The sequence below is a fragment of the Thermoanaerobacterales bacterium genome, from assembly GCA_030019475.1.
Lineage (GTDB): Bacteria > Bacillota > Desulfotomaculia > Desulfotomaculales > JASEER01 > JASEER01.
Genome location: JASEER010000001.1, coordinates 61,277 through 108,235, shown reverse-complemented (window position 1 = coordinate 108,235; position 46,959 = coordinate 61,277). Strand labels below are relative to the sequence as shown.

General features: G+C 63.1%; 44 protein-coding genes. 20 read left to right on the top strand and 24 right to left on the bottom strand.

The window, feature by feature from the left end; translation table 11 throughout:
* Positions 1–234: 234 nt before the first annotated feature.
* Positions 235–1,362: an HD-GYP domain-containing protein gene (locus tag QMC81_00545; protein ID MDI6905960.1), complete on the bottom strand. Its 1,128-nt coding sequence runs from the start codon at positions 1,360–1,362 to the stop codon at positions 235–237.
* A 238-nt stretch (positions 1,363–1,600) separates the two neighbouring features.
* Between QMC81_00545 and QMC81_00540 the strand changes: the two genes are divergently transcribed.
* The 4 genes from QMC81_00540 (at position 1,601) to QMC81_00525 (ending at position 5,091) form a co-directional block, all read left to right on the top strand.
* Entirely contained in the window at positions 1,601–2,587 is a 987-nt protein-coding gene (locus tag QMC81_00540) for a hydrogenase small subunit (GenBank protein ID MDI6905959.1), read from the top strand.
* A gap of 40 nt (positions 2,588–2,627) precedes the next feature.
* Complete coding sequence (locus tag QMC81_00535; protein MDI6905958.1) at positions 2,628–4,028, top strand: nickel-dependent hydrogenase large subunit; 1,401 nt, start codon at positions 2,628–2,630, stop codon at positions 4,026–4,028.
* A 154-nt stretch (positions 4,029–4,182) separates the two neighbouring features.
* Positions 4,183–4,812, top strand: a complete 630-nt coding sequence (locus QMC81_00530) for a cytochrome b/b6 domain-containing protein (protein ID MDI6905957.1) — start codon at positions 4,183–4,185, stop codon at positions 4,810–4,812.
* 6 nt (positions 4,813–4,818) lie between these two features.
* Positions 4,819–5,091: a DUF3243 domain-containing protein gene (locus tag QMC81_00525; protein ID MDI6905956.1), complete on the top strand. Its 273-nt coding sequence runs from the start codon at positions 4,819–4,821 to the stop codon at positions 5,089–5,091.
* A 61-nt stretch (positions 5,092–5,152) separates the two neighbouring features.
* On the opposite strand, the gene QMC81_00520 is transcribed toward QMC81_00525, so the two are convergent.
* The gene (locus tag QMC81_00520; GenBank protein MDI6905955.1) at positions 5,153–5,977 is read right to left on the bottom strand and encodes a TIGR02186 family protein; all 825 of its coding nucleotides are present in this window, start codon (positions 5,975–5,977) and stop codon (positions 5,153–5,155) included.
* Positions 5,977–6,903, bottom strand: a complete 927-nt coding sequence (locus QMC81_00515; protein MDI6905954.1) for a sulfite exporter TauE/SafE family protein — start codon at positions 6,901–6,903, stop codon at positions 5,977–5,979. Before QMC81_00515 ends, QMC81_00520 begins: the two co-directional genes overlap by 1 nt.
* A 413-nt stretch (positions 6,904–7,316) precedes the next feature.
* On the opposite strand from QMC81_00515, the gene QMC81_00510 reads away from it, so the two are divergent.
* The 9 genes from QMC81_00510 (at position 7,317) to QMC81_00470 (ending at position 17,651) form a co-directional block, all read left to right on the top strand.
* Positions 7,317–8,645, top strand: a complete 1,329-nt coding sequence (locus QMC81_00510; protein ID MDI6905953.1) for an acetyl-CoA hydrolase/transferase C-terminal domain-containing protein — start codon at positions 7,317–7,319, stop codon at positions 8,643–8,645.
* A 328-nt stretch (positions 8,646–8,973) separates the two neighbouring features.
* Entirely contained in the window at positions 8,974–10,440 is a 1,467-nt protein-coding gene (locus QMC81_00505) for a hypothetical protein (GenBank protein MDI6905952.1), read from the top strand.
* A gap of 123 nt (positions 10,441–10,563) precedes the next feature.
* Positions 10,564–10,722: a hypothetical protein gene (locus tag QMC81_00500; GenBank protein MDI6905951.1), complete on the top strand. Its 159-nt coding sequence runs from the start codon at positions 10,564–10,566 to the stop codon at positions 10,720–10,722.
* Positions 10,723–10,763: 41 nt separating this feature from the next.
* Complete coding sequence (locus QMC81_00495; GenBank protein MDI6905950.1) at positions 10,764–11,675, top strand: sulfite exporter TauE/SafE family protein; 912 nt, start codon at positions 10,764–10,766, stop codon at positions 11,673–11,675.
* Between the two features lie 424 nt (positions 11,676–12,099).
* The gene (locus QMC81_00490; GenBank protein ID MDI6905949.1) at positions 12,100–12,678 is read left to right on the top strand and encodes a hexapeptide transferase; all 579 of its coding nucleotides are present in this window, start codon (positions 12,100–12,102) and stop codon (positions 12,676–12,678) included.
* Entirely contained in the window at positions 12,668–13,234 is a 567-nt protein-coding gene (locus QMC81_00485) for a CBS domain-containing protein (protein MDI6905948.1), read from the top strand. Before QMC81_00490 ends, QMC81_00485 begins: the two co-directional genes overlap by 11 nt.
* An 80-nt stretch (positions 13,235–13,314) precedes the next feature.
* Complete coding sequence (locus tag QMC81_00480; GenBank protein ID MDI6905947.1) at positions 13,315–14,703, top strand: ArsB/NhaD family transporter; 1,389 nt, start codon at positions 13,315–13,317, stop codon at positions 14,701–14,703.
* Between the two features lie 73 nt (positions 14,704–14,776).
* On the top strand, positions 14,777–16,327 hold the full coding sequence (locus QMC81_00475; GenBank protein ID MDI6905946.1) for an ATP-binding protein: 1,551 nt from the start codon (positions 14,777–14,779) through the stop codon (positions 16,325–16,327).
* Positions 16,302–17,651, top strand: coding sequence for a sigma-54 dependent transcriptional regulator (locus QMC81_00470; GenBank protein ID MDI6905945.1), 1,350 nt, complete (start codon positions 16,302–16,304; stop codon positions 17,649–17,651). The genes QMC81_00475 and QMC81_00470 overlap by 26 nt, the downstream gene beginning before the upstream one ends.
* Here QMC81_00470 and QMC81_00465 read toward each other — a convergent pair.
* The 12 genes from QMC81_00465 to aprB form a co-directional block, all read right to left on the bottom strand.
* The gene (locus tag QMC81_00465) at positions 17,648–18,121 is read right to left on the bottom strand and encodes a hypothetical protein (protein MDI6905944.1); all 474 of its coding nucleotides are present in this window, start codon (positions 18,119–18,121) and stop codon (positions 17,648–17,650) included. The genes QMC81_00470 and QMC81_00465 overlap by 4 nt on opposite strands.
* A 16-nt stretch (positions 18,122–18,137) precedes the next feature.
* Positions 18,138–18,959, bottom strand: a complete 822-nt coding sequence (locus tag QMC81_00460; GenBank protein MDI6905943.1) for a TIGR02186 family protein — start codon at positions 18,957–18,959, stop codon at positions 18,138–18,140.
* On the bottom strand, positions 18,959–19,879 hold the full coding sequence (locus QMC81_00455; protein ID MDI6905942.1) for a sulfite exporter TauE/SafE family protein: 921 nt from the start codon (positions 19,877–19,879) through the stop codon (positions 18,959–18,961). The genes QMC81_00460 and QMC81_00455 overlap by 1 nt, the downstream gene beginning before the upstream one ends.
* A gap of 215 nt (positions 19,880–20,094) precedes the next feature.
* The gene (locus QMC81_00450) at positions 20,095–20,526 is read right to left on the bottom strand and encodes a universal stress protein (GenBank protein ID MDI6905941.1); all 432 of its coding nucleotides are present in this window, start codon (positions 20,524–20,526) and stop codon (positions 20,095–20,097) included.
* Between the two features lie 144 nt (positions 20,527–20,670).
* A complete protein-coding gene (locus QMC81_00445; protein ID MDI6905940.1) occupies positions 20,671–21,003 on the bottom strand; it encodes a 4Fe-4S dicluster domain-containing protein in 333 nt (110 codons plus the stop codon).
* A 47-nt stretch (positions 21,004–21,050) separates the two neighbouring features.
* On the bottom strand, positions 21,051–22,826 hold the full coding sequence (locus tag QMC81_00440; GenBank protein ID MDI6905939.1) for an FAD-binding protein: 1,776 nt from the start codon (positions 22,824–22,826) through the stop codon (positions 21,051–21,053).
* Positions 22,827–22,980: 154 nt separating this feature from the next.
* Positions 22,981–23,865, bottom strand: coding sequence for a CoB--CoM heterodisulfide reductase iron-sulfur subunit B family protein (locus QMC81_00435; protein MDI6905938.1), 885 nt, complete (start codon positions 23,863–23,865; stop codon positions 22,981–22,983).
* Positions 23,855–24,460 (bottom strand): 4Fe-4S dicluster domain-containing protein, encoded by a 606-nt coding sequence (locus tag QMC81_00430; GenBank protein ID MDI6905937.1) that lies wholly within the window; start codon positions 24,458–24,460, stop codon positions 23,855–23,857. The genes QMC81_00435 and QMC81_00430 overlap by 11 nt, the downstream gene beginning before the upstream one ends.
* A 120-nt stretch (positions 24,461–24,580) precedes the next feature.
* Positions 24,581–26,725: an FAD-dependent oxidoreductase gene (locus tag QMC81_00425; GenBank protein ID MDI6905936.1), complete on the bottom strand. Its 2,145-nt coding sequence runs from the start codon at positions 26,723–26,725 to the stop codon at positions 24,581–24,583.
* Positions 26,725–27,969: a CoB--CoM heterodisulfide reductase iron-sulfur subunit A family protein gene (locus QMC81_00420; protein ID MDI6905935.1), complete on the bottom strand. Its 1,245-nt coding sequence runs from the start codon at positions 27,967–27,969 to the stop codon at positions 26,725–26,727. The genes QMC81_00425 and QMC81_00420 overlap by 1 nt, the downstream gene beginning before the upstream one ends.
* A gap of 221 nt (positions 27,970–28,190) precedes the next feature.
* A complete protein-coding gene (gene aprA / locus QMC81_00415; protein MDI6905934.1) occupies positions 28,191–30,065 on the bottom strand; it encodes an adenylyl-sulfate reductase subunit alpha in 1,875 nt (624 codons plus the stop codon).
* 18 nt (positions 30,066–30,083) lie between these two features.
* A complete protein-coding gene (gene aprB, locus QMC81_00410) occupies positions 30,084–30,524 on the bottom strand; it encodes an adenylyl-sulfate reductase subunit beta (GenBank protein ID MDI6905933.1) in 441 nt (146 codons plus the stop codon).
* Positions 30,525–31,265: 741 nt separating this feature from the next.
* Between aprB and QMC81_00405 the strand changes: the two genes are divergently transcribed.
* Positions 31,266–31,610: a YlbF family regulator gene (locus QMC81_00405; protein ID MDI6905932.1), complete on the top strand. Its 345-nt coding sequence runs from the start codon at positions 31,266–31,268 to the stop codon at positions 31,608–31,610.
* A gap of 50 nt (positions 31,611–31,660) precedes the next feature.
* Here the strand turns inward: QMC81_00405 and lgt are convergent, their stop codons facing one another.
* The 6 genes from lgt to QMC81_00375 form a co-directional block, all read right to left on the bottom strand.
* Positions 31,661–32,425, bottom strand: coding sequence for a prolipoprotein diacylglyceryl transferase (gene lgt, locus QMC81_00400; protein MDI6905931.1), 765 nt, complete (start codon positions 32,423–32,425; stop codon positions 31,661–31,663).
* A 3-nt stretch (positions 32,426–32,428) separates the two neighbouring features.
* Positions 32,429–32,923 (bottom strand): MogA/MoaB family molybdenum cofactor biosynthesis protein, encoded by a 495-nt coding sequence (locus QMC81_00395; GenBank protein ID MDI6905930.1) that lies wholly within the window; start codon positions 32,921–32,923, stop codon positions 32,429–32,431.
* Positions 32,916–33,359, bottom strand: a complete 444-nt coding sequence (locus QMC81_00390) for an MOSC domain-containing protein (protein MDI6905929.1) — start codon at positions 33,357–33,359, stop codon at positions 32,916–32,918. Before QMC81_00390 ends, QMC81_00395 begins: the two co-directional genes overlap by 8 nt.
* On the bottom strand, positions 33,341–33,847 hold the full coding sequence (gene moaC / locus QMC81_00385) for a cyclic pyranopterin monophosphate synthase MoaC (GenBank protein MDI6905928.1): 507 nt from the start codon (positions 33,845–33,847) through the stop codon (positions 33,341–33,343). The genes QMC81_00390 and moaC overlap by 19 nt, the downstream gene beginning before the upstream one ends.
* A 102-nt stretch (positions 33,848–33,949) precedes the next feature.
* Positions 33,950–35,875 carry a molybdopterin biosynthesis protein gene (locus tag QMC81_00380; protein ID MDI6905927.1) on the bottom strand — a complete coding sequence of 642 codons (1,926 nt, stop codon included), beginning with the start codon at positions 35,873–35,875 and terminating at the stop codon, positions 33,950–33,952.
* A 182-nt stretch (positions 35,876–36,057) separates the two neighbouring features.
* A complete protein-coding gene (locus QMC81_00375) occupies positions 36,058–37,272 on the bottom strand; it encodes a molybdopterin molybdotransferase MoeA (protein ID MDI6905926.1) in 1,215 nt (404 codons plus the stop codon).
* Positions 37,273–37,520: 248 nt separating this feature from the next.
* Here QMC81_00375 and QMC81_00370 point away from each other — a divergent pair, with 248 nt between their 5' ends.
* The 3 genes from QMC81_00370 (at position 37,521) to QMC81_00360 (ending at position 40,682) form a co-directional block, all read left to right on the top strand.
* Positions 37,521–38,015: a Spy/CpxP family protein refolding chaperone gene (locus QMC81_00370; protein ID MDI6905925.1), complete on the top strand. Its 495-nt coding sequence runs from the start codon at positions 37,521–37,523 to the stop codon at positions 38,013–38,015.
* A gap of 166 nt (positions 38,016–38,181) precedes the next feature.
* Entirely contained in the window at positions 38,182–38,865 is a 684-nt protein-coding gene (locus QMC81_00365; GenBank protein MDI6905924.1) for a response regulator transcription factor, read from the top strand.
* Positions 38,862–40,682, top strand: a complete 1,821-nt coding sequence (locus QMC81_00360) for an ATP-binding protein (GenBank protein MDI6905923.1) — start codon at positions 38,862–38,864, stop codon at positions 40,680–40,682. The genes QMC81_00365 and QMC81_00360 overlap by 4 nt, the downstream gene beginning before the upstream one ends.
* Positions 40,683–40,744: 62 nt before the next feature.
* On the opposite strand, the gene QMC81_00355 is transcribed toward QMC81_00360, so the two are convergent.
* Both QMC81_00355 and QMC81_00350 read right to left on the bottom strand, forming a co-directional pair.
* Complete coding sequence (locus QMC81_00355) at positions 40,745–41,275, bottom strand: DUF5698 domain-containing protein (protein ID MDI6905922.1); 531 nt, start codon at positions 41,273–41,275, stop codon at positions 40,745–40,747.
* A 70-nt stretch (positions 41,276–41,345) separates the two neighbouring features.
* Positions 41,346–42,611 (bottom strand): M15 family metallopeptidase, encoded by a 1,266-nt coding sequence (locus QMC81_00350; protein ID MDI6905921.1) that lies wholly within the window; start codon positions 42,609–42,611, stop codon positions 41,346–41,348.
* A gap of 165 nt (positions 42,612–42,776) precedes the next feature.
* On the opposite strand from QMC81_00350, the gene QMC81_00345 reads away from it, so the two are divergent.
* The 3 genes from QMC81_00345 (at position 42,777) to QMC81_00335 (ending at position 46,125) form a co-directional block, all read left to right on the top strand.
* Positions 42,777–43,472, top strand: a complete 696-nt coding sequence (locus QMC81_00345; protein ID MDI6905920.1) for a hypothetical protein — start codon at positions 42,777–42,779, stop codon at positions 43,470–43,472.
* A gap of 733 nt (positions 43,473–44,205) precedes the next feature.
* Entirely contained in the window at positions 44,206–45,228 is a 1,023-nt protein-coding gene (locus tag QMC81_00340) for an alpha-hydroxy-acid oxidizing protein (protein MDI6905919.1), read from the top strand.
* Positions 45,229–45,381: 153 nt separating this feature from the next.
* Positions 45,382–46,125: a FadR/GntR family transcriptional regulator gene (locus QMC81_00335; GenBank protein ID MDI6905918.1), complete on the top strand. Its 744-nt coding sequence runs from the start codon at positions 45,382–45,384 to the stop codon at positions 46,123–46,125.
* Here QMC81_00335 and QMC81_00330 read toward each other — a convergent pair.
* A complete protein-coding gene (locus QMC81_00330) occupies positions 46,112–46,924 on the bottom strand; it encodes a GerMN domain-containing protein (protein MDI6905917.1) in 813 nt (270 codons plus the stop codon). The two genes, QMC81_00335 and QMC81_00330, sit on opposite strands and share 14 nt — an antisense overlap.
* Between the last annotated feature and the right edge of the window lie 35 nt (positions 46,925–46,959).

Here is a 46,959-nt window from a genome sequence, read left to right as displayed (position 1 = left end):
ATGGCCCCCCCGGCGAACATCACCCCGGCCACGAACGCCGCCAGAGCGATGAACAGTAACAACCTTCTCCCGCTCACCTTTACCACGCTCCTTTGTCTTGAAGGTTTTCTTAGAACGTCACTAATATACACCTAACGGCACATGATGGACAACATTCCCCATATAATATAAGCCCGCACCGGCCCCCCAGGTAACGGGCAAAAAGCAGATTCTTCACGGCCGGCGGGTCGCCCTTCAGGCTTGCCGCTGTTTGCTCTGCAGGTGCTGCAGTCCCTCTTCGTCCCGAACCCGGCTGACCGCGAGTGAAGGTTCATCCGTCAGGGAGACCTCCCAGGGTTCGGTTACCGGCTGTCCATCCCTCCCAAAAAGGATGCGCACGCGGGGACGGAGGGGTTGTCCGCGCGGGGTGTCCACGACCACTCCTGTCCAGCCCGTCGTCAGTTCGACCACGGTTCCCACCGGGTAGGCGGCCACATTCTGCAGGAAGGCCTGAACAACACGGAAATTAAAAAGGAAATCGCCCGAGCCGGCAATCATCTCATAAGCCTCGTACGGCGGGTAAGCCTTCCGGTAAACCCGGTCGGCGGTAATGGCGTCAAAGGCGTCGGCCACGCCGGTGATGCTGGCGAACTCGTGAATGCGCGGGCCCCTCAGGCCCTGGGGGTAGCCCTGACCCTGCCAGCGCTCGTGGTGCTGGTGGGCGACAGTGGCGGCCAGGGAACTGATTCCATCGCAGTTGCGTAAGATCTCGAATCCAAGTATGGTGTGTCTCTTAATGATCTCAAACTCCCCGGGGGTGAGGGGTTCGGGCTTATTGAGGATCTCCTGGGGCACCCGTGTCTTGCCGATATCATGCAGGAGCGCCCCCATCCCGAGCTGGAAGAGGCGGGCGCGGTCGTAACCAAGGGTCATGCCGGTGAGGAGGGACAGGACACACACGTTGACGCAGTGGCCGAAGGTATAGTCGTCCAGAGTGCGCATATCCACCAGGTTAACGACAAGCGACCGCCGGGAGAGAAGCTGGTCGATGATCTCATTGACGGTCTGTACCATCTCCTCCGCCCGGATCAGCACCCGGCTGACGACCGGCCGTTTTGCGCCCCCCTTGACGTCCTCCAGCAACCGCCGCACCCGGACGACTGCATCCCGGCGGGTTTCTTCGCTGATTACATCGAGGACCTCGACATCGGGAAGCAGCCCGTCGTCGATATAGAGCGCCGGTACGCCGAGCATTTGCAGGCGGGCGATAATTCCCTCGGTAAGAATTACCCCGGCGTTTAAGAGCAACTGGCCATCGCTGGAGTAGATAGCGTGAGCCACTCTCTGGCCGGGCACCAGGGCGCGGGTCGGTACTTTACGCAAAAAGGGACCCCCTCTACTCTGGATGAAACTACCTTCGTCACCCTATTGAAGATTTCCTCCCGCTTCCCTTAATTTTTGCATAAAGTTTACAAAAACGTGAAGTATCGACATCCCCGTAGAAGGTTACAATAGAGCGTAAAAAAACACAGCCAAGAGGTCTTGACATTGAACAAGGATGCGTAACCCTGTTAATCGCCGGGACGATAGCCGTGCCGGCATCACCGGTCCGGAGACAGACATGAACGCGGGCGGGGGCCGGCGCGAGGCCGATCGGGCGCAGCCCGGGGGTAACCCGCCGCGCTTGCCCGTGGTCTGGCTGGAGACCAACTCCTGTTGCGGCAACATCCTGTCGACATTGAACTCCCTTGATCCGACCTTCCGGGAGATCTTACAGGGCTTCCTCGACCTGCGCTACTGCCACACCCTGATGGCGGCCGAGGGGGAAATGGCGGACGCCGTCCTGCGGGAATGCCTGGGCGAGGGCGGTTATACCCTTGTCGTCGAGGGGACCGTCCCCACCGCCGCCGGCGGGTACTACGCCGTGGTGGGTCGAAAGAACGGGCGGCCTTGGACGGCCCTGGAAGCGGTGCAAGAGGTGTCAACACCGGCCAAACACGTGGTGGCCGTCGGCAGCTGTGCCGCTTTCGGCGGTCCCTTCGCCGCGGCCCCGAACCCTTCCGGCTCCAAGCCCCTTTCGGCGGTCGTGGCGCGCAAGGTGATCAACGTTCCGGGGTGCCCGGTTCACCCGGACTGGGTGCTCGGCACTCTGGCCGCGCTCGCCTGGTACGGGGAGCCCGAGCTGGACGCCCTCAACCGCCCCCGGATGTTTTACGAGGAAACGATCCATAACCATTGCACGCGGCGGTACTATTTCGAAAGCGGGATCTTTGCCAAGGAACCCGGAGAGCCATGGTGTATGTACAAGCTCGGCTGTAAGGGCTCGGTCACCTTCGCGGACTGCCCGCTCCGCCAGTGGAGCGGAGAACACCAGAGCTGGCCGGTGGGCGTGAACACGCCCTGCATCGGCTGCACCAGCCCCGAGTTCCCCGACGGTACCAGCCCCTTCTTTGAACACCTGCCTGATATCCGGCTACCCAACGTCAGGGTGGCAGCCAACCGGGTGGGGCTGGTCACCGGGGCGGCGGCGGCCCTGGGCATCGGGGTGCATTTTATAGCCAACGTGCTGACCGGACGCCTGAAGAGGGTCTGGGGAAAAAAGAAGTAGGCCAAACCGATTGGGGTAAGGCCCGGAAGGATTGCACCGGATGAAGATTGTGATTAGTCCGATGACCAGGTCCATCGGCCCGGGGCAACTGGAGGTTACGGTGGAAGGAGGGCAGGTGGTTGACGCCCGCTGCTGCGGCACGTTCTTCCGCGGCTTTGAGTTGATCATGCGGGGCCGCGACCCCCGGGACGCCCCCTACCTGACCCAGCGCATCTGCGGTATTTGTTGCGCCTCACACGCCGTGGCCGCGGCCGAGGCCCTTGACGACCTGGCCGGTATCCAGCCCACGCCCGACGGCCAGTTGGTCCGTAACCTGCTCCTGGGCGTGGTCACCCTGCAAAACCAGATCCGTCACTTCTACTTCCTCGGCCTGCCCGATTGGGTGCAGGGACCGGACATGCACCCCTTTAAACCTCAGTACACCAAGGATCTGCGGCTGCCCCGGGCCCTGAACAGCCGTTTGGTTGAGCACTACTTCGGCGCGGGGGACGTAACGCGGGTGATTAATGAAATGGAGGTGATCCTGGGGGGCAAGGTCCCCCACCAGCACGGCATCATCGGCGGCGGGGCCACCGTGATCCCCCGCCCGGACATCATCCTGGACCTGCGGTCCAAACTGCAACGGGTCAACCGCTTTATCAGCGAAAAGTACCTGCCCGACGCCCATGCCCTGGCCGAACACTACTCGGATTACTTTGAGATCGGCAGGCGCCCGGAGAACATGATGACTTACGGGATGTTCCCGCGCACTCCCGGCGCCCGGGACTATCGTTTTCCTGGAGCTGCGCTCATTGAAGGACGAATCGAAGAGGTCGATGTGCGCGAGATTTCGGAAAGCGTACGACACTCCTTTTTCAGTGACCAGCCGGAAAACGGTTGGAAAGCCCTTTCGGACACAAAACCGGACCCCGGCCGCAAAGGAGCTTACTCCTGGGTGAAAGCCCCGCGTTACCGCGGCCGGGCCGTGGAAACCGGGCCGCTGGTACGCCTCTGGGTCAGCGGCAGGTACCGCCGGGGGGTCTCCACTATGGACCGCATCCTGGCCCGGGCCATCGAGGCCGAAATCATCGGCGGGCTGATGCAGGAATGGCTTGAACAGCTGGAACCGGGCCAGCCGGTCTACCGAAGATATGAACTGCCGGAGGAAGGCGAGGGGTTGGGTATTTCCGGGGTGCCACGGGGAGGTCTTTTGCACCGGGTTCGGGTGCGCGGGGGACGGATCGATCGCTACCAGGTCATAACCCCCTCGGCCTGGCATTTCTCCCCGCGGGACGGTGAGGGCCGCCCCGGACCGATCGAGGAGGCCCTACTCGGTACCCCGGTGGCCAACCCGAAGCAGCCGGTGGAGATCGGTCGGGTGGTGCGCGCCTTCGACCCCTGCATGGCCTGCGCCACCCACCTCCTGACTCCGGGCGGCAACGTACAACGGTTCATTATCTGAGAAGCCTCATCACGCATCGGTCGTCGGTCGTCAGCCACTCACGGGATGGGGCCGTGGTTTTTCCGAAGCGCACGCCGTCGGCCGCACCCGCTTAAATTGGCGAGGATGACGGCGCCAGCCGGTGAATGAGACGTGGTTGGAGGAGGAGGACTGAATGGTAAAGGTGAAGATTTTGCGCCATCCGCTCCCGATCCGGGTCTTCCACTGGCTGCTCGTCCCCGCCCTGGCCACCGAGATCGTGACCGGCCTCTACCTTTCCAACCCTCTCCCTCACCGCTGGCCGGTGGAAATGCGGCGCGTAAGAAAGGCCCACCTGTCCGTGGGCTTCGCGCTGGGCGCCCTCTACCTCGGCTACCTCTATGCCCTCCGCAAATACCCGGACCTCGTCCCGACGGCCGCCGACCTGGCGCGGCTGCCCCGGTTCCTGCGATACGAGGCCTTCTTAACGCATAAGAAACCACAGTTCTTCAAATACAACCCGGGACAGAAACTCTTGTATACCCTCTGGCTGGTTCTCATTCCCCTTTTGGGCTCCATTGGGATCATCCTCCACTCCCCGCATTTTTTCACCCGCCCGGTATCCTTGGTTGGGGGCCTCAACCGCATCCGCCGCCTGCTCTACCTGGGCACCGTTGCGCTCACCGCCAGCATTGCCGTCCATATCTATTTCGCCCTGACGGACAGCGTGTGCAAACTCAGGTCAATCTTCACCGGCGTCTATGAGACTGCTTTAATTAATAGAGTCCGGGCCTGGTGGGGGACATTAACGGCGGGAGGAGGTTAAGGAGCCGTGGAACTTGAAACCACCTGGCACAAGTGGAAGCATTTCCTGGGCACGATGGCCAAAACCGCAGAAAGGATCGGCCTGAGCGACCGGACGGTCGAGGACGCGTCCTATCACCTGGGCGAGTTCATCGCCAGGCACTTCGACCCTGGGAACAGAGAGCAACGGCTGATCAAGGAACTGTGGGACGAAGGTAACAAGGAGGAGCGGCGGGTGCTGGCCTCTCTCATCACCCGTGTGGCCGAAAAGAGTATTCAAGACGATAACGACCGGCACTGAACAAGTAAGGGCCCATCTCCGCCGCCGGAGACGGGCCCATTTTGCAGACCGCAAGCTTTAATCAGTGATGGGCGCTTACGCCTTCGTCCTTAAAGATGACCTTCTGCAGCCACTTGAAGAACTGGGCGATAGTGATCCCGGCGGAGAGGGCGATCAGGACCGCCAGGATACCGTATGAGACCGCGTTATGCTGGGCCATGTTACCCAGTGTCCGCACCAGGCCGACGGGCTCGGCCTTGAGGGTGGTGTCCGCAGTGGCGATCACGGCGCCGTTCTGCACGGCGTAAACCTCGATCCGGGTCTCCCCGCGCGGGATATCAGGCGGGATGTCGATGGTTCCCGCAAAGGACTCTCCGTTAACCTTAATGGCACCTTCGTTGATCGTGTAGAGATTCTTCTCGGCCATCAGCCCGATCAGGCCGTCCAGGAAGACGTCGGCCTGCTCCCGGGGTACGGCGACCGTTTCCTCCTCGTGTTTCGTTGTAACCTGAGCGGCATCTTTCAGCGACATGAACTCCTTATCCAGGCCCAGTTCCGCCTGCACCCCCTCCGGCAGGTCCCCTACCGGGCCGGAAGTAAAGACCTTGTACATGCCCGGCATGCCGCTGACCGTAGCCTGCTCGACGGTCATCCAGAGCCCGCTGACCCGCCCTTTGCGGCTCAGAGCGGCCTTCTTCTCGGGCGCCACCACCTTCACGACCACTACACTGCCACCCGGGACGCTGCCCTTGACCTCCACTTCGCTGCCCGCGAAACCGGTACCGATCTCAATAACATCCGAACTCAGGCTGACCTCGGCTGCGGCCGCGAAGCACCAGCTTCCGGCCCCCAGAACAAGCAGCAGGGTCAGGACGATAGCCGTCAGTCCGCGCGCCGTCCTCTTCATTAGTGACCGCCACCCCCCGAAGCGAACTGGATTAGTGAGTCGGGAGTCGCCACCAGGTCAAAAACGATCTTCACCATCACCGAGAGCACGATGACGGCCAGGAGCACACGCAACTGCTCGCCCTTGAACCGGCGCGACAGGCGGGCGCCGACCTGCGCTCCGATCGTCGAACCGCAGAACAGCAGGATGGCCAGGACGATATCCACCGTGTGGTTCGTAACGGCTTGCTGAATTGTGATGTTGATCGTCGTAAAAACCATCTGGAAGAGGTCGGTGCCGATGGCCACGATGGTGGGCATGCCCAGGAGGTAGATCATGGCCGGCATCGTAATGAAGCCGCCGCCGACGCCGAGCAGGGCAGCCAGGGCCCCGACCAGGAACCCGAGGAGGATGGGGAAAAGGATAGAGATCCGTACACCGCTGGTCTTAAACTCCGTCTGGAAAGGCAGGGAGTCTACAAAGCGCTTGAAAGCGGAGGGCTTGGCGTCTTCCTTCTTGGCCGCAGCCTTGCCCCGCAGGGTCTGCAGGCCTTCAATAAACATAAACCCGCCGACGAGGGTGAGCATTACCACGTAGATAAGCTTCATCGTGAGATCGTAATTGCCGACTCCGCGCAGGAACTTCACCAGTTGCGCACCGAAGGTACCGCCCAGGATACCCCCTGCCAGGTAGATAAGCCCCATTTTCATGTCCACGTTGCCCAGGCGTTTGTGCGCCAGGGCACCGGACGAGGAAGCAGCGACGATCTGGTTCGTGTCCGAGGCCGCGGCCACGGCCGGGGGAATACCGACGAAAAGCAGCAGGGGCGTGAGCAGAAAACCGCCGCCGACGCCGAACAAACCGGAGAGGACACCGACTAACGCCCCTAGACCCATGATGAGGAAAACATTAACCGGCATACCCGCAATGGGCAGATAAATCTCCATCCGACTCTCTCTCCTTCAATCCGAAAGTACAACAACCGCAAAAAGGTGCTGACATACTATTATACCCGGTTATCTCTTTCTATCTCGCTCGGAAGCATCCTCGCTTCCTCTGGGGAGCCTCGATTCAATTGTGAACCAAAGTACTTAAGGTGCGAAAATAAAAGAAACGAAATGTGCCCAAACCCGAGGTGATTATTGCTTGGAATTTCTAGTGCTAACACCTCCCCAGCCGCTTGAGGTGTCTTCGCCTTGTCACTACGGGTTGTCATTACGGGAACCTGGTATATCCGGGACAGATGGGTGGCTTTATAGTATTATACTAGTTGGTTTACGAGAATGACAACAACAATTTGCACTGCCGCCGGGGAAGTTTTGTCACCCCGTAACCATTACTTAGAAAGGGATGGTGCCAAATGGTCTGGTTTAAAACCCCCCCTCTCACGGACGACAAGCAGTTTTTAAGAGAACTCTATCAGGCTAAGAGGTGCACCCCCGAAGACGCTGTCAAGTATATCGAGTCGGAGCAGAATATCGTACTGCCGCTGGGCGCCGGTGAACCCACGGTCCTGCTGGAGGCAATGACCCAGCGCAAGGCGGACCTGCGCGGGGTGCGTATCCACCAAATGCTTCCCATGGGTGGGAACGGCTACCGTAAACCCGGCATGGAACGCCACTTCCGGCATGTCGCCTGGATAGCCAACGGGACGCCCCGCCCGGGCGTGCCGGCAGGACGATCGGGGCTGATGTTCGGCTACTTCCACCAGTATCCCTCTTTCCTGGCCGAAAATATGGATATCGATATCTTCATGGGCACCGTTTCACCCATCGACCAGCACGGTTTCTGCAGCTTCGGTGTGGCGGTGGACTACACAACCACCGCGGCGCGCCTGGCGAAGAAGGTACTGCTGGTGGTTAACCCCAATATGCCGCGGACCCATGGCACGAGCTTCATCCATATCGCCCAGGCCGATTGCATAGTAGAGGACGACAGTCCCCTCCCGGACTACGCCTACGATGAACCGGATGAAGAGACAAAGGCCATCGCCGCCCACGTCGCCGAACACATCCCCGACGGCGCGACCATAGCCCTCGGCCTCGGCCCCATTCCCCAGGCCGTCGGAGAGGCCCTCCGTGACAAGCACGGCCTCGGAGTGCACTGCGATTTTCTCACCGACGCCATCGCCGACTTGGTCCACGCCGGGGCGGTCACCAACCGTCATAAGACCATCCATCCGGATAAGGTCATCTGCACCTCCGTCATCGGCTCCCGTCGCCTGTACCGTTTCGTGGATGACAACCCGCTGATCGAAATGCACCCGGTTTCCTATACCAACGACCCGGCGATAATCGCGCGCAACATCCGGATGACGGCCATCTACACCGCAGGCGAGGTCGACCTTCTCGGCCAGGCAACGGCCCAGGCCTTCGGGGCGAGGCGGCTTGTCAGCGGTGGGCAGGTGGACTTCGCGCGCGGCTGTGCCATGGCGCCCGAGGGGCGGTTTTTCCTCGTCCTGCGTTCCCGCAACGAAAAGGGCCAGTCGGCCATTGTGCCCCAGCTCAGCCCGGACAGCGTCGTCTGCGTGGGGCGTCACGACATCGACGCGGTGGCGACCGAATACGGCGTGGCCTTCTTAAAGGGACGGACCCTCCGGCAGAGGGCCGAGGCCCTGATCGCCATCGCCCATCCGAACTATCGCGACGGGTTGGCGCAGGCCGCAAAGAAACTGGGGCTTACAAGATAGGAAGCAGGGACAAATTTGCCACCCCTTCAAGGATAGGAGGGGTGGCAAAAATTTTTTTACACTACAATCACCCAGCCCGTTGACTCCATTACCCCCTCATGCTAGCATCATCTAAAAGGTTAGTGCACTTTTTCACAACCTTGTCACTACTCCAACCCCAACCTTACCAAGGCCACGTCCTAAGGGATCTGCGGCTTTCGGCGCGGAACATGGCCTATCCAGGTCAACATAAGTTGACACTACGCGCAGGAAACGGCCCCTGGACCCGGGGTTGAAACACCCAGTTAGTTAGCCAGTTCACAACGTATTTGCCAAGGTGGTGATTATTGTGTTCTTTCGTAAAGTAACCACCCGCCGGGGAGACAAGGAGTACATCTACCTGAAGCTCATCGAGAATTACCGCGAGGGCGGAAAGGTCAGGCAGCGGGTTATCGCCAACCTGGGGAACATCGAACGGCTTGCCCCGGACAAGGTTGAGGCGCTCATCGCCGGCTTGAGCAGGCTTTGCCCCCCCGGCACGGCTTTGCCGTCGTTTAAAATCGATCTCCCATCTGCCACGGAGCGGGCATCGGTCGAGCCCCTGCAGCGCGTCTGGTGCCGGCTGGGCCTGGATGAGGCCCTGGCCCGCCTTGAAGGGGATAAAACTCCGAAAGTGGAGGAATTCGGCTCCCTTATCGAGGCGGCCGTTATCGCCCACGTCCTGCACCCTGAAGACACCCGCCCGCTCAGCGTCCGTTGTGCCGATCTGAACTTGCGGCCGCTGGGCGGCGAAGAGGTTCCCGGCATAGCCTTCTTCAAGGCCTTTTGTCACCTGGCCGCCATTGTCCCGGCGCTCGAAAGGCACATCCTGAAGCGCATCCGGGCGGACTCGGAGCCGCCTTCCCTCTTTATCCACCCGATAGTGGGAGAATTCGTGGGAAACGAGTGCGGCATCACCACCGCGGGGACGGCCTATCAAATCCGGCCATACCGCCGGCCGTTGCCCATGGCCCTGATCGTCCACCCCGACGGCCTGCCCATAGGCTGCCGCCTGCTTTCCGGGGACCTAACCCCGGAGCACGTCTGCGCCTTACGGCACCAGTACCGTGAGACCTGCGGGGGCGACGCCTTTATCCTCTTCGAGGAGGACCTCTTCGGGGGGGCTGCGCCGGCCGTTCCAAATTCTATTGTCGCCCTCCCGCCCGAGCGTTACGCCCGGGCACCCTTCACCGCCACGGACCCCTGGGCAGGAAACGGAACCATTCACCGGGGCCGCTGGATCAAGACCGTAGAGTTCGAGGGACAACGCTATATTCTCAGCCATAACGTCGAACCGGAGGCCCCTTCCGACCAGGCCATCGAGTCCGGCCTGGCCCAGGCCGCCCAGGACCTTGACCAGCTGAGGGCCGCCGTACGCCAGAAGAAGTTGACCCGGGAAAAGACCATCCGTCAACGTGTGCAGGATGTACTGAAGCGCCACGGGTGCGAACAGTTCATCGAGTTCGATTACGAGCCGGCGAAAAGCGACTTCCGCTACTCCCGGCGAGAAGAGGTGATTAAGAAGGAAAAAATGCTCAGGCGCACCCGTGTTCTCCGTACGGACTTACACGGTCCGACCGGCACGGAAATCGCCGCGGCGTATGACGCTTGCACCAACCTGGCCTCGGGGTTCAGGGTCGTGCACGATATGACCCGCTTGCCGGTCGTGTATCCTTATGCGGACCACCAGCACTCCGAAGCCTTTATCCAGGGGCAACTGGAGGTCTATGCCCTGGCCGGTCTCCTACACCTCATGGCAAGGTCCGACCATAGCTGACCGGCTATCTGTCAGTGCAGTTGTGATTGTCACCACGAGTACAACTCGAGTATACCATGTTTCCTCAATGTGTTCAATGCCTTTTTTATGCTATTGTCATTACCCTTTAGTGGAGGTGGCCTTATGTTTGACGGGTTGACCGCCTTCTTTATGGAGTCCTATACCAACAGCGTTTACGTTTACGGACTGCTGGTTCTGGCCCTGGTGGTCGGGTGCGCGGCCGGGCTGGGTGCCCTTACGGAGTTTGTCACCCACCGGCTGAACGCGCGCCGGGGCCGGTAGAACGTAGGGCCGCGAAACCGGCCCTGGAGGAGGGGTTCCCAATGTATCTGGCCCTGGCCGAAACCTTCGTCAACGGCTTTGCCCTTTTTATGATCGCCCTGGGCATCGGTGTGCTCACCCGTTTTGCGGGTCCGGCCGGCACTCTCGGCCTGATTCCCGCGCTGAACATCTTTGGCTTCCCTATGAGCCACGCGGTGGGAACAGGCATCGTATGCCTTCTCGGACGGGCCGTAATGGATACCTTCCGTGAGGGCAGCTTCACCAATCCCGACTTTCGCCGCGGCATCCTGCTGGGGCTGCAGATCGCCGCAGGAGTGAGCATCGGCAAGGTACTCCTGCTGACTATGGCTGACGCCAATGTTACCGGCCCCCCCTTACGATGGTTCTACATCGTCGTCCTCCTTGCTTATGGTCTGTTATATACCTTCGGCCGCCGCGGCCTGACCCCCGTGCCCTGCCCCCGCCTGGCGCCGCTGCTGCCCCTGGCGGGCGTGACCGCCGGGATCCTGATGGGCCTGACGGGCATGGATGCCGCGCTGCTGGCCCTGCCGGCGCTGGCGGTGGCCGGCCTGAAGCAGGAAGAAACCAGGGCCACCGCCGCCCTGGCGGGCCTGCTGGCAACCGGATGGGGCGCCTTCACCTTCTCCTTCGGCGGGCGGGTGGAGGTAGCCGCGGTGATCCTGATCCTGCTGGGGATGACCATCGGGGAGCAGGTGGGGCTGCTATGCCAGCGGCGGGTCCCGCACCTTGCCGTACGGCCCCTGGCCGGCGCCGCGCTTGCGATCACCGGCCTCGCCGTGGCGCTCAAACAGTTCGGCCTGACGACCCCCGGCGGATACCTGGTCTGGGCCGCCAGCCTGCTTCTGGTGCTGTTCGTATTCATCCGCGCCCTCGTCGGCTCCCGCCGGGTGGTCGTTGTCCCCCGCTCGGCGTCCGACCGGGGAACCGTTTAACCCGGGGTCCGCGGGGGGCCGGCACTTCCCTCTCAGGGGCCGCCGGCCCCCAAAAGCAATGGCCTGCATCTGCTTCATACCGGCTTCCGCGACGTCCCGCCCACCAGACCGCCTTGACCCGGCAAACACCCCGTGTTAAAATTAGGGGTGATAATGTGAATCTATTCACAGATTTGTCACTACTTATGTTAGACTGGAACGTCACAGAAAAGGGACTCTCAACCTTCTGTCGCGCGAAATATCGTCACTTTTTAAACCAAAACCCGGTTCGCCGACCGAAGGTCCCACCCTCCCGCACCCGAGACGCGGTCCCGGCCGAAACGGTGAAATGATCGGTGTCGCCGGGCCCCTCGGCCCGTGATGCGGGGTCATCATCCACGGCAGAAGCTTGTTCAACAAAGTACCAAAAGGAGGGGGTTATGCCTTGTTGCGGCCCAGCCCGCTGACGGAGTGGAGCCAGGATTCCCGTATGCCGGCGGTGGCCGGGGACGCCTTTGCAGACCCGGCGGCCGTGTTAATCGGCGACGTGCGCATTGAAAGCCGGGTCATCGTCTGCCCGGGCGCCGTCCTGAGGGCCGACGAGGGCTCCCCGATTATTATCCGGCGGGACACAAATGTCCAGGACGGCGTGATCATGCATGCCCTGCTCAACAGTTTTATCGAGGTCGGGCCCTCTTGCTGCATCGCGCACGGCGCGATTCTGCACGGCCCCTGCGTGATCGGCGAGGGCTCCTTCGTGGGCTTCAGGGCCACCATCCTTTCGTCCCGCCTGGGACGCGGATGCTTTATCGGCCACGGGGCGCTGGTTTTGAACGTCGACCTGCCCCGAGGGACCTTCGTCCCTCCCGGGATGACGGTCGCCACGCCGGGCGACGTCGAACACCTGCCGCAGGCGGGAGAATCCCAGCAGGCGTTTACCGCCGAGGTTTTGCGCGTCAACCGCGAGTTGCGTCGGGGCTACCTGGCCCTGGAGGAGGAATCGCTGAAGCCACATGCCGTATGAGAAAACGGCTAAAGATCTAATGCTTCCCCTGGAGTCTTACCCGGCGGTAACCCTCGATGACACCGTCGGTACCGCGGTGGCGCGCCTGAAGGAGGCCACCGCCCGGGGTTTTCGCACTCTCCTGGTCGCCGGCGGAGACGGCCAACCCCTGGGCGTGATCAGCCAGAGGACCATCCTGCGGGCCATGCAGCCGGACTTCGTCATTACTGAAAGCTGGGTCCTTCCTGTCTGGTGGCGCGGTTTCTTCACCGCTAAGTGCCGCGAAGAGGCGCGGAAAAAAGTGCGCGAGGTGATGCGCCCGCTCAATTTCATCAGCGTCAACGCCAGCGACCCGATTTCCAAGGCCGTGCACCTTATGGTCAGCAATAACGTGGGAACTTTGCCTGTAGTCGAAAACGGACGGGTGACCGGCATCCTGCGCAGCCATGGCATCTTCGACGAAATCTGCACTTTGATCGAGGGTAACAACCCGGCGCCGGCCGGCATACCCGCCCCCGAAACCGCCGCGGACCGGCACTTGAGCGCCCAAGGCCCGCGGGGTGCCGGTCCTGTTTGAAACCCCCGCCGGCAGGAAACGCTCTTTACCCGGCGAACTGATTCACCAAATGGGAAAATGTTAATAAAGGGGTTCAGCTCGTGCCGGAAAATTACCAGGTGTTTTTCGCCACCGGAGTCTTTCTCATTACCTACGCCGTCATCGTTTCGGAAAAGATCCACCGTGCCGTGGCCGCCTTCGTCGGCGCCGCGGTGATCGTCCTTTCCGGCATTCTCGACCCGGAGGCCGCCGTTCATGCCGTGGACTGGAACACCATCGGCCTTCTGGTGGGTATGATGATCATCGTCGGGGTTACGCGGGAGACCGGCGTCTTCGAATACCTCGCCATCCGGGCCGCCAAGGCGGCCGGGGGGCGCCCCCTGGCCATCCTGGCCGCCCTGGCGGCGATCACGGCGGTGCTCTCGGCCCTTCTCGACAACGTGACTACGGTCCTATTGATCGTCCCCGTAACGTTCGCCATCGCCAGGAAGCTGGGACTTAATCCACTGCCCTTCCTGCTGACCGAGATCCTGGCCTCAAACATCGGCGGCACGGCGACCCTGATCGGCGACCCGCCGAACATCATGATCGGCAGCGCCACCCACCTGGGGTTTATGGATTTCGTGATCAACCTCACCCCGGTGGTGATCCTGATCCATGTGACCACGATCTTCATCCTGCAGATCTACTACCGCAAGCAGTTGCGCGTCAGGCCGGAGATGAGGGAAAGCCTTATGGAACTGGACGAGACCTCCGAATTGCGTGACATCGGGCTGTTGAAACGCTCGCTGGCGGTTCTGGGCCTTACCATACTGGGCTTCATGCTCCACCAGTACCTGCACCTGGAATCCAGCGTGATCGCCCTTGCAGGGGCGAGCCTTTTGCTCCTTGTCACCCGCTCCGACCCGGAGCACCCGCTACAGGCGGTTGAGTGGCCGGTGATCTTCTTCTTCGTGGGGCTATTCGTGGTGGTCGGCGCCCTGGAGGAGGTCGGCGTCATCAACATGCTGGCCCGCTTCGCCCTCGACGTCACCGGCGGACTGATCGTGCCCACCGGAATGCTCATTCTGTGGCTGTCTGCCATTGCTTCGGCCTTCGTGGACAACATCCCCTTCGTGGCCACCATGATCCCCCTGATCCAGGATATGGGCACCCTGGGCAACATCCCGCTTTCAGACCTGAACTTCCTCTGGTGGTCTTTGTCCCTGGGCGCATGCCTGGGCGGCAACGGTACGATCATCGGGGCCTCGGCCAATGTCGTCGTCATCGGGATGGCCGAAAAGCGGGGACTGCCAATGAGCTTCCTGGGCTTTATGAAGGTCGCCTTCCCGCTGATGCTCATGTCGATCGTCATCAGTTCCGTCTATTTGTACCTCTGGTACATACTGCCGACCGTACCGACGCTGCTGGCGACCCTGGGAATGGCCCTGGCCGTGGCTCTCCTGCTGCGGGTGGTCGGCCGCCGCTGGCTGGCCGAAAGCATGGGGTAACAGCCGGAGGGGAACACCGCCTTTGGAAGCTACGTTTCAGCCCGGGTAAGCCTTTTCTCAGGGGGGAATGAACATGCCCCTTTTCGCACTCCGCCGCCGGCTGAGCTTCCAGATCCCGCTCATCATCGGCGCCATCCTGGTGGTGCCGATCCTGGTCATGCTTTACGACCTGGCCTTCGCCAGCAAAACCGACGAGATCACCCTGGTCAACAAGGAGGAGCGGCTGGCCACCATCGTCCGGATCCTGGCCACCGACCTCGGGGAGCGAATCGAAGGACAGGTGCGGGACCTCCCGGCCTCCAGCCAGGCGGCCGTCCTGAGCGAGAACTTCACGGCGGTCGCCTCCCCTCTGGCCCGCGAACACCCCGGCGTACGGCTGGGGCTGTATGTACCTGCCAGCGACCAGATCTTCGCCGAAGGCTTTCTCCACGAATACCGGCGTCTGACACCCACAGAAGAGCGGGAGCGGGAACAGCGCATCTACCGCGAAGCGTCCTCCGGCATCACCGCCGTACTCGGCAGCGGAGAGCCCCTCGCCCGCCTGGCCGGCAACCCGGACGACCAGTTCTTTGAGCACCTGGTGCCCCTCTACGACGGAGGGAAGCTGGTGGCCGTCGTATGGGCCGAGGAACGCCTGAATCCCATCTTCACTCAAAGCCGCAATTTCCGCATGGTCACCCGCTACTTCAGTCTTTTCAGCTTCTTCCTCGGCGCCGTGGGCACCCTCTTCGTGGTCAACAACTTTGTCCGAAGAGTCGGCCAAATCCGCAGCGGGCTGGAGCACATGGAACGCAATATCCATGTCCGCCTCCCCGCCATGCCCGGAGAGATGGGCCAGATCAGCCTGGCCATCAACAAGATGGCCTCGGCCCTGGAGGAAAAGGAACGGCTGGAGGAACGCCTGCGCCGCGCCGAGAACCTGGCCGCCCTGGGCCGGCTGGTGACCGGCCTGGCCCACGAGCTGCGCAACCCCATCGGGATCATCAAGGCCACCGTCCAGGTCATGGAGAAGGATCCGGGCGTCGCCGGGGTTGAAGAGTACGCGGCGGTCGTAAAGGAGCAGGTTAACCGCCAGAACCGGGTACTCACCGAACTCCTGGAATTCGGGCGGCCGAGCCGCGGCGTGATCTTACGCCTGAACCCGGCGGACCTGCTGCGGTCGGTTCTCACCTTTACCGAATCCCTCTTCCGGCAGAACCGGGTTGCCCTGGAACTTCACGCCCCCGCCGATCTGCCCGCCATCCAGGGGGACGGAGAGAAGTTGAAACAGGTCTTTGTTAACCTGGTTCTGAATGCCGTGCAGGCGATGCCCGACGGCGGTACCCTCAGGGTGGTCGCCTGCGGCGATAGAGAGTGGGTCTCCATCTCCTTCCAGGACACCGGTAGGGGCATCCACGCCGTCGATATCGGGCATATTTTCGATCCCTATTACACGACCCGGGACGGAGGTCACGGCCTGGGTCTGGCCATCAGCCACCAGATCATCGAGATGCACGGGGGGCGGATCGAGGTGGAGAGCGAACCCGGGAAAGGAGCGACATTCACCGTCGTCCTGCCGGTGGCTGGCGAGGAGTCGCCCGAAAGAGGTGAGGCGGGCGGTGGTTCCCCGCATCCTGATTATTGACGACGAGGATCATATGTGCTGGGCCCTGGCCCGCGCCATGCGCCAGGAGGGTTATGAGGCGGTCACCACCACCAGCGGACGGGAAGGCCTGGCTCTTCTCAACCGGGACGGGGCCTCGCTGGTCATCCTCGACCTGAAAATGCCGGATATCTCGGGCCTGGAGGTCCTGGAGCAAGTAAAAAAGAACCAGCCGCGCCTGCCGGTCATTATGATCACCGCCCACGGAACCATCCAGACGGCCATTGAGGCCATGAAGGCGGGGGCCGCCGACTACATCACCAAGCCCTTCGATCTGGACGAGTTAAAGATCGTCGTTAAGAAGACCCTCCAGGTTTCCCACCTTTTGACCGAAGTCAGTTTCCTGCGCTCGGAACTGACCAAGGAACACGGCGAGATGATCGGTGAGAGCCCGGCCTTTATGGATGTCCGCCGCCTGATCGAGAAGGTGGCCCCCACCGACGCCACCGTTTTGATCACCGGCGAGAGCGGCACCGGCAAAGAGGTGGCGGCGGTGGCCATACACCGCGCCAGCCCCCGGCTTGACGGCCCCTTCGTCGCCGTCAACTGCGCCGCTCTGCCCGAGCATCTCCTGGAATCGGAGCTTTTCGGGCACGAGCGGGGCGCCTTTACCGGCGCCACGGCCCGCAAGCTGGGGCGCTTCCAGCTTGCCGACCGCGGAACCATCTTCCTGGATGAAATCGCCGAGATGTCCCCGGCGATGCAGGCCAAGCTGTTGCGGGTGATTCAGGACCAGACCTTCGAACGTCTGGGTGGTACCGAGACCCTGCGCGTCGACATCAGGATTATCGCCGCCACCAACCGTAACCTGGAAGAAGCCGTCCGCCAGGGCACCTTCCGGGAAGACCTCTATTACCGCCTTAACGTTATCCAGCTCCATCTGCCGCCGCTGCGGGAGCGGCGGTCCGATATCCCGCTCCTGGCACGACATTTCCTGATGCGCTTCCGTACCCTGTACCGTGAAACGGTGATCCTGCCCGAAGCGCTGGAGCTTCTGCAGCGCTACCACTGGCCCGGTAATGTCCGCGAGCTGCAGAACGTCATCGAGCGCGCCCTGATCCTCGCCCAGGGCGGGCCTATCGTCCCCGAACACCTGCCCAAGGAACTGCAAACGCCCAGGGCCGGCCCACCGGTACCGTTCGAACTGCCCGACGAGGGCGTAGCCCTGGACGAAGTGGAGAAGCAGCTCATCATTCAGGCCCTGCAAAAAAGTGGCGGCAACCAGACACGGGCCGCCGCCTTACTGCACATTACAAGAGCCACTCTTCTGTACCGGATGCAGAAACACGGTTTGACATGGCCCTAACACCGGGCCGTGACAAGACGGGCCACCTCATCGAACAGTCGTCCGGCCTCGACCAGGCCGATCAACGAATCCCCTTCCAGAACAGGGAGGACATCAAGCTTCGCCTTGTGCATGGTGTAGAGGACGTGCATTACCGTGTCTTCGGCCTGAACGGCCACTGCTCGAAGCGGGATCACCACCTCCTCGATGCTTATTGCGTCAGCCTGGGCACAGCGTTCGGCAAGCAACCCCTCCCAGAAGAGCGGTACCCACCAATCGCTGACTCTGGCGAACCGGGGCTGAAGGATCTCGAAAAGGCCGCGCAGGGGAAGGACCCCGATGGGCCGGCCGCCCGGGTCGTCAACAACCACCGCCCGGGACGCTGCCTGGCCGGCGGCGCGGACCGCATCCTTCAATTTGGCCCCGATGGGTATGCGGCCGAAGGCGTCAAGCGGGGTTACCAGGTCCCGCACCCTTGGTTCCTGGGCCATTGACACTGCCTCCTCACTACTGTCCGGCCGTGAGACCTTTCTCTTTGCCGGCCAAACCGTTCAGCCGGCGGAAGATCTGGGCTACCGCCAGTCCTGTGGCCAGGGCGACGATGATCGCGGTTATGCCGTAGGCGGCGGGCTCCTGTCGCGCTGCAGCATCCATCAGCCGCACCAACCACGTGTTACGCACCGTGACCGTCCGTTGGGCCTGGGCCACGACCCTGCCGTCCCGGACGGCGTAGGCCGTAAGACGGATTTCCCCCCGGGGCGCCTCCGGGGGCAGATAGACGTTCCCGGCGTAACTGGTGCCGTTGACATGGATCCCCTTGGGGATCAGGCGGTAGAGGTCTCCCTTCTCGTATGCCCGCACGAGGTCGTCAAGATAGGTCCGGGAGCGGTCCGGCGGGAGAACGTCGGCATGCTCCTCGTTCCCGGACAGCACACGGGCCCCTGCATACAGGGGGGCGTAATCAGGCCCGATCCCGGTCGCGCGCCGTACCCCGTCCGGGAGGTCCAAGCCGTTGGAGCTGAGAACCTGGTAGAGGGCAGGCATCCCCTGTACCCGTACCGCCTCCACCGCCAGCCAAACAGGACCCTTCCGCCCCCGGCGGGACAGCACCGACGTCTGCGCAGGGCCGACAATCTTAACGTACACCTGGCTCCCGGCCGGTGTTTCACCGGCAATCGCCAGGCGGCAGCCGTCAAAGCCCATACCCGCTTCGATGGTCCCGGCATCCGTCATCAGGGTCATCCGTTCTTCTGCTGCCGCCGGACTGAACGCCAGGGTGGCCGACACCATCAGCAGGACAATCACATGGAACAACCGGATACGCGCCATTAGTGCCCACCTCCCGCCCGGACGATGGTCATCGCGGTTTCCGGCGGGCTTAAGAGGCCGGCCATCATTCCGGCCATTACCGCTAAGACGGCCACCGCCAGGAAAAGGCGTATCTGCTGCGCGCGAAAGAACCGCGCGATACGCGCCCCGATTTGTGCGCCGATGGCCGCTCCGCCGAAGAGGACGACGGCCAGCACCAGGTCCACGGTATGATTGGTCAGCGCCTGCTGAAAGGTGACGCTGATGCCGGTGAAGACGATCTGAAAGAGGCCCGTGCCGACGGCCACCAGGGTGGGCACGCCCAGCAGGTAGATCATCACCGGAATCGTGATAAACCCTCCGCCGACCCCGAGCGTCGCGGCCAGGAAACCGGCGAAGAACCCCAGCCCGACGATAAACAGGATGGAGGTCCTGATACCGCTGACCCGGAACTCGGTTTGCAGGGGCAACCGGGCCAGCAGGCCCTTTATCCGGGATGTTGTGAACCCCGGCCCTCCGGAAGGGCGTTGCCGCGCCTGCAGGCTCTCGCGGAGCATAAAGGCCCCGATCAGCGCCAGCATGACCACGTACACCGCTTTGACGGCGTCATCATAGTGACCCAAACCGCGCAGGATCCGCACCACCTGCGCGCCCGCCGCACCTCCCAGAACGGCCCCGCTGAGGAAGATAAGGCCCATCTTGACATCCACGTTGCCCAGGCGCTTGTGTGCCAGGGCTCCGGTGCAGGAAGAGGCCACGATCTGGTTACAGCCCGAGGCCGCGGCGACCGCCGGCGGGATGCCCAGGAACATTAACAGGGGCGTAAGGAGAAAGCCTCCGCCGGTCCCAAAAAGCCCGGACAGGGTTCCGGCCGTTGCGGCCAGCCCGAGAACCGCCAGGGGATTGACCGCTATTCCGGCCACCGCCAGGTAAAGGCTCACGTTATCATCCCTCCGTTTTCAAGGCATATCTATCCCATGTATTTAGCAAGAATGATGCCATGGTTCTTCAGGCCCGATACGGGTCTGCCGCCCGCGTACGGCCCCGGGCGGGTGTAGGAAATGAAACAGCCCTCGCGGTGCGAGGGCTGCTGTAGGAACCTTAGCAGGCTGCTTGAAATGAGACAGCTGTGTGGCAAATCAGACAGCTGTGGGGTTTACTTGATGATGATCACCGGGCAGGCGGCGACGTGCAGGACCTTGTTGGCGACGCTCCCAAAGACCAAACCCGAAATGGAACCCGTCCCTTTGGAACCCATGACGATGTGGTCGTAACCTTTGTTGCGGGCGAACTGGGGTATGTCCCTCCCCGGATCGCCCTCCATAGCCATGGTCTCCACGCTGAACCCCGCCTCTTTAAATACGGCCTCGGTCCTGTCGAGGGCGCGCTGTGCCATTTGTTTGATGCTGTCCACCAGGCCTACCGGGGGGATCGGGGAATCATAGGTGTTAAACGCCGGCGGGATCGTGTACACATTGAGCAGGGTTACTTTCATTCCGGGCCGTTCCTGCAGGAGGTTGACCAGATAGGCGGCGGCCCTGAGGGCGGTTTCCGAACCGTCGGTCGGCAGTAGGACCTTCTCGAACATGTTCCTCTTCCCCTCCTTGAAAATAATAATGCCCACACGAATTACCTTTTGTGAATTCCTGCACATGCCTTACCAATATCATACCTACCCATCCGGCCGGTGGCAAGAGCTAAATAAATTAGGAAGGCAAATTTTCTCCGCCGGCTACTCCTCCTCTTCCTCGTCGTCGGTAAGGGTACGCATGACAAAGCGCTCCACCTTGCCATGGCAGTCGACCAATGTCCAGGTGATGGTGTTCGTCCCTACGAGAGGTATAAGCCGGGCCGGGAAATAGCCCAGTTGGTACTGGATCCTGGTAACAATCGCCTGGCGCGCACAGGCCTTCACACAGGTCATGCAGTCCCAGCAGTCCCCCGGATCGCGGCATATCGCCTTCCCGGAGGCCGGATCGATGGTCATCAAGTCCCCGGGGCAGACCTGCTCGCACATAGGTTCGCTTTCGCCTTGACAACCGTTACACTTCTCTGGGAAAACCACCGGCGGCAAGACCCATAACCCCCTCTACTCCCGGATCGGAGCCGGCGTCATACGCTTTCCTTCTTTCGATCCCCCGGCACGACCTGCACGTATGGCTCCTTGCTCATTATCAGTTCATCGGTCGCAGAATCCCAAACCGAGCAGATAAAGCAGTCATAATCCCCGTCGTCGGGCTCAGGATAATCGGTGCGGTTGACAAACCCGGGAAGCCTTGTCTCTTTGCGAAAGTCCAGGTGTTCAATGACCATCTGGCACACGTCAAGCCTGTTGACAACGTCCCAGGCCAGCTGCAGGTCGTGAAGGTCCTTCGCCACCAGGTACTGTAGCTGCTCCCGGCGCAGACGATTGATATGTTTTCTGGCCAGGGACAGGTAGGTTGCGTTAACACAGTACCAGCGGCTGCGCCCGCCGCAGTATTCCTCCATAACGTTCTGCATCCGCCACTCCATTTCCTGCGGCGTAACCCCCTCCTGAGGCTGGCCGTTGGTAAAGAAGGTGCAGCGGCCATAACGGTCCAGAGGCGCGAAGACACGAGCTTCCAGGGAGTCGAGAGTGGCGGGGTCCAGGTCCGCGAAAGGCGGGCGGTTCTTCTCCAGATAGGCGACCATGTTTCGCGCCGCCAGGCGGCCGCACGTCCAGCTGCCGGAGATGAAGCGTGACGGCGCCCCGCCCAGGGCATCGCCGGAAACGAACAGCCCTTCGACGGTGGTCATGTGGGACGTGCCGATGGTCCAGGCGCCGGCCGACGCGGCATGTGCGCCAAGGATGTTTGGATCTCCGACGTCCACCTCGACCGGTTCCTTGCGGGGGTCGAGGTCGTGCGCTCCCCAGTAGAGCACGATGGACGGCGCCATCTCCAGGTACTGGCTTTTCAGGCCGGCCACACGTTTCGGGTCGCCGAGGCGGGTATCGAAGTAGATCGGCCCGCGGTGTTGTTCGGTTTCCCGGGTGAAGGCCAGCACCCGTAGAGGGGTGGGCGCGTTATGCCCTCCGAGCCGCAGGTACTCCTCACGCTCGCGCATGAAGGCCTCTCCCGCCGCGTTGACCAGGGGCGCCCCCATGCCGATGGCCAGTGTCCCGGTCGGGGAATATGTATCTTTCGTGCGCAGGGGCACGACACGCATCTCGAAGCCGACCATCTTCGCCCCGGCACGCTTGCACAAAGCGTAACTGCCGCCGCAATTGAAGGGGAAATACCAGATACGATGGTGGGCGTCCCCATGACCGCGCGGGCGCCACAGCCCGGCGCAGCCTCCGGCGGCGATGAGGATCGCACGGGCCCGGGCGATATAGTACCGGCCGTCACGGACGCCGAAGCCTATACAGCCTGTCACCCGGCCGTCCGCCGTAATCAGGTCGGTAACGTAAACCCGGTTGTAGACGATGGCGTTGGCCATGGCGGCCATGCTTGCCGTGATCGGTTTGAGCAGCGAACCGTTAACCTCGACGTTCCACTTGCCGCGGTTAAGGTAGCGGCCGTCGGGTCTCTTTTTGATCGGCAGTCCCTGGGCCTCCATGAGGGCCACGGTTTCGTTGACGTGAGCGGCGACTTCAAGCAGGATGTCCTCCCGGATCGGCGCCCCGCAGCTGTCATAGCGGGCGTAGGCGACATAGTCGGCGGGGGTCCCCTGGTTGAGATACATGTTCAGGGCGTTCATCCCCGCCGAGAGGCAGCCGCTGTTCCGGATGAAGGCCTTCTCCAGAATAACGATCTTTAGGTCCGGACCGCCTACCTGCCGCGCTTCATAGGCCGCCAGGCACCCGGCCGTGCCGCCGCCGATGATCAGAATATCGGCCTCGATTTCCACTCTTCCCCTGGCCATCGTGTGTCCCTCCTAAGGCCTCCGCGATTCCCAACAGCGCACCCGCTTCAGGTCAAGGGATATGTATGCTATTCGCCCCGTACCCTGGTTTCCCCTCCCTGAGGCTTATGGAAAAACAAAAAGGGCGCCCCGCAAGGCGCCCCCCCTTATGGCCTTAGTTCTTAATGTTGTGCTTGGCGAAAAGCTTGTCAGGGGATACGACATTGAAGCTGAAACCGAGATCCTTCGGTTTAAGGTCAAAGGCCAGGCCGATCAACTGTGTAAGGAAGAAGACGGGTAAGTAGTAGTTGGTTCCTTTGACCCTGTTGATCTCCGCCTGATATACATCGGTGTTCATGTGGCACATCGGGCATGGGGTGACGATCGCCTCGGCGCCGTTCTTGGCCGCCGTCTCGAGGACGTAGCCCGTAAGCTCGTGAATCAGTTCCACCCGGGTGAACTGCTGCGAGCCGCCACAGCACCGGGCCGCGGCCGGGAACGGCACGGGGGTCGCGCCCAGGGCCTCGACGATACGGCTCAGCATGACGGGGTACTCAACGTTGTCAAAATCGCGCCGGCGGATGGCACGGACCGTCTGGCAGCCGGAGTAGCAGGCGATTTTCATGCCCGCCAGCGGCTTGATGGTGCGTGCCTTAAGATTATCCAGGCCGATGTCGTTTACCAGGACGTCGATCAGGTGGCGCACGCGCAGGCCGCCCTCGTACTTGAGGCCGGCCGCGCCCAGGGCCTCGCTGACCTGGGAACGGAACCTGGCGTCGGTCTTGAACTTCTCGTTCGCCCACGCCATGTTCAGGTAGCAGGAACTGCAGCCGACAACGATGTCGTTGCCGGCCGGTTCGGCCAGGGCCAGGTTACGCGCCGTCATGGCCAGCTGCGGCAGGTCCCCGATGGCGTTGGCCGACACAGTGGCGCCGCAGCAGTTCCAGTCCGGGATCTCCTTCAGCTCAAGTCCCAGAGCATGGCTGACGGCCTCGAGAGAAACCAGGTAGGCCTTGCCCGTAGCCTCCATTGAACAGCCGGGATAAAAGCTATACGCCATCCTGGTGTCCCTCCCTCTTCATAACCTCGGTCGCCTTCTTGACGATCTTGTGGACCTGGTCCAGCCCCTTGATCTTCTTCGGCGGCTTCAGCGGCAGACGTCCTTTGAGCAGCATCGGCTGGCCGACACTGCGCATCTTGAGGGCGATCGGGATGGCCCCCACGGGACCGTAAGCCTTCAGGAAGAAGCTGTTGGTCAACGCCAATTCGAAGACGCGCCCGCGCCTGAGCATATTTTCGGCAAAGATCTTGCTCATCAGGGCCACAGGTGCTTTAGACCCTTGCTGGATCAGGAAGTACTTAAGCCCATGCATTACATCGATGATCGGAATACCACGCGGGCAGCGTACGGTGCAGGTCATGCACGAGGTGCACAACCAGGGCGTCTGGGACTGTAGCACGGCTTCCTTGTCGCCGGCCTGGACCAGCTTGAACAGTTTGCGCGGCGGGAGGTCCATGAACTCGCGCGAGGCGCAAGTGACGGCGCACAACCCGCACTGCATGCACAACTTGGCGTATTCCCCGTTCTCGAGCGCGTAGAACTCACGCGCGAAGCCGGGATCGAACCTGGACGCCTGCTCGTTCGCGGCGGACATTTACTTACCCCCTCCAGACTGGTCTCGGTGTCAGAACTCTAAAGAGAAGTCCCTCCCGGGCGGCCGCCGCCGCCCGGGGGACTTATCTTCTCGTCTGCCAGTCAGAATACGACACCGGGCTTAGAAACCCTTCATGGGGTTGGGCCCCAGCTCATCCAGTCGGGCCGCAAAGCGGTCGATGATGCCGGGGATCTGGTCGTAGTCCATGATGCTTACTTCCTGGATCTGCACGCGTTCGGACTCCAGACCGAGCCGGTCCAGCGTTTCCGAGACCTTCGAGAGGCGGATCCCGGCCAGCTCACTGCCCTTGACGAAGTGGCACTGGTAGTCGTCACCGTGCTTGCAGCCCAGGAGCAGGACACCGTCGATGCCCTTCGACATCGCGTCGGCGATCCAGACCAGGTTCAGTGAACCCAGGCAGCGCACCGGGATAATACGCACCCAGTTGCTGTACTGCATACGCTGCAAGCCGGCCATATCGAGGGCCGGAATGGCGTCGTTCTCACAGGCGAAGACCAGGATGCGCGGCTTCTCCTCGTCCTCCTCCGGCACTTCGATGGCCTTGGCCATATTGCCGATCATCGGCACCGAGTAGTTCTTGAAGGAAATGATCCGCTCCGGACAGGCCCCCATACAGGTGCCGCACCGGCGGCAGCGGGTCGGCTCCGGCAGCGGGTTCCCCTTTTCATCCTCGTTGATCGCCCCGAACGGACACTCTTCGGTACACCGCTTGCACTGGGTGCAGCGCTGCATGAAGAACTCGGGGAAGGACAGGTCCCCGGACCGCGGGTGCACGGCTGCGCCGCGGGACACCGACTCCACGACCTGGATGGCCTTCAAGGCCGCGCCGGTGGCGTCCTCCACGGCGGCCGGGACGTGCATCGGCGCTCGCACGCTGCCGGCGGCGTACACGCCCGTACGGCGGGTCTCGTAGGGGAAGCAGATAAAGTGCGAGTCCGGGAAGCCGTACTTCAGGATCGGCAGCTCCGGTCCCTGGCGGTAGGCCAGGTTCAGGATGTTCTCCTCGCCGGCCGTAGTGGGCACCATGCCGTTGGCGAGCACCACCAGGTCCACGGGCAGGTTGACCTTCTCGCGCAGGATGACGTCCTCACCCTGGACGACGAGCTGCCCGCCGGACTGCTCGATCTTGATCGCGGAGGTCTCGCCCTTGACGAACACCGTACCCAGGTCCTGCAGGCGCTTGTAGAAGTGCTCATACTTCCCGGTAGCCCTGAGGTCCTTGTAGAAGACATAGGCCTGCGCCTCGGGGTTGAGTTCCTTGAGGTAGGCGGCCTGCTTCAGGGACTCCACGCAGCAGGCGGCCGAGCAGTAGGGCAGGTGCTCCTTGTCGCGGGAACCGACGCACTGGATAAAGGCCACCCGCTGGACGGGCTTGCCGTCGGACGGCCGGGTGATCTTGCCCTTCGCCGCCAGTTCCTCCATCTGGGCCTGGGTGATTACGTCCGGGTACTTGCCGTACCCGAAGTTTTCGAGGGGCGTGGGGTCGAAGGGCTTCGCCCCGGTGGCCAGGATGACCGCGCCGACGCGCTCGCCGGCGCTCCCGCCGGCGGTCTTGATGGTCACGTCGAACTTGCCGGGGCCGCCCTCGATCTTTTCAACCACCGCGGAGGTATAGACCTTAATGTTGGGATTGTCGGTAACGGCCTGTACTTTGGCCGGGACCTCGTTGGGCTCCAGGTCGGTATACGGGGGCCGGGACGGGGCCTGCTTGTAGAAGGCCGCCGTGTAACCGCCCAGGTTCGACTCCTTCTCGACCAGGACGGCACGGTAGCCGGCCTCGGCCACCTCAAGGGCGGCGGTCAAACCGGTCAGGCCGCCGCCGACGACCAGGACGTCCTTTGAAACGTCCTCCGGGACGAACGGCTCGGGCAGCTCGAGGGTCTTGAGCTTCGCCATCGCCATCCGGATGTAGTCCTCGGCCGTCATCTGGGTGTCCTCGTCGTTGGCCGGGTGACACCAGACAACCTGCTCGCGGAAGTTAATGCGCTCCACGATGACCTCGGGGCCGAAGTCAAAGACGTCGTAGTTCATGCGGGACGAGCAGCCCGCGATGACGACCGTGTTGACGCCCTCGGCGATGTCCTTCTTGATGAATTCCAGACCCTCCTGGCCGCACAGGAAGGGGTGCTGCTTGCAACTGGGAGCCTTGCCCTCCTTCGTGGCCACCTTGCACAGGGCGGCTACGTCCAGGGCTTCGCCGATGCCGCAGCCGGTACAAATGAAAAACCCGATCTTCTTATCCATTAGTTGCCACCCCCCGCCACAGCCTGAATAGCCTTGAGGGCCGCCGCCGTCGCGTCGCGTACCGTGGAAGCGACCTCCATCGGTTTCCTGGCGCAGCCGGCACCGACAACGCCGTCCTCGGAAGCCACGAAACCGTCGGCGTCAAGGGCCGCCGCACCGCCGGCGGGCTTCGCCGCCGGGGCCATTCCGGTCGCCAGGACGACCATGTCCACTTCCGGATGGATGACCTCGCCGGCCAGTTGGTCCTCGACCTCCAGGACGAGCTTCTTCGTCTCCGGGTTCTCGGTAATCTCGCCTACCTTCCCCTTGATGAAGACGACGCCCGCGTCTTCCTGAACCTTCGTGTAAACATCCTCGTACTTGCCGAGGGAACGGATATCGATGTAGAAGATGTAGATCTTGGCCTCGGGATACTGCTCCCGGACGTACATCGCCTGTTTCAGGGAGGCGAGGCAGCAAACCTGTGAGCAGTAAGGCTGGTGGTTCTCGTCCCGCGACCCTGCACACTGCACAAAGGCGATGGTTTCAATGCCCTTGCCGTCCGAGGGGCGGACGATCTTGCCCTGGGTCGGGCCGTTGACGGCCGCCAGGCGCTCCAACTGCACGTTGGTGATGACGTCCGGATAGCGGCCGAAACCGTAATACTCGATCTTCGTCGCGTCGTACGGATCCCAGCCGGTCGCCCAAATCACGGCCCCGACCTTCAAGTTCACGGTCTTGGCCTGCATGCCGAGGTCGATGGCCTTCACCGGGCATACTTCGACGCACTTGCCGCAGGAGGCCCCGGGGCAAACCGTGGAATCAACGACGTACTTCATCGGGAAGGAGAAGTTGTGCGGCAGATAAATGGCCTTTGTCTTGTCCAGGCCGTAGTTGAAGGGGTTCGGCCTGTCTTGCGGGCAAACCTCGACGCACTGGCCGCAGGCCGTGCAGTCCGGGGTAACGAACCGTGGCGTGAGCTTAATGGTAACATCGTAGTTGCCCTTTTCGCCGCTGATGGCCTCCACCTCGGCCAGGGTGAAAAACTTGATCCTCGGGTTGGACCGGATCCGCTTGAAGTTGATCTCCAGGCCGCAGTTCGGGGGGCAAAGCTTGGGGAAATAGTGGTGCAGCTGGGCCACCCGGCCACCCAGATAGGGGTTCTTTTCCACCAGGATGACCTCGTAACCCACCTCCGCTGCCTCCAAGGCGGCAGTCAGCCCGCCTATTCCCCCGCCGACGACCAGGATGCTTTTGTTAATCATCCTTTCACCACCCATGCTTTCTACTTTAGGGGAAAACCCTTACCCTCATTCCCCGGGCCTCCGGGCGTAATACATAAGGAGCGGGAGGCCTAGGCCTCCCGCTTCCGGGCTGCCGTCAGACATCCTCCACGGAGCTTTACATCGGGATCGGCTGCAAGATGAAGGGAAGCGGGCGAAATCTTTCGATTTCGCCCGCAAACCCGCCTCTTGTCCCTACTGGGCTATACCAGCGAGATGATCGGCTTCTTGAAGAGTTCCCACTCGCCGGAGTTCCGATCCCACTTGCAGTTGACGAAGCACTTCCAGTTCTCCTCGTCAATGGTCGGGAAGTCGGCCCGGAAGTAGTAGCCCGGCCACCGGGTCTCTTCACGGAACAGGATGGTGCGGACGTGGGCTTCGGCCTGCCAGGTACGCTGGACGTTCTCCCAGCAGCGCATCAGTTCGTGCAGGTCACGGGCCGCCAGCTTCTCGGAGTCCTCCTTCAGCCAGGCCAGGAGCTGCAGAGCCCTATCGAGCATCGGCTTGTTGGTCGTGAAGGCCGCGGTCACACCGCCGGCGTACTCGTCCATCAGCTTCTGCAGGCGGAACATATACTGCTTCGGCAGGATGTAGTTCGGGTTCAGTTCCGGCTGGGTGCCGAAGTCCTTATACTGCTCGAACAGGTCGAGCGGACGGAGGATGCGTTCCTTCAGCTTCTCAACCTCGGCCATGTCGACCTTCGGCTGGGTGTTGTTCTCGAGGATGAACCGGACGGCCGACTTGGCGGCGATACGGCCCTCGGCGTGGGAGCCGGAGGAGAACTTGTGGCTGGACGCGCCGGAGGCGTCGCCGGCGGCGAACAGGCCGGTCACGGTGGTCATGTTCTCATAGCCCCAGAAGTACTCGGGCGGAGCCAGGTCCTTCGGACCGCTGACCCAGGCACCGGACGCGCCGGAGTGCGAACCGATGAAGTACGGCTCGGCGGCGGCGATTTCCGAAGGCACCTTCTCGGGCTCGACGTTGGTCGCGGCCCACAGCAGGGCCTGCGCGATGGTCATGTCGAGGAAGTCTTCCCAGGCCTCGGCCTCGAGTTCCTTCATCTTCTTCTTGAAGGCCTTCTCGTCGTCCTGGTACTTGGCGGCCAGGTTGGCGATGGCCTCCTCGGTGCGCATGTAGAGCGGGCCCTTGCCCTCGTTGGTGTCGAGCATGCCGAGGTAGTTGCGCAGGTTGGCCGGGATCGGCTTCACGCTGCCGTACGGGCCCCAGTTGGCGAGCTCGGCACCGCGCTCAACCATGTAATTCCCGGCCAGGGCGCTGGTGGCGCGGGACTTGAAGAGCAGGAACCAGGCGCCGACCGGGCCGTAGGCGTCCTTGAAGCGAACCGGGATGAAGCGGACCTCCTGACAGGTCATCTCCGCGCCGGCCTTGATGGTGAAGTAGGCGCTGGCGCCGGAGTTGAAGGGCGGGTACCAGGAACGGCCCTGGCCCTCACCGCTGGACCGCGGCTTGAAGACGTGCACCGCGCCGCCCATCGCGGCCAGGACGGCCTTCGCCTTGAAGACGTAGAACTTGTTCTCGCGAGTGGAGAAACCGACGGCGCCCGCTACCCGGTTGCCGTCCAGCAGCGGCTCGACGATGAAGACGCGCTCGTAGATGTTGTCCTTGCCGAGAGCGTTCTTCGCGGCCTCGGCGACGATGATCTTGTAGGACTCGCCGTTGATCATGATCTGCCAGCGGCCCTCGTGGACGTACTCGCCGTTCTCGTCCTTCCAGATCGGCAGGCCCCACTTCTCGAACAGGTGCACGGTACCGTCGACGTGGCGGGCGATGTTATAGACGAGGTCGTCGCGGGCGACGCCCATCAAGTCGTTCTTAACGTAGGTGACATACTGCTCGACGGTGTTCAGTCCCTGCTTGATGCTGACGTACTGGTTGATGGCGGAAAGGCCCATCGCCACGGCACCGCTGCGGTCCATCGCGGCCTTGTCGACCAGGGTAACCTTTACGCCGTGCTTCTTCGCCCAGTGGGCAGCCTCTACGGCCGCGCCGCAGGCCGCCATGCCGCCGCCCAGAATTAGCAGGTCGGTAGTGACCTCTACGGTTTCAAAATTCGCCATTCCTGTATACCTCCTTCGTTACTTTTTCAGGGTCGGGAGCTCAAAGCCCAGGCAATCGGGCTCGGCAAACAGCAGGGGGCTGTTGATGTCGTCCGCCCCGGCGCCGAAGCCGCCATCGGGTACCGCGGAACCTTCCGGCGTGGTCCGGATCGGGAACTTGAAGCGCTTGACCATGCCGTTACGGAACTTCACGGTCCACATAATATCCTCGGAACCGCGGAGCGGCACGCAGCTCGCGCCCATCGGCACGAAGTCGGCATAACCCCGGAGGTCAATGGCCTGCTGTGGGCAGATCTTGCCGCAGCAGAGGCACTCCCAGCAAGCATCCGGTTCCTGGTTAAAAGCCCGCATTCTCTCCTTGTCGAGCTTCATCAGGTCGTTCGGGCAGATGTACATGCAAGCGGTCTTGTCCTGACCCTTGCACCCGTCGCACTTTTCGTTCATCACAAAAGCAGGCATTTACTCAACCTCCTCAAATTCGTTCTTTTACGAACATCCCAGCGATCCCCGAACCAGCGGTCCGTCTCTCACTCCCTGGTATCAAACTCCCTCTGACACCACTCCCTTCCGCAATGGCGTCTCTTATCCTTCCGATTCCTCGGAAAGCATCTTGCGGAGAACGTCCCGCGCCTTAGCGGCACGTCCGGGCTCCGCAGGGTAAACCTCCAGTTTATAGGCAACCTCTCGTTACACCAAGGACAAGCAAACGCGCCAGAGTACCCAACCGCCGCGCTTTGAGCCATTCACCGCACCGGTTCAGGTACCCGAAACCACCATCGTCTGTCCCGACTGACCGCTGGACCCTTTGCTAATGCTCATTCGACGTCCAAAGCCCTTTTTCCTGCCGCAAATTCTAAACCCATTTATTTCCATTAATGAAGGTTCGTGTCGGAACTTGCGATCGGCAAAACCCGGTTCCCCGAGGCAACCCCCCATCGGACTCTTGTGAACAATCGCACATAAAGGGTAATAAAAACCCGCTAACTAGTCACACTATATCATCTTCCGTAAGGGGTGACAAGCCCTAAAAACCGTCCCAGGGGACAATATATAAACGCAGGCCCGCCGTAATGCCGGAACGCCGAACCTCTTTGTGGAACCGGGGTCTTTTCCCCAGGATATCTTTCCTTGTTCCGGCGTGGTATAATGTCTCCAATGTCCGACCGCGGAATGGTCAATAATACGGAGGGGTGAAGCGAGTTGTCCGAACAGGTCATGGAGAAGGCCCGGGAACTCGGCCGGGTGATCGCCGAATCGGCGGCGTTCAAGGACGTGCAGAAGCGACGGGATGAAATGTTCGCCAGCGAAGCCTGCCGCGACCTGCTGTACGCCTTTCACCAGATGCAACAACGGATCGCCGAGGCCCAGAAACAGGGCCGGGAGATCCCTCCCGAGGAACAACGCGCCCTGGAACAGATAGAACTGAAAATGGCGGAAAACCCCCTGGTACAGGCGTTTACCGAGGCACAGAAGGAGTTGCAGGACCTGCTGAACAAGGCCATGGAGATCGTCATCCGGGCCGGAGTGGAAAAGGACGCGAAGTAGTCGTCGGTCGTCGGCCCTCGGGAGGGAAGGGATTCGCGGCAGCGAATCCCTTAGGAGTCTTGTGGCTGCCGGCCGGCACGCGGCGATCGGTGTCTCCAACCCCGCCACAGGAAGGCCGCCGCCAGGACCATCACCCCCAGGCTCCCCGCCTGGCCGATGGTCAGGCCGTCCGGTCCCGGCGGCGTCTCCCGCCACAGGTCAACAATGAAGCGGTAGCCTGCGTAAAGCAGAAAATAGAGCCACATCAGGTACCCGTCGAAGGGCTTCTGTTTTCGCCGCCACCAGAGGATGGCGAAGATCAATACGCCGAAACCAAGGGAATAAAGCTGCGTGGGATGCCGCGGCACTCCGTCAAAGGGGAAGGCCACGGCCCAGGGAAGGTCACTCGGGTGGCCGTAGCAGCAACCGTTAAGGAAGCAGCCGATGCGCCCGAAAGGATAGCCGGCGGCTACCCCGAGGGCCAGCAGGTCGCCGAGGGCGTTCAGGCGGACACCCTTGCGACGCGTCCACCAGATCGCCACGGCCAGGCCGGCGGCAAGGGAACCGAACCAGGAGAGGCCTCCCTCCCAGATCTTGAACACGTCCAGCGGGCGGCCGGTGAACTGTTCCCATTCGATGGCAATGTACAAAAGCCGGCTGCCGATCACCCCCGCCAGCACCAGATAAAGGGAAAGATCCAGCAGCCCGTCGGGATCCCGGCCGAGGCGACGGCCTTCACGGATGACGACCAGGATGCCCACCGCCACCCCGATGGCGGCCATGACCCCATAGCTCATTACAGGGAAGGAACCGATGTAGAACAGAACCGGGTGCATGGTCTACTCCCTTTCCCGGGCGCATTCCCCGGCCGCCCCGGCCAGGATCTCCAACCCGTGCGGCAGGATGGGCAGGATCACTTCCAGGCACTCCCGCACGGCTTTAGGGCTGCCCGGGAGGTTGACAATCAAGGTCCGCTTGCGGATCCCGCATACCCCCCGGCTGAGGTAGGCCCGCGGGGTAACCCGCGCCGTTTCGTGGCGCATGGCCTCGGAAAGCCCCGGCACCAGGCGCTCGACAACCTGCATGGTGGCCTCCGGCGTGTTATCCCTGGGAGAAAACCCGGTCCCGCCGGTGGTCAGTACCAACTGCAGGGGCCGGTCGCAGAGTTCGATGAGGGTCTCTACGACGGCCTCCAGGTCGTCGCTGACGATCCTTGTCTCAGCCACCTCCCAGCCCTGCGCCCGCACCATCTCCGCCAGGACGGCGCCGCTGGCGTCGGCCCGTTCCCCCCGGGACCCCTTATCGCTTACAGTGACAACGGCGACTTTAAACATCGTCTATGACCTCCACGGTATCCCCGATGCGAACCCGTCCGGGGACAACAACCTTGACAAAGATCCCCTCCCGCGGCATGATGCAGTCCCCGACCTGTTTGAAGACAGCGCAGCCGACGTGGCACTGTTTCCCGATCTGGGTTACCTCCGCCACCACCTCCGGCCCGATCCGCAGGCGGGTGCCCACCGGCAGGGTGTACAGGACGATCCCTTCGGTGGTCAGGTTCTCGGCGAAGTCGCCCGGTCCGACGTCCAGACCCTTGGACCGCATGCGCTCAATGCTTTCAAGGGCCAGCATGCTCACCTGCCGGTGCCATTCCCCGGCGTGGGCGTCCCCCACAAGCCCGTGGCCGGCCCTGAGTTCGGCCTCCCCGACGTTCTCCTTCTTTACGCCTTTGGCGGCGCTGGTGCAGACGGCTACAATGCGTCCGGCCATTCCTCTTCTTCACCCTCCCGGAGAAAGGTTCCGCTCCGTCCACCGGACTTGCGCACCAGGCGTATCCTCCCGAAGACCATTTCCCGGTCCACCGCCTTGCACATGTCGTACACGGTCAGAGCGGCGGTACTGACCGCCGTGAGGGCCTCCATTTCCACGCCCGTCGGCCCCGCGGTGCGGACCCGGGCCTGGATTTCCAGGCGCCCCTCGCTCTTATGGGCCCGGAAATGTAGTTCAACCACCGCCAGGTTCAGCGGGTGGCAGAGCGGGATCAATTCCGCCGTCTTCTTCGCCGCCATGATGCCGGCGATCCGGGCCACAGTCAGCACCTCACCCTTGGCGATATCCCGGTTCAAGATGCGCCCCAGCGTCTCCGGCCGCATCCGGACCTCGCCGCGGGCGACGGCCTCCCGGACGGTCACCCCCTTGCCGGTGACGTCGACCATTTTAACCCGGCCCTGGCGGTCGAGATGGGTAAAATCAGCCATAAGAAAACCTCCGTGCATCTTCGGGTCCAGACTATATTACACGTGTTACGGGGTCAGGGGTTCTCCCCCCTACGCTCCGGTGCTCCGCTTCGACCGTTCCCCCTACTCCTCCCGCCACATCACCTTGCCGCAGTCGCGCAGGTCATAGCCCCCGAGGGCCACGACGGCCTCCTGGAAGGCCGGATCCCGGATCACGGTCAGCAGGCGCTGCACATAGGGCTGGTCCCAATACTCCCGCAGCGTGCAGAGGTCATAGCGCTCCTCGGCCACCGGAACGAAGTCCAGGCCCAGGGCCTGCGCGGCGGCCCGGATGCCCAGGCCGCAGTCGGCGGTATTGCCGGCCACGGCCGCCGCGACCGACATGTGTGTATACTCCTCGCGGTCATAGCCGGCGACACGCGCCGGGTCAATGCCTTCAAGCCGCAGGTGGTAGTCCAGCAGGACCCGGGTCCCGGCCCCGCGCTGGCGGTTGACGAACCGCACCCCTTCGCGGGCCAGGTCGGCAAAGCCGGTGATCTTCAAGGGATTCCCCGGGGCAACGATAAAACCCTGCTCCCGGTAGGCAAGGTTGACCAGGATCGGCCCGCGGCCCCCGAGAAGGCGCTTTACGTAATTGACGTTATAATCACCCGTTTCTTCGTCCAGCAGGTGCGTGCCCGCCAGGTGCGCCTCCCCGCGTTTCAGGGCGGCCAGGCCGCCCAGGCTGCCGACGTGAGCCGACGACAGGGCGGCCTCGGGGAAACGCACCTTAAGGAAGTTCGCCAGGACGTCCAGGGCGTTGTCGTGGCTGCCGATGATCACCGTGGTCTCCTCGATCTCCTGCATCGGGCGCAGGAGTTCCACGGTCACGGTCTGCCCGGCCTCGAAGCCCTCGTTCAGGCGGGGCACGCGCAGGATGCCGTCGGCGCGGATAAGGGTCAGGATCAAGCCCGCCCCGCGGCCGAGGGGGGTGGCGACCACCCGTTCCCCAACCCGTCCGAGCTTGACGCGCACGAATTCCTCGACGCCCATGGGCGAGACCACCCTGCGGGACAGAACGGCCGGGATGGTCCGGCGCCTCGGAACCGCGCGCCCCAGCAGGGCAAAGACCACCGGCCGCACAAAGAGTTCGCAGGCCAGGACGGCCGACACGGGGTAACCGGGGATGCCGAAGACCGGCTTGCCGCGGACTATCCCCAGGATGACCGGCTTGCCGGGCTTGGTCGCCACTCCGTGGGTCAGCACCCGGCCGAGTTCGGCGACCAGGGAAGCAGTGTAGTCCTCGCGTCCGGCGGAAGACCCGGCGTTGACGATGACGATGTCGCTTTCGTCGACCGCCCGGGAAACGGCCTCTTTCAACCGTTCGTAGTCGTCGGGGACGATCGGGTGGCGGCTGACGGCCGCGCCCCACTCTTCGGCCAGCGCCCCGAGGACGGCGCTGTTATACTCCACAATGTCTCCGGGTTTTAATTCCCGGCCGGCTTCGACAACCTCGGTCCCGGTAGGAATGATCGTCAGGCGCGGCCGCGCGCGGACGGCCACCCGGGTGACACCGCTGGCCAGCATCCCTCCAAGGTCCATGGGGCGGATGACGTGGCTCGCCGGAACGACCATCTCCGTGGCCACAATGTCCTCCCCGATCACCCGCACGTGTTGCCAGGGGAAGGCCGCCGCCGTGATCTCAATCGTGTCTTCATCCCGGTGGTGGACGTCCTCCACCATGATTACCGCATCACAGTCTTCCGGTAAGGGATCCCCGGTATCAACCGGAAAGGCCTGGACCCCGAGTCTCAAGGTACGCGGTTCCTGGTCGCCGGCCCCGAAGGTGGCGGCGGCGCGCACCGCATAGCCGTCCATCGCCGCGGCATGGAAATGAGGGGAGGAAACGGCGGCGAAGATCGGCTCGGCCGTGATCCGGCCGACCGCTTCGCGGGTCGGGATGACCTCCGGGGGGCGGGCGGTGAGCGCCCCTTCGGCGCGCAGGTGTTCCAGATAGTCGGCCAGGGCCTCCTCCCAGGGGGTTTCCGTAAGGTAGATGTTCCGTTTCATAAGTGAGGTTGTCTCCTCCCGCTAATCCTGACAGGGCCGGGGTTCTCCCGCCTGCGCTCCGGTGCCTCGCATCGCCCATCTCTGTCCCAAGGTCCGTAACGCTGCCTGGGAATGTAGTTGAGTGCCGGGTATCGACGCTCACGCAAGTCGCTCGGCCGGGAGAACCCCGGCCCCCTTACATCTTAAAAGGGTATAACCTCCACTATCTCCCCCGCCTCCGCGCCCTCGTGTTCCAGGGGGATCCGCGCCAGGCCGTCGGCGCGGACCATGGTGGCGATCAAACCCGACTTGCCCAAGACGGGGTCGGCCTGCCACTCGCCCCGGCCGTCGCGTATCAGCCGCACCCGGACGTAGTCCTCCTTACCGACCTGGGAGTGCAGGGAGCGAGTCAGGCGGGCCCGCAGGGCGGCCATAAGGCCGTCACCGCCGAGCAGGGGGGCACCGATCAGGCGGAACACGATCATGGCGGAGACCGGGTGCCCGGGAAGCCCCAGGACGGGACGCCCGCCGATGACGGCGCCGATCGTCGGTTTCCCGGGGCGTACGGCCAGGCCGTGGAAGATGATCCCCGGCTCGCCCAGCTCGTTCAGGACACGCGCCGTCACGTCCCGTGTCCCCACCGAGCTGCCGCCGGTAACTACCACCAGGTCCGTCTCCCGCAGGGCCCGGCCGACCGCCGCCGCCAGGCTGGCGTAGTCGTCCTTGATAATCCCGTAAAGGACGGGTTCGGCACCATACTCCAGGACCATACCCTGAGTGGTGTACGAGTTGACGTCGCGCACCTGCCCCGGTTCCGGGTTTTCCTCCACCGGGATGACCTCGTCCCCGGTCGTGATGATGCCCACGCGCAGACGCCGGCGCACCGGCACCCGGGCCACGCCCGCCGCCGCGAGCAGCCCCACGTCCTGGGCCCGCAAACGTCTTCCCGCGGAGAGCAGCCTTTCCCCGGCGGCGATATCGTCGCCCCGCCGGACCGTGTTCTCGCCGGGCGCCACCGGGCGGGTGACCCCGATGGTCGTCCCGTCCAGATCCTCGGTATACTCCACCATTACCACAGCGTCCGCGCCGTCCGGCAGCATGCCCCCGGTGGCGATGCGGAAGGCCTGCCCCGGGGCCAGTTCACCCGCGGGAGGGTGACCCATCAGCACCTCACCGGTCACCTGCAGGTAAGCCGGAAGGCCCTCGGATGCCCCGAACGTGTCCCGGGCCCGGACGGCGAAGCCGTCCATCGTCGCCCGGTCGAAACCGGGCACGTCGTCCGGAGCCGTGACGTCCTCCGCCAGTATCCGGCCGAAGGCCTCGCGCAGGCCGACGGTCTCCGACTTGCTCACCGGAGCGATGTGTTCACGCAGGGCGGCCACCGCCCGCTCTATGGTGTAGGCGCGAAAGAGGTCCAAGATCCTTGCCTCCAACCATTGGAATCCAGACTCCGGCCAATCCCGTAGGGACAAGCGTCTAGGCCAATCCTACCATGACCTTCTCCCCGAATCAATTTCCACCAACAGGCGGCCTGTCGGCGCGGCTACACTTATTATGATGGGTTTCAGCCTTTTGTACCGCTTCGTTCACAGAATGGACACAGACGGTGGTTATAATAGCCTCCAGGCAGCAGCTCTACGACAAACGAAGAAGGGAGGTGAATGATTTGAAGAGGATCTTTACCGCGGCGCTGATCTCCATAATGGTGCTCGCCATCGGCGGCATGGCCTGGGCCGCGGCCGGCACGCCTGCCACTCAGAATCCGGGGAACTGGGTGAACATGGTTCAGTCTCTCGGGCTCACCGATGAGCAGGCACAGAAGATGCGTGACCTGCAGGCCCAGTTCCACCAGAAGATGCAGGCCCAGCGCAACAAGTTGCAGGATATAATGTTCGAACTCCGGCAAATGCAATTTGAGCGTGATCCCGACATGAACAAGGTCCAGCAGAGACTCCAGGAGGCGAACACCCTGCGCACCCAGATGCGCGAGCAGGCCGCTCAATATCGGGAGCAGATGCAGTCGATTCTTACGCCCGAACAGCAGCAGAAGTGGAAGCAGCTCGGCCCCGGCGCCCGGGGTTACGGGATGATGCGCGGCCAGGGCCGCGGCATGATGGGCGGCGGTCCCGGACCGTACTGCCCGAACGGTGCCGCCCTCTGAGAAGTGAGAAGTGGGAGGTGAGAGGTGGGAAACAGCGCGGAAGGCGGTCGACGTTTTTCCTTCCCCCCGGACCCACCTCTCTCTTTCTTCTCACAGCGGCATATATCCCACCAGTCCTTCATCCCCCTGTACTTTTGTTCTATACTTGGGATGGAGGTGTCACGGCATGACGCAGCAGACCATCCTGGTCGTGGACGACGAGGAACCGGTCCAGGAGTTGGCACGGATGTACCTGGCACGGGAAGGCTTCCGCGTGGTAAGCGCCTATGACGGCGAGGATGCCTTACAACGGGTGCATGAACACGCGCCGGACCTGGTCGTCCTGGACATCATGCTCCCGAAACTCGACGGCTGGACCGTCTGCCGCACTTTGCGCAAGGAACTCCCGGTCCCGATCATCATGCTTTCCGCCAAGGGCGAGGAGTACGATCGCGTCCTGGGCCTGGAACTGGGAGCGGACGACTACATCACCAAACCCTTTTCCCCGCGGGAACTGGTGGCCCGCGTAAAGGCCGTGCTGCGCCGGGCGAAGGGCGACCAGGGCGGGGAGCACGTTCTGACTTACGGGCCGTTGACTATTGATTACCAGGCGCGGCGGGTTGACCTGGACGGGCAGGAGATCACCCTGGCCCCCAAGGAGTTCGACCTCCTCTGGACCCTGGCCGGCCACCCCGGGCGGGTTTTCTCCCGTGACCAGCTTCTGTCGCAGGTATGGGGTTACGACTACTTCGGCGACCCGCGGACGGTGGACACCCACGTCAAGCGTTTGCGGGAGAAGCTCCGCGGCGGAGGAGCGAATTACATCAAAACCGTCTGGGGCCTGGGCTACCGCTTTGAGGTGCCGTCATGAAGGTCCGCGGCTTCAGCCCCGGCCGGACGCTGTTTGCGCGGTTGCTGTTATCCTTCCTGGCCGTGATCCTGGTCACCATCGTCGCCATCAGCGCGGCGACGTCGCAGCTTTTCGCCAACTACTATTACTCCGCCAAAGAACGCGAACTGGCCCGTAAAGGGCAGGAAATGGCCCGTCTCATTGAGAGTTACGGGACCGGTTCCGGGAGCACGCTGTCCCCGACCCTGCTGGCGAGCCTCGCTTCCTTTGCCGACGCCCAGGTCCTGGTGGTCGACCGCGAAGGCGTGGCCTGGGGCGCAAGCCCGGGCATGATAGGCATGATGCGCCATGGATACGGCGGCGGGCCCCGCCCCGCATTCCGGCTGGACGCGGCGGAGACCGAGCGCCTGCAGCGCGGAGAGGTCTTGACCGGAAGGGGCTACGACCCGCGCCTGGAACGGACCGTAATCTCGGCCGCCGTCCCCTTCCAGGGACCGGACGGCCAGGTGGCCGGGGCGCTGCTCCTCTTTGCCCCCGTGGCCGACCTGGCGGCCACGGTCACCACCGTCCGCCGTATCAGCCTGTACGCCGCAGGGTTCTCGGTGGTGCTGGCCATCCTCCTTGGTTACCTGCTCTCCCGCTCCCTTTCGCGTCCCCTCCAGGAGATGGGGATGGCTTCCCTGGCCATGGCGGCGGGGGACTACAGCCAGCGGGTGACCGTTTCCGGACCGGCCGAGGTTGAACAGCTGGCGACGAGCATGAACCACCTGGCCGCCAACCTGGACCAGACGGTGGGCGCTCTGGCCCGGGAAAAGAAGAAGCTGGCCGGGATCCTGGCCCATATGACCGAAGGGGTGATCGCCGTCGACCGGGTGAACCGGGTCATCCTTTCCAATGAAAGCGCCTGCAGCATTCTCCGGTTAACCGGGACGGACGACGCCGGGCTCCTGGCGGCCGCCCCGGACCTGGCCGATCTCCTGGCCGGGGTCCTGGCCGAAGGCCGCCCTCACTCGGCCGAACTGGAGCCCGGCCGGGGAGAGGGGATTATCCGGGCCACGGCGGCACCATTCCTCGACGAGCAGGGCCGGGTCGAGGGCGCCGTGGCCGTCATCCGGGACGTCACAGAGCAACGGCGCGTGGAGGCCATGCGCCGGGAGTTCGTCGCCAACGTCTCGCATGAGTTGCGCACGCCCTTGACCTCCCTGCAGGGGGTACTGGAGGCCATCCAGGACGGCATGCTGGAGGACCCGGGGGAGCGGGAACGGTACGTGGCCCTGGCCCACCGGGAGACTCTCCGCCTCCGGCGGCTGATCGACGACCTCCTGGATCTCTCCCGGCTGCAGCACGGAAAGGCGTCATGGGAAATCAACGCCATCGACCTGGCCGACCTGTCCCACCGGGTGGCCGTCCAGTTGCGGCCTTACGCCGACAAACGCCAGGTCGGCATAGACGTGGAGGCCCCGGCGGACCTGCCCCCGGCCCTGGGCAACGAGGACCGAACGGCGCAGGTGCTGACCAACCTCCTTGAAAACGCAATCCGCTTTTCCCCTCCCGGAGGACGGGTCACGGTCACGGTAGCGGATCAAGAGGACCGCCTGTTGGTGCAGGTGGCTGACCAGGGTCCGGGCATCCCGGCCGAGGACCTGCCTCACATCTGGGAGCGCTTTTACCGTGTGGAGAAGTCGCGGGCCCGGGATTTCGGGGGCACCGGCCTGGGGCTGGCCATCGCCCGGCAGATCGTGGAGGCCCAGGGTGGAGAGGTCAATGTGAAATCAAAACCGGGAGAGGGGTCGGTCTTCTCCTTCACCATCCCCGCCGCCTCGGGGGAAGAGGCCTAAAGGCGAGGCCCCAAAAGGGATTCGCTCCGCGAATACCTCCGTATCATGGCCGACGACCTACTTCACCGTGCCATCTTCTGCGGGAAGACTCCGCCGTGGATGCTGCGGGCATCCGAAACGTTAAAGAAAATGTCCGGTTCGCAGCTTTCCAGGATGTCGAGCGCGCGGGGCAGGTCCCGGCGCTTGATGAAGACAAACAGCACCGGGCGCGGGCCGCTCCGCCCCTCGCCGGTAACGACGGTAACCCCGAAGCCCGCGTCCCGCAGGCACTGGATGACCGTGGACGCGATACCGGCCGACGGGAAAACCTGGATGGAAAGGTAACCCATGGCCAGCCGCTCCTCGATCAGGCTGCCCAAATAGTTCCCCGTGGCAAACCCCGCGGCATAGGCGATGATCTTGCCGGGATCGGTCAGTCCGTCCCTGAGGACAAAATTCAGGACCATAATAAAGATGCCCACCTCGGTGAATCCGACGAGGCTGGCCCATAGCCGCCGCCCCCGGGTCAGCAACAGGATCCGGATAACGTCCAGAGACACGTCGGCCACCCGTGCCCCGAAAATCAGAAGGTAGCCCAGCAGGATCTCGCCCATCCCTCATCCCCTTCCCCGTCCCAGTATCCATGTACCGGCGGCGCAAGTCAAGCGCGGGTCTCCGGGGGGTTTAATCGAGCGGGATGTCACGCAGGGGAAAAGCGGCCCAGCCCAGGTAATCAAAATGCCACCACTCGTTGGGCAGGGGATAGAAGTTCTCCGCGACCAGCGCCCGCGTCAGGATCTCCAGATTGTGGCGGACCGTCTCCCGCATCGGCGCCTGCCGGTGGGCCTTATCGGAAAAGGCGTCAAACTCGGTGGGCATCTCCAACGGGCGCCCGTCCAGGGTGACCAGGGTTAAATCAACCGCGGCTCCGCGGCTGTGCCGCGACCCGCTCCAGGGGCTCGCCAGGTAGTCCCTGTTCTCGGCCAGTTCCCAGAGCCGCCAGTGGGCCGAGGTGGGCCGGTAGCCGTCAAAGACCTTAAGGCGGTATCCCTGCCGCATCAACGCCCGGTTGACCCGCGACAGCCGCTCCGCCACCGGTCGTGCCAGGTAACACCGGGCCGCCGGGTAAATGGTTTGTCCGGTGAAATTATAGGGCGTGGCATAGCGGACGTCCTGCATGATGTCCGGGGCGAACACGCTCAGGTCGACCAGCGGCGGATCCACGATATCCTGCGCCGGCTTCGTCTTTTGCGACGGCCAGGCATAGACGGCGGCGGACACGAACCGCGCCCCGGGGCCGAGCGCCGCGGGAGACGTGCGTGCGCAGCCGTCGCGGGCCGCCGCCACCGTCTCCTGCGGAGTCATCACCGGCCGGAAGGGTACGGGTGTCTCCAGCCAGAGGATCTCCCCCTCCCCCGCGCCGTCCCGGGCGCCGCCCAAAGGGTGGGAGCCCGGCGGTGCGACGTACCCGGCCAGCACCCCGCGGGCCTTCCCCCTCCAGGAGATGTCGACCAGTTCGCCCACCCCAAGGACAAAGGCCGGGCCCGACAGGCGGCTGATAATCTGGTTGTTCAGCTCCGCCAACGTCACCGGGCGTCCCGGGGAAAGGGACAGGAAGGCCGCCGGGCGGGCCGCGTCCGCCAGGCCGACGGCATGCTCCACATCCACCAGCGCCCGCGAGGGCGCGGGGCTCTTACGCCCGTGTTCCGCCAGAAAGGCCCGCCCGTCGAGGATCAGCATCTCCGCCGTCTCATCCCCTCCGGGCGGCGCGCCACGCCCCACACCAAGCCAGACGGACCGTACATCGTACTGGGTCAGGGATCCCTCCCCGCCCCCCAGCACCACAAGGGGGATCTGCTTCCCGCCAAGCTGCCCTTGCTCTAACGGACGCGAACCCTCCTCGACCGGGAAAAGGACAATCCCCGCCAGAAGGACCAGGGAGAATGCCATGATTAACCATATACCCCGATACGAGGCCTTAGCACGGCCCAGCAGCGACACCTCCCAGGGTTTTGTCTGTTTTTTTTGCCAGACGCTCCTTCGATTCCTGCCGCCCGGATAACTCCGTGATTCAGGATGCATAACTAAAAAAACGGGGGGAGGGAGGGAATCCCGATGCCCAGCACGGAACAGGACGGTCCTCGAGGGGGAACGGGTAACCGGGCGGGAAACCCGGCGCGCCGGTGGTGGGCGTTACTGACGGGAACGGCTATCCTGGCCCTCGCGGCCGGCGTCTGGGGAACCCTTGTTTTCGGCCCCAACGCCGCCCGGCGTCCCGCCTTCCCGCCGCCGACCGCGGGCGCGGTGGAGGATTTCCTGACCGACCCCCGTCACCGGGGCGAGATGATCAACATTCTGAGTTCCCCACGCGTGCAGGGACCGATGATCGAGATCTTCGCCAGCGAACGCATGCAGCGCACCTTCGCTTCCTGGCTGGGTTCGGTCCGGATGCAGGAAGCGTTTGGAGTCATCCTCGGTCTCCCGGAGGCGCGGGAGGCCATGATCCGCATGCTGGACGACGACAGGATGCGGAAGGCTCTGGCCGAAACCCTCGGCAACCCGCAGGCCCGCCGGTCAGCCCTCGACCTGATGGCCCGGCCCGAGATGCGTGACCTGGTACGCGACATGGCCCGCGACCCGCGCCTTGCTTCTCTGCTGCTTCCGGTCGCACCGCAACCCGGGGCTCCCGCGGAGCCCGCCCCGGGACCGCCCGCGAAGGAGGAAAACCGGTTGCGGGAGCAGAGGACGGCGCCGCCCCCGGCGCCCGATACGGTATCCGAGAGCGGGGACATTTTCCCGCCGGCACCGTAAATCATCGCATGCGAAAATGTCTGCCGTAAGCCCGGCCCGGCGGAAAAGAAACGTAAGAGGGGAGGTGCTCTCACTATGACCACGGCAGGATTCGTAGCCCTGGCGGCGATCGTCGTCGGCGGCCTGGCCGCCTATTTATATATCGTACGCATGGCCCGTCCCACACTGAAAGACCGCGAGTAAGTGGGGAAGGCACATCCCGGCGGCCTCTGACATATCATGGTGGCAAAACCGAATAGCGTAGGATTACGCACCTCTCCCAGGGAAAGACCGGCATACAAAAGCCGGTCTTTTTACGCATAAGGCCCGCCGCCCCGGGGAAGCTTTTGGGGGAAAGGGGGTCAACACGCCCATGATTGACTTCGGAGCCATCGCCATGTTTCTCATCTTTGCCGCCGGTACCGGTCTGGTCGTGTTTCTGGCCCGCGCCGTTTACCGCCTCCGCCGTAAAATCTAGGACACCCCGGCCGAGCCTCCAGTCTGTCACTGCTCTTCGGTCTTCAGCCGGGTCCACCCGCCACCCCGCTTCCGCGGCTCAGGTTTCCCCGAAAAAAATACAAAATTCTTCTTCCCTTTTTTCTTACCCTGAAGGATATTGCCAGAATTGATTGAATAGTGTGTCTTATACAGTGGTCTACTGGTCAGACCACCGGCGGGACAAACAAGCCGGAAAGGAGGTTGAAACTTCGTCAAGGTCCCGCCTCAAACGCCACGAAGGAGGACTATTTGGAGCATGGACCTGGAGGCAATGCGCAAGGTTGCCAGGGAGAGGATGCAGGGCTACTGCCGGGTCTGCCCCGTCTGTGACGGGCGGGTCTGCGCCGGCGAGGTGCCGGGAATGGGGGGTGTCGGCACAGGGGCCGGCTTCAAGGCCAACCTTGAAGCCCTGGCGCGTCTGCACCTTAACATGCGAACCATCCACGATGCGGTCGATCCTGATACCCGCCTCACCCTCTTCGGGGAGGAGCTGGCAACTCCCATCCTGGCCGCCCCGATCACCGGCACCCCGTATAACATGGGCGGGGCCCTGACCGAGCGGGAGTTTATCGGGGCGATCGTGACCGGCAGCCGGATGGCCGGATCCCTCGGCTTTACGGGGGACGGCGCCGACCCAGCGATGTACGACTCCGGTCTGGAGGCCGTCGCCGCCGAGGACGGGCGGGGGGTGCCGATCATCAAGCCCCGGGCGCAGGAGGCGATCCGCCAACGGTTGGCCCGCGCCGAAGAGGCCGGTGCACGGGCGGCGGGGGTCGACATCGACGGCGCCGGCTTGGTCACTATGGCCCTCAAGGGCCAGCCCGTCGGTCCGAAGACCCTTGGGGAGCTGGGCGAGGTTATCGCCGCCACCCGCTTGCCGTTCATTCTTAAAGGTGTGATGACGGTCGACGAGGCGGAACTGGCCGTGGAGGCCGGGGCGGCCGCCATCGTGATCTCCAACCACGGAGGCCGCATCCTGGACCATACCCCCGGAGCGGCCGACGTCCTCCCGCAAATCGTCCGCGCCGTCGGCGACCGCATTACCGTCCTGGCGGACGGGGGCGTGCGATCCGGAGTGGACGCCTTGAAGCTCCTCGCTCTCGGCGCCCGCGCGGTGCTCGTCGGCCGCCCGCTGGTTATCGGCGCCTTCGGGGGCGGGGCCGACGGCGTGCGCTTGATCCTCGAAAAAATGACCGCCGAACTGAAACAGGCCATGATCCTGACCGGATGCCGAAACCTGGCGGAGGTCGGTCCCCGGGTCCTCTACCGCGGCGACTGAACAATCCGATTCTCTTCCTCTATTTTACGCGCTGGACATTTCAAAAGATGAAAGGGCTATACGGCCGCTGTCTTGACCGTAATCCGGACCATCCTGGTAGCAGTCCCGGTCCGCCTTGGGCCGCCCGAATCATTGGACCAGGGGGAGTGCAACGTGCCGGAATTCAAGCCGATTCGCCGTCGCAAGACTTACGAAGAGATCATCGAACAGATCAAGCACATGATCGCCATGGGGACACTGAACCCGGGAGACCGCCTGATCTCCGAGCGGGAGATGGCCAACAGGCTGGAGGTCGGCCGGGCCGCCGTGCGAGAGGCCTTTCGCGCCCTGGAGGCGATGGGTATTATCGAGGTGCGGCAGGGGGAGGGGGCCTTCGTCCGAAAGTGCGACCTGGGGTCCCTGATCGAGACGATCGGCCTGGTGCTGATGACCGAGCGCGACATGATCCGTGAACTGCTGGAACTGCGCAAGGTACTCGAGGTGGCCTCGGCCGGGCTGGCCGCCCTGCGGCACGGGCAGCAGGACCTGGACCAAATGGAACAGGCCCTGGTCCAGATGGAGCGGGACATCGTCAGCGGTGACCTGGGCGAGGATGCCGACTGGCGCTTCCATTACGCCGTCGCCGTGGCGACGCAGAACCCGCTCCTGGTGCGGCTGATGAACACCATCGCCGGAACGATGCGCCAGATGCTGTACGCGGCGCGCCGGCAGTTCTACCTGACGCCGGGTACCCCGCAGCGCCTGTTGCGCGAGCACCGGGCGCTTTTCGAGGAGATCCGCCAGGGGAACATGGAACAGGCACGCCAAGCGATGTACGACCACCTGGACAAGGTCGAAAAGGCCATCATTAAGTTAAATTGGAAAAGCGGAAAACGATGCTTGCTCACGGGCGGCTGAAAAGAACCGGCACTTCGAGGCCCGGACCCTTGCTCCAGTCGCCGGCGTTCCAGGTGGTCACCGTGAGGCTCCCGACCCAGTCCTGAGGCGTCTCGTAGGTCAGGCAGGTACTGAAGCCGTTGGCTCCCTCGCCGACCCACGCCCATCCGCGGGCAACAAGGTCACCGTCGTAGTCCTTCAGCTCGACCAGCACCAGGCCGCTGAAGTTCCCGGTCTTTCCGCGGACCGCGAGCGGCGAGCCGATCCACTGCCAGTCGTGAACGTTGACGGAAATGGACGGCTCCACCGGCCCCTGCTCCCCGCCCCGGACCTGCGAGAGGTCCCGCGTGCGGTACTGGTACAGCCAGGGGTACTGCACACCGTTGACGGTAAAGCGGACCTGTTTGGTCTCGGGGAACTCGGTCAGGGTGTTGACCAACGCCTGCACGGCCAGTTGACGAACTGACCAGGGAACATCATCGCGGAGAATCTTCGCCGTAAAGTCCACGGTGGTGCGCCCCTGGACGGTGACGATGCTCTTCACCCAGGTGTCGGGGTTGAACGGATGCAAAACGCCCGGGGTCCGGGCCTTGCCATGGATAACCTCGTCCAAGGCGAACCAGCCCAGGATGCGGTGGTTCGTGGGATGGGTCTCACGAACAAGATAGACCTCGTTTGCGGCCTTCTTCACGTAATAGACGGTGAGGCTGTTCGCCTCCCGGCCGTCCGTCGCGGCCAAGGCCGGCGCAACAACCGATACGGCCAGAAGAAGTGCCAGCGTCAAGGCCAGTGTAACGCGCAAAAACCTCTTGTTCTTCAAAGCTCTCCTCCTCCCTTGGTCTGGCTGTCTACAGC

Excerpts from the sequence above, each read along its gene's own strand:
- QMC81_00435 (MDI6905938.1), bottom strand. The coding sequence starts at position 23,865 with ATGGCGTATAGCTTTTATCCCGGCTGTTCAATGGAGGCTACGGGCAAG.
- QMC81_00425 (MDI6905936.1), bottom strand. The coding sequence starts at position 26,725 with ATGGATAAGAAGATCGGGTTTTTCATTTGTACCGGCTGCGGCATCGGC.
- aprA (MDI6905934.1), bottom strand. The coding sequence starts at position 30,065 with ATGGCGAATTTTGAAACCGTAGAGGTCACTACCGACCTGCTAATTCTG.
- QMC81_00365 (MDI6905924.1), top strand. The coding sequence starts at position 38,182 with ATGACGCAGCAGACCATCCTGGTCGTGGACGACGAGGAACCGGTCCAG.
- QMC81_00420 (MDI6905935.1), bottom strand. The coding sequence starts at position 27,969 with ATGATTAACAAAAGCATCCTGGTCGTCGGCGGGGGAATAGGCGGGCTG.
- QMC81_00390 (MDI6905929.1), bottom strand. The coding sequence starts at position 33,359 with ATGGCCGGACGCATTGTAGCCGTCTGCACCAGCGCCGCCAAAGGCGTA.
- QMC81_00535 (MDI6905958.1), top strand. The coding sequence starts at position 2,628 with ATGAAGATTGTGATTAGTCCGATGACCAGGTCCATCGGCCCGGGGCAA.
- QMC81_00540 (MDI6905959.1), top strand. The coding sequence starts at position 1,601 with ATGAACGCGGGCGGGGGCCGGCGCGAGGCCGATCGGGCGCAGCCCGGG.
- QMC81_00495 (MDI6905950.1), top strand. The coding sequence starts at position 10,764 with ATGTATCTGGCCCTGGCCGAAACCTTCGTCAACGGCTTTGCCCTTTTT.
- QMC81_00395 (MDI6905930.1), bottom strand. The coding sequence starts at position 32,923 with ATGTTTAAAGTCGCCGTTGTCACTGTAAGCGATAAGGGGTCCCGGGGG.
- QMC81_00450 (MDI6905941.1), bottom strand. The coding sequence starts at position 20,526 with ATGTTCGAGAAGGTCCTACTGCCGACCGACGGTTCGGAAACCGCCCTC.
- QMC81_00430 (MDI6905937.1), bottom strand. The coding sequence starts at position 24,460 with ATGTCCGCCGCGAACGAGCAGGCGTCCAGGTTCGATCCCGGCTTCGCG.
- QMC81_00485 (MDI6905948.1), top strand. The coding sequence starts at position 12,668 with ATGCCGTATGAGAAAACGGCTAAAGATCTAATGCTTCCCCTGGAGTCT.
- QMC81_00475 (MDI6905946.1), top strand. The coding sequence starts at position 14,777 with ATGCCCCTTTTCGCACTCCGCCGCCGGCTGAGCTTCCAGATCCCGCTC.
- QMC81_00515 (MDI6905954.1), bottom strand. The coding sequence starts at position 6,903 with ATGGAGATTTATCTGCCCATTGCGGGTATGCCGGTTAATGTTTTCCTC.
- moaC (MDI6905928.1), bottom strand. The coding sequence starts at position 33,847 with ATGGCTGATTTTACCCATCTCGACCGCCAGGGCCGGGTTAAAATGGTC.
- QMC81_00440 (MDI6905939.1), bottom strand. The coding sequence starts at position 22,826 with ATGGCCAGGGGAAGAGTGGAAATCGAGGCCGATATTCTGATCATCGGC.
- QMC81_00500 (MDI6905951.1), top strand. The coding sequence starts at position 10,564 with ATGTTTGACGGGTTGACCGCCTTCTTTATGGAGTCCTATACCAACAGC.
- aprB (MDI6905933.1), bottom strand. The coding sequence starts at position 30,524 with ATGCCTGCTTTTGTGATGAACGAAAAGTGCGACGGGTGCAAGGGTCAG.
- QMC81_00530 (MDI6905957.1), top strand. The coding sequence starts at position 4,183 with ATGGTAAAGGTGAAGATTTTGCGCCATCCGCTCCCGATCCGGGTCTTC.
- QMC81_00380 (MDI6905927.1), bottom strand. The coding sequence starts at position 35,875 with ATGAAACGGAACATCTACCTTACGGAAACCCCCTGGGAGGAGGCCCTG.
- QMC81_00510 (MDI6905953.1), top strand. The coding sequence starts at position 7,317 with ATGGTCTGGTTTAAAACCCCCCCTCTCACGGACGACAAGCAGTTTTTA.
- QMC81_00345 (MDI6905920.1), top strand. The coding sequence starts at position 42,777 with ATGCCCAGCACGGAACAGGACGGTCCTCGAGGGGGAACGGGTAACCGG.
- QMC81_00360 (MDI6905923.1), top strand. The coding sequence starts at position 38,862 with ATGAAGGTCCGCGGCTTCAGCCCCGGCCGGACGCTGTTTGCGCGGTTG.
- QMC81_00355 (MDI6905922.1), bottom strand. The coding sequence starts at position 41,275 with ATGGGCGAGATCCTGCTGGGCTACCTTCTGATTTTCGGGGCACGGGTG.
- lgt (MDI6905931.1), bottom strand. The coding sequence starts at position 32,425 with ATGCACCCGGTTCTGTTCTACATCGGTTCCTTCCCTGTAATGAGCTAT.
- QMC81_00520 (MDI6905955.1), bottom strand. The coding sequence starts at position 5,977 with ATGAAGAGGACGGCGCGCGGACTGACGGCTATCGTCCTGACCCTGCTG.
- QMC81_00340 (MDI6905919.1), top strand. The coding sequence starts at position 44,206 with ATGGACCTGGAGGCAATGCGCAAGGTTGCCAGGGAGAGGATGCAGGGC.
- QMC81_00465 (MDI6905944.1), bottom strand. The coding sequence starts at position 18,121 with ATGGCCCAGGAACCAAGGGTGCGGGACCTGGTAACCCCGCTTGACGCC.
- QMC81_00460 (MDI6905943.1), bottom strand. The coding sequence starts at position 18,959 with ATGGCGCGTATCCGGTTGTTCCATGTGATTGTCCTGCTGATGGTGTCG.
- QMC81_00350 (MDI6905921.1), bottom strand. The coding sequence starts at position 42,611 with ATGGCATTCTCCCTGGTCCTTCTGGCGGGGATTGTCCTTTTCCCGGTC.